General features: G+C 67.6%; 54 protein-coding genes (1 of these 54 only partly in view). 23 read left to right on the top strand and 31 right to left on the bottom strand.

Annotated elements, in window-relative coordinates; translation table 11 throughout:
- Together ACFV2O_RS02075 and ACFV2O_RS02070 are read left to right on the top strand one after the other, a co-directional pair.
- Positions 1–476, top strand: partial view of a polysaccharide deacetylase family protein gene (locus tag ACFV2O_RS02075; protein WP_379249521.1) — the 3' portion only. Its footprint begins 424 nt before the window's first position; 476 of the gene's 900 nt are visible here — the last part of the coding sequence; its start codon lies off the left edge, out of view; its stop codon occupies positions 474–476.
- Positions 477–498: 22 nt separating this feature from the next.
- Entirely contained in the window at positions 499–1368 is an 870-nt protein-coding gene (locus tag ACFV2O_RS02070) for an SDR family NAD(P)-dependent oxidoreductase (RefSeq protein ID WP_355071113.1), read from the top strand.
- Positions 1369–1380: 12 nt separating this feature from the next.
- Here ACFV2O_RS02070 and ACFV2O_RS02065 read toward each other — a convergent pair whose 3' ends face one another.
- Both ACFV2O_RS02065 and ACFV2O_RS02060 read right to left on the bottom strand, forming a co-directional pair.
- Positions 1381–2145, bottom strand: coding sequence for an SDR family NAD(P)-dependent oxidoreductase (locus tag ACFV2O_RS02065; RefSeq protein ID WP_379249519.1), 765 nt, complete (start codon positions 2143–2145; stop codon positions 1381–1383).
- Positions 2132–2926 carry a 2OG-Fe(II) oxygenase family protein gene (locus ACFV2O_RS02060; protein WP_379249517.1) on the bottom strand — a complete coding sequence of 265 codons (795 nt, stop codon included), beginning with the start codon at positions 2924–2926 and terminating at the stop codon, positions 2132–2134. The genes ACFV2O_RS02065 and ACFV2O_RS02060 overlap by 14 nt, the downstream gene beginning before the upstream one ends.
- Before the next feature lie 85 nt (positions 2927–3011).
- Here ACFV2O_RS02060 and ACFV2O_RS02055 point away from each other — a divergent pair, with 85 nt between their 5' ends.
- Complete coding sequence (locus ACFV2O_RS02055) at positions 3012–3611, top strand: GDSL-type esterase/lipase family protein (RefSeq protein WP_379249515.1); 600 nt, start codon at positions 3012–3014, stop codon at positions 3609–3611.
- A gap of 120 nt (positions 3612–3731) precedes the next feature.
- On the opposite strand, the gene ACFV2O_RS02050 is transcribed toward ACFV2O_RS02055, so the two are convergent.
- Complete coding sequence (locus tag ACFV2O_RS02050; RefSeq protein WP_379249513.1) at positions 3732–5222, bottom strand: ABC1 kinase family protein; 1491 nt, start codon at positions 5220–5222, stop codon at positions 3732–3734.
- A 105-nt stretch (positions 5223–5327) separates the two neighbouring features.
- On the opposite strand from ACFV2O_RS02050, the gene ACFV2O_RS02045 reads away from it, so the two are divergent.
- Positions 5328–6104 (top strand): GntR family transcriptional regulator, encoded by a 777-nt coding sequence (locus ACFV2O_RS02045; RefSeq protein WP_379249511.1) that lies wholly within the window; start codon positions 5328–5330, stop codon positions 6102–6104.
- 393 nt (positions 6105–6497) lie between these two features.
- Here ACFV2O_RS02045 and ACFV2O_RS02040 read toward each other — a convergent pair whose 3' ends face one another.
- From ACFV2O_RS02040 to ACFV2O_RS02025, 4 genes are all read right to left on the bottom strand, one after another.
- Positions 6498–7622 carry a nitronate monooxygenase family protein gene (locus ACFV2O_RS02040; RefSeq protein ID WP_364424840.1) on the bottom strand — a complete coding sequence of 375 codons (1125 nt, stop codon included), beginning with the start codon at positions 7620–7622 and terminating at the stop codon, positions 6498–6500.
- 218 nt (positions 7623–7840) lie between these two features.
- Positions 7841–9184, bottom strand: a complete 1344-nt coding sequence (locus ACFV2O_RS02035; protein ID WP_379249509.1) for a wax ester/triacylglycerol synthase family O-acyltransferase — start codon at positions 9182–9184, stop codon at positions 7841–7843.
- A gap of 134 nt (positions 9185–9318) precedes the next feature.
- On the bottom strand, positions 9319–9984 hold the full coding sequence (locus ACFV2O_RS02030) for a class I SAM-dependent DNA methyltransferase (protein ID WP_379249507.1): 666 nt from the start codon (positions 9982–9984) through the stop codon (positions 9319–9321).
- 102 nt (positions 9985–10086) lie between these two features.
- Complete coding sequence (locus tag ACFV2O_RS02025) at positions 10087–10998, bottom strand: DMT family transporter (RefSeq protein ID WP_379249505.1); 912 nt, start codon at positions 10996–10998, stop codon at positions 10087–10089.
- Between the two features lie 249 nt (positions 10999–11247).
- Here ACFV2O_RS02025 and ACFV2O_RS02020 point away from each other — a divergent pair, with 249 nt between their 5' ends.
- Positions 11248–12468: a hypothetical protein gene (locus ACFV2O_RS02020; protein ID WP_379249503.1), complete on the top strand. Its 1221-nt coding sequence runs from the start codon at positions 11248–11250 to the stop codon at positions 12466–12468.
- A gap of 113 nt (positions 12469–12581) precedes the next feature.
- On the opposite strand, the gene ACFV2O_RS02015 is transcribed toward ACFV2O_RS02020, so the two are convergent.
- On the bottom strand, positions 12582–14252 hold the full coding sequence (locus ACFV2O_RS02015; protein WP_379249501.1) for a cutinase family protein: 1671 nt from the start codon (positions 14250–14252) through the stop codon (positions 12582–12584).
- A gap of 194 nt (positions 14253–14446) precedes the next feature.
- On the opposite strand from ACFV2O_RS02015, the gene ACFV2O_RS02010 reads away from it, so the two are divergent.
- Positions 14447–15463: an NADP-dependent oxidoreductase gene (locus ACFV2O_RS02010; protein WP_379249499.1), complete on the top strand. Its 1017-nt coding sequence runs from the start codon at positions 14447–14449 to the stop codon at positions 15461–15463.
- Positions 15464–15489: 26 nt separating this feature from the next.
- A complete protein-coding gene (locus ACFV2O_RS02005; RefSeq protein ID WP_379249497.1) occupies positions 15490–15903 on the top strand; it encodes a MerR family transcriptional regulator in 414 nt (137 codons plus the stop codon).
- Between the two features lie 18 nt (positions 15904–15921).
- Here ACFV2O_RS02005 and dnaB read toward each other — a convergent pair whose 3' ends face one another.
- The 5 genes from dnaB to rpsF all read right to left on the bottom strand — a co-directional run bounded on the left by dnaB (position 15922) and on the right by rpsF (position 20842).
- Positions 15922–18516 (bottom strand): replicative DNA helicase, encoded by a 2595-nt coding sequence (dnaB, locus tag ACFV2O_RS02000; RefSeq protein WP_379249495.1) that lies wholly within the window; start codon positions 18514–18516, stop codon positions 15922–15924.
- Between the two features lie 630 nt (positions 18517–19146).
- Complete coding sequence (gene rplI / locus ACFV2O_RS01995; RefSeq protein ID WP_379249493.1) at positions 19147–19599, bottom strand: 50S ribosomal protein L9; 453 nt, start codon at positions 19597–19599, stop codon at positions 19147–19149.
- A 17-nt stretch (positions 19600–19616) separates the two neighbouring features.
- The gene (gene rpsR / locus ACFV2O_RS01990) at positions 19617–19868 is read right to left on the bottom strand and encodes a 30S ribosomal protein S18 (RefSeq protein WP_043700357.1); all 252 of its coding nucleotides are present in this window, start codon (positions 19866–19868) and stop codon (positions 19617–19619) included.
- Between the two features lie 58 nt (positions 19869–19926).
- A complete protein-coding gene (locus tag ACFV2O_RS01985) occupies positions 19927–20466 on the bottom strand; it encodes a single-stranded DNA-binding protein (protein WP_379249492.1) in 540 nt (179 codons plus the stop codon).
- 88 nt (positions 20467–20554) lie between these two features.
- Positions 20555–20842: a 30S ribosomal protein S6 gene (gene rpsF / locus ACFV2O_RS01980; protein WP_039803204.1), complete on the bottom strand. Its 288-nt coding sequence runs from the start codon at positions 20840–20842 to the stop codon at positions 20555–20557.
- Positions 20843–21056: 214 nt separating this feature from the next.
- On the opposite strand from rpsF, the gene ACFV2O_RS01975 reads away from it, so the two are divergent.
- Positions 21057–22448 (top strand): hypothetical protein, encoded by a 1392-nt coding sequence (locus ACFV2O_RS01975; protein ID WP_379249491.1) that lies wholly within the window; start codon positions 21057–21059, stop codon positions 22446–22448.
- Here ACFV2O_RS01975 and ACFV2O_RS01970 read toward each other — a convergent pair.
- On the bottom strand, positions 22445–22978 hold the full coding sequence (locus ACFV2O_RS01970; protein WP_379249490.1) for a CGNR zinc finger domain-containing protein: 534 nt from the start codon (positions 22976–22978) through the stop codon (positions 22445–22447). The two genes, ACFV2O_RS01975 and ACFV2O_RS01970, sit on opposite strands and share 4 nt — an antisense overlap.
- 83 nt (positions 22979–23061) lie before the next feature.
- Between ACFV2O_RS01970 and ACFV2O_RS01965 the strand changes: the two genes are divergently transcribed.
- The gene (locus tag ACFV2O_RS01965; RefSeq protein WP_379249489.1) at positions 23062–23961 is read left to right on the top strand and encodes a DMT family transporter; all 900 of its coding nucleotides are present in this window, start codon (positions 23062–23064) and stop codon (positions 23959–23961) included.
- Between the two features lies 1 nt (position 23962).
- Here the strand turns inward: ACFV2O_RS01965 and ACFV2O_RS01960 are convergent, their stop codons facing one another.
- The 3 genes from ACFV2O_RS01960 to ACFV2O_RS01950 all read right to left on the bottom strand — a co-directional run bounded on the left by ACFV2O_RS01960 (position 23963) and on the right by ACFV2O_RS01950 (position 26515).
- Entirely contained in the window at positions 23963–24586 is a 624-nt protein-coding gene (locus ACFV2O_RS01960) for a Tellurium resistance (RefSeq protein WP_379249488.1), read from the bottom strand.
- 95 nt (positions 24587–24681) lie between these two features.
- Positions 24682–25779, bottom strand: coding sequence for a DUF475 domain-containing protein (locus ACFV2O_RS01955; RefSeq protein WP_379249487.1), 1098 nt, complete (start codon positions 25777–25779; stop codon positions 24682–24684).
- A 160-nt stretch (positions 25780–25939) separates the two neighbouring features.
- The gene (locus tag ACFV2O_RS01950; protein ID WP_355071149.1) at positions 25940–26515 is read right to left on the bottom strand and encodes a TerD family protein; all 576 of its coding nucleotides are present in this window, start codon (positions 26513–26515) and stop codon (positions 25940–25942) included.
- A gap of 144 nt (positions 26516–26659) precedes the next feature.
- On the opposite strand from ACFV2O_RS01950, the gene ACFV2O_RS01945 reads away from it, so the two are divergent.
- The 5 genes from ACFV2O_RS01945 to ACFV2O_RS01925 are packed head-to-tail and all read left to right on the top strand — an operon-like array spanning position 26660 to position 32546.
- Positions 26660–27877, top strand: a complete 1218-nt coding sequence (locus ACFV2O_RS01945) for a hypothetical protein (RefSeq protein WP_379249486.1) — start codon at positions 26660–26662, stop codon at positions 27875–27877.
- Between the two features lie 13 nt (positions 27878–27890).
- Complete coding sequence (locus ACFV2O_RS01940) at positions 27891–29105, top strand: HpcH/HpaI aldolase/citrate lyase family protein (protein ID WP_379249485.1); 1215 nt, start codon at positions 27891–27893, stop codon at positions 29103–29105.
- On the top strand, positions 29102–30562 hold the full coding sequence (locus tag ACFV2O_RS01935; RefSeq protein WP_379249484.1) for a phosphoribosyltransferase family protein: 1461 nt from the start codon (positions 29102–29104) through the stop codon (positions 30560–30562). Before ACFV2O_RS01940 ends, ACFV2O_RS01935 begins: the two co-directional genes overlap by 4 nt.
- Complete coding sequence (locus tag ACFV2O_RS01930; protein WP_379249483.1) at positions 30559–31698, top strand: cysteine protease StiP family protein; 1140 nt, start codon at positions 30559–30561, stop codon at positions 31696–31698. Before ACFV2O_RS01935 ends, ACFV2O_RS01930 begins: the two co-directional genes overlap by 4 nt.
- 59 nt (positions 31699–31757) lie before the next feature.
- Entirely contained in the window at positions 31758–32546 is a 789-nt protein-coding gene (locus ACFV2O_RS01925) for an HAD family hydrolase (RefSeq protein WP_379250106.1), read from the top strand.
- Here ACFV2O_RS01925 and ACFV2O_RS01920 read toward each other — a convergent pair.
- Both ACFV2O_RS01920 and ACFV2O_RS01915 read right to left on the bottom strand, forming a co-directional pair.
- Positions 32518–33087, bottom strand: a complete 570-nt coding sequence (locus ACFV2O_RS01920; protein ID WP_379249482.1) for a class IV adenylate cyclase — start codon at positions 33085–33087, stop codon at positions 32518–32520. The two genes, ACFV2O_RS01925 and ACFV2O_RS01920, sit on opposite strands and share 29 nt — an antisense overlap.
- Positions 33084–33929, bottom strand: coding sequence for a hypothetical protein (locus tag ACFV2O_RS01915; protein WP_379249480.1), 846 nt, complete (start codon positions 33927–33929; stop codon positions 33084–33086). Before ACFV2O_RS01915 ends, ACFV2O_RS01920 begins: the two co-directional genes overlap by 4 nt.
- Before the next feature lie 148 nt (positions 33930–34077).
- On the opposite strand from ACFV2O_RS01915, the gene ACFV2O_RS01910 reads away from it, so the two are divergent.
- Both ACFV2O_RS01910 and ACFV2O_RS01905 read left to right on the top strand, forming a co-directional pair.
- Complete coding sequence (locus ACFV2O_RS01910) at positions 34078–34245, top strand: hypothetical protein (protein WP_355071163.1); 168 nt, start codon at positions 34078–34080, stop codon at positions 34243–34245.
- Complete coding sequence (locus ACFV2O_RS01905; RefSeq protein WP_379249478.1) at positions 34242–34424, top strand: hypothetical protein; 183 nt, start codon at positions 34242–34244, stop codon at positions 34422–34424. Before ACFV2O_RS01910 ends, ACFV2O_RS01905 begins: the two co-directional genes overlap by 4 nt.
- A 198-nt stretch (positions 34425–34622) precedes the next feature.
- Here ACFV2O_RS01905 and ACFV2O_RS01900 read toward each other — a convergent pair whose 3' ends face one another.
- Entirely contained in the window at positions 34623–35021 is a 399-nt protein-coding gene (locus ACFV2O_RS01900) for a MerR family transcriptional regulator (RefSeq protein ID WP_379249476.1), read from the bottom strand.
- A gap of 47 nt (positions 35022–35068) precedes the next feature.
- On the opposite strand from ACFV2O_RS01900, the gene ACFV2O_RS01895 reads away from it, so the two are divergent.
- A complete protein-coding gene (locus ACFV2O_RS01895; protein ID WP_379249474.1) occupies positions 35069–35866 on the top strand; it encodes an MBL fold metallo-hydrolase in 798 nt (265 codons plus the stop codon).
- 3 nt (positions 35867–35869) lie between these two features.
- Here the strand turns inward: ACFV2O_RS01895 and ACFV2O_RS01890 are convergent, their stop codons facing one another.
- The 5 genes from ACFV2O_RS01890 to ACFV2O_RS01870 form a co-directional block, all read right to left on the bottom strand.
- A complete protein-coding gene (locus ACFV2O_RS01890) occupies positions 35870–36715 on the bottom strand; it encodes a hypothetical protein (RefSeq protein ID WP_379249472.1) in 846 nt (281 codons plus the stop codon).
- A gap of 119 nt (positions 36716–36834) precedes the next feature.
- Positions 36835–38337: a hypothetical protein gene (locus ACFV2O_RS01885; protein ID WP_379249470.1), complete on the bottom strand. Its 1503-nt coding sequence runs from the start codon at positions 38335–38337 to the stop codon at positions 36835–36837.
- Positions 38338–38440: 103 nt separating this feature from the next.
- On the bottom strand, positions 38441–39205 hold the full coding sequence (locus ACFV2O_RS01880; RefSeq protein ID WP_355072070.1) for an AIM24 family protein: 765 nt from the start codon (positions 39203–39205) through the stop codon (positions 38441–38443).
- A 2-nt stretch (positions 39206–39207) separates the two neighbouring features.
- The gene (locus tag ACFV2O_RS01875) at positions 39208–39903 is read right to left on the bottom strand and encodes an AIM24 family protein (protein ID WP_379249468.1); all 696 of its coding nucleotides are present in this window, start codon (positions 39901–39903) and stop codon (positions 39208–39210) included.
- A 6-nt stretch (positions 39904–39909) separates the two neighbouring features.
- Entirely contained in the window at positions 39910–40533 is a 624-nt protein-coding gene (locus ACFV2O_RS01870) for an AIM24 family protein (protein ID WP_355072071.1), read from the bottom strand.
- Between the two features lie 181 nt (positions 40534–40714).
- Between ACFV2O_RS01870 and ACFV2O_RS01865 the strand changes: the two genes are divergently transcribed.
- Complete coding sequence (locus tag ACFV2O_RS01865) at positions 40715–42136, top strand: TerD family protein (protein WP_356963103.1); 1422 nt, start codon at positions 40715–40717, stop codon at positions 42134–42136.
- Positions 42137–42164: 28 nt separating this feature from the next.
- Positions 42165–43736 carry a TerD family protein gene (locus ACFV2O_RS01860; RefSeq protein ID WP_379249466.1) on the top strand — a complete coding sequence of 524 codons (1572 nt, stop codon included), beginning with the start codon at positions 42165–42167 and terminating at the stop codon, positions 43734–43736.
- Between the two features lie 21 nt (positions 43737–43757).
- Here the strand turns inward: ACFV2O_RS01860 and ACFV2O_RS01855 are convergent, their stop codons facing one another.
- The 3 genes from ACFV2O_RS01855 to ACFV2O_RS01845 all read right to left on the bottom strand — a co-directional run bounded on the left by ACFV2O_RS01855 (position 43758) and on the right by ACFV2O_RS01845 (position 49239).
- Positions 43758–45488 (bottom strand): glycosyltransferase family 87 protein, encoded by a 1731-nt coding sequence (locus ACFV2O_RS01855; RefSeq protein ID WP_379249464.1) that lies wholly within the window; start codon positions 45486–45488, stop codon positions 43758–43760.
- 451 nt (positions 45489–45939) lie between these two features.
- Entirely contained in the window at positions 45940–48369 is a 2430-nt protein-coding gene (locus ACFV2O_RS01850; protein WP_379249462.1) for a transglycosylase domain-containing protein, read from the bottom strand.
- 450 nt (positions 48370–48819) lie between these two features.
- Positions 48820–49239, bottom strand: a complete 420-nt coding sequence (locus ACFV2O_RS01845; RefSeq protein ID WP_355071181.1) for a DUF5318 domain-containing protein — start codon at positions 49237–49239, stop codon at positions 48820–48822.
- A gap of 112 nt (positions 49240–49351) precedes the next feature.
- On the opposite strand from ACFV2O_RS01845, the gene ACFV2O_RS01840 reads away from it, so the two are divergent.
- The 4 genes from ACFV2O_RS01840 (at position 49352) to ACFV2O_RS01825 (ending at position 53022) form a co-directional block, all read left to right on the top strand.
- Positions 49352–50455 carry a DUF1707 domain-containing protein gene (locus ACFV2O_RS01840; protein ID WP_379249460.1) on the top strand — a complete coding sequence of 368 codons (1104 nt, stop codon included), beginning with the start codon at positions 49352–49354 and terminating at the stop codon, positions 50453–50455.
- Between the two features lie 5 nt (positions 50456–50460).
- On the top strand, positions 50461–51258 hold the full coding sequence (locus ACFV2O_RS01835) for a DUF1707 domain-containing protein (protein ID WP_355071184.1): 798 nt from the start codon (positions 50461–50463) through the stop codon (positions 51256–51258).
- Positions 51259–51371: 113 nt separating this feature from the next.
- Positions 51372–51929, top strand: coding sequence for a PadR family transcriptional regulator (locus ACFV2O_RS01830; RefSeq protein WP_039803160.1), 558 nt, complete (start codon positions 51372–51374; stop codon positions 51927–51929).
- A complete protein-coding gene (locus ACFV2O_RS01825) occupies positions 51922–53022 on the top strand; it encodes an inositol-3-phosphate synthase (RefSeq protein ID WP_355071185.1) in 1101 nt (366 codons plus the stop codon). The genes ACFV2O_RS01830 and ACFV2O_RS01825 overlap by 8 nt, the downstream gene beginning before the upstream one ends.
- A gap of 69 nt (positions 53023–53091) precedes the next feature.
- Here ACFV2O_RS01825 and ACFV2O_RS01820 read toward each other — a convergent pair whose 3' ends face one another.
- From ACFV2O_RS01820 to ACFV2O_RS01810, 3 genes are all read right to left on the bottom strand, one after another.
- Complete coding sequence (locus ACFV2O_RS01820) at positions 53092–53517, bottom strand: GyrI-like domain-containing protein (RefSeq protein WP_355071187.1); 426 nt, start codon at positions 53515–53517, stop codon at positions 53092–53094.
- Positions 53518–53526: 9 nt separating this feature from the next.
- On the bottom strand, positions 53527–53985 hold the full coding sequence (locus tag ACFV2O_RS01815) for a GyrI-like domain-containing protein (protein WP_379249457.1): 459 nt from the start codon (positions 53983–53985) through the stop codon (positions 53527–53529).
- Positions 53986–54236: 251 nt separating this feature from the next.
- A complete protein-coding gene (locus tag ACFV2O_RS01810) occupies positions 54237–56525 on the bottom strand; it encodes a transglycosylase domain-containing protein (protein WP_379249455.1) in 2289 nt (762 codons plus the stop codon).
- Positions 56526–56825: the final 300 nt, after the last annotated feature.

Below are 56825 nucleotides of genomic sequence, written 5' to 3'. Positions count from 1 at the left end.
GCGCGACCGGACGGAGGCCGCGCGGCTGGATGGGGCCCGCGCTCACCGAGTCCTTCCGCACCCCGTCGCTGCTGGCCGAACTCGGCCTCGGCTACGTCCTCGACTGGACCAACGACGACCAGCCCTATCCCCTGTCGGTACCCGGCGTGCTCAGTGTCCCTTACTCGGTGGAACTCAACGACAACACACTGTTCCTCGGCAAAGCCACCAGCGGACCGGATTTCGTGCGCATGGTCCGCGATCAGTTCGACCAGCTCTACGCCGAGTCGGCCGACAGCGGGCGGGTCATGGCGCTGGCCCTGCACCCCTTCGTGATCGGGCAGGCTTTCCGGATCAAATACCTGGACGAAGCACTCGCATACGTGTCGGGCCACCCGGGAGTGTGGCTGACCACCAGCGACGAGATCGCCGCCCACTACTCCAGCGCGTCGGTGCTTGCCGAACCCGCGCGAGCCGATGACGATCGGGTCAGGTAAACCCGATGTGCGAGAGGCAGCGATGGCAGCGCAGGAACAGACACAGGACCAGGACCTCACCGGAAAGACGGTGGTGGTGACCGGCGCGAGCTCGGGCATCGGCGCCGCAGCGGCGCAGCGGCTCGCGGCTCGCGGCGCCACCGTCGCCGTCGTCGGCCGATCACCGGAGCGCACCGCCGAGGTGGCGGCGAAGGCGGGCGCGCAGCCGTTCGTCGCCGATTTCGCCCGGCTCGACGACGTGCGCAAGCTGGCCGACCAACTGCTCGACCGGTACCCGACGATCGACGTGCTGGCCAACAACGCGGGCGGCGCGTGGCCCAAGCGGACGGTCACCGACGACGGCAACGAACTCACCTTCCAGGTCAATCACCTGTCCCCGTTCCTGCTGACCAACCTGCTGCTGGAGCGTTTGACCCGTTCGCGGGCCCGGGTGGTGAACACCGCGAGCACGACCTACCGGATGGCGAAGCTGGACTTGGACACGGCCAACGCGCCGACCGGCTCGTTCAACCAGCTCGGCGCGTACGGCGCGTCCAAACTGGCGAACATCTTGTTCACCAGGGAACTGGCCCGCCGCACCGAGGGCACCGGCATCACCACCGCGGCCTTCCACCCCGGTGTGGTCGCGACCCATGTCTACGACAACGCGCCGCTCGGCTTCGGCTGGTTCGTCCGGTCTCCGCTGGCGCGCCCGTTCTTCATCCAGCCGGACAAGGGCGCCGAGCCGCTGGTGCATTTGGCCACGACCGCCGACGGTGCGGCGATCAACGGCCAGTACTTCCATCGTTTCCGACTGGAGCCGCCGCGCAACAAGCAGGCGGTCGACGCCGATCTCGCGGGACGGCTCTGGACGTTGTCCGAGCGGGCCACCGGGCTCACGTCGACCGAATAGATAGTCAGGCGGTCACGGTTCTGCGAGCCGGAGCGAGGAGCCCGCTGCCCGCTCCGGCTCGACACCGACCCCGTACACCCCACCGGACACCGCGCTCGCATCCAGCTCGACGATCGCCCGCGCGACCTGCTCGGTGGGGACCAGGGCCGGAAAAGTGGTCGGGGCGATCGCGTTCGCGCGCACGCCGAACTCGGCGAACTCGGCGGCGATATTGCGGGTCAGCTGGTTGAGCGCGGCTTTCGACGCGGAGTACAGCGTCTGTGCCGGGTAGACCTCCGAGCCGGAGATGCTCGAGACATTGACGATGTTGCGGTTGCGCGCGCGATTCTCGGGGCCCGCGTGCAACCAGCATCGTTGTGCCAGCCGCGCCGAAAGACGCAGGGGTACGGCTACGTTCAGCGCGAAGTGCGGCTCGAAGTCGTCCAGCGCCGCGTCGCCGTCGACGATGCCGCCCGGATGCAGCCGGACGTGCGCCGCGTTGTTCACCAGCAGGTCGACTCCGCCGAACCGGGCCAGCGCCAGATCGACCACCCGTTCCACTTCACCCGGCTCGGTCAGATCCGACCGCACCACGAACACACGGGAATCGTTCTCGGGCACGGTCGCGTCCGGCGCCAGCGGATCGATGTACCACTCCAGCTGCGACGGCACCGCGGGTGTGCGCGTGCGGCACACGGCGACGATGTCGTAGTCGCGGTAGTAGGCCTGGCAGAACGCGTCGCCCAGTGTGCCGCTCGCACCGGTGAGCAGGCAGACGCGGCGTTCACCAGTGGACAATCTTGTCTCCTCCCCAGCGCCGTTCGGCGTCCGCCTTGGTGCGGTGCACCCACATCACCACGCTGTTGCGGTCGTTGACGTTGTTGCCCGCGAACGTGTGCCAGGTGCGCGGGGTGACCTCGAACAGCAGCAGCGAATTGTCCAGCGGCGGGACGAGGGACACCGACGGCAGCGCGGCTCCCTGGGCGACGTGGTCGTACAGCGCGGTCTCGCCGCCGTCGCCCGGCTGCCATCCTGGATTGCCCAGATAGAACAGCACCGCGACGCCGCGCACGGTCTCGCGCGCGACGACACCGGGCGGGCGTGCCCCGGTCTTGGTGTGCACGGTGGCGTCGGGCAGGCGTACTTCGCCGGGACCGGGCGGCGGGCCGGGGAACCAGGCCGGGTTGAGATCGTTGTGCGGCCAGCCGAACGGGCTGCCCGGCCCGTGGTGGTGCACCGATCCTTCGACGTCGCCGGTCGGTTCGACACCCCCGAGCCGGGCGACCAGGTCGTGCCACTCGCGTGAGGTGAACACCGCGAGCGGGCCGTCGCGTAGGTCCCCCAGCCGAATTCCGTCGGCGCTGTAGCCGTCGGCGACCGGGGCGACCAGGTCGGGGCGCTCGCCGCGAACCCGCTCCAGTTGCTCGGTCAACCGCTGATAGAACTCGGGAACGAAGACATCGCGGGCGTACACGTGCGGAAAGGGCCTGCTGCGGCGGATCCAGCGCCGGTGGGCGAACAACTCTGCGAACCACTGCGGAACCGGCGGTGTCGCGAGCTCCGGCTCGGTTGTCACCATTACTCCCTCCCGGTCGAACCTCCGTGATCATATTGCCCGTACCCGGAACACGCGGACCGGTCTCGGCCCTGCGAGGATCACGCGGGTGAGCCGGGATCTGCGTGTGTGTTTCGTCGGGGATTCGTTCGTCGCCGGTGTCGGCGACCCGGATTTTCGGGGGTGGGTGGGCAGGCTCGCGTCCGCGGCACATGCGGAAGGGATTCCGCTGACGGCCTACAACCTCGGGGTGCGCAGACAGACCTCGGCCGAGATCGTGCGGCGCTTCCGCGCCGAATGCGCGCCCCGCCTGCCGGACGGCGTAGACGCGCGGGTCGTGCTCTCCTTCGGCGTGAACGACGCCATGCACGAGAACGGCGGTTCGCGGGTCGCGCCCGAGGAGTCGGCGGCCAACCTCGGCGAGTTGCTCGCGCAGGCGGGCGAGCGAGGGTGGCAGGTGCTGATGGTCGCTCCGCCGCCGATCGCCGACGACGAGCACAATGCCCGCACCGCCGCGCTGGACGAGCGATTCGCGCGGGTCTGCGCCGCGGCGGAGGTGCCGTACGTGCGCGTGCACCAGCTACTGCGCGACAGCGCGGTGTGGGCCGCCGACGTGCGCGCGGGTGACGGGGCGCACCCAGGGGCCGCGGGTTACGAGGAGATCGCCGCGCTCATCGCTCCGCAGTGGCGCGCGTGGCTGTCGCGGTGACACGTCGATTACGGAGCGAATAGTCCTAATCTGTCTCAGACAGAACGGGCTACTATTTCGAATTCGGCGTCACCGACCCGGCGTTGCACCGAAATCCAGTGCGCCCCATAGTGACCGGAATTACCCGATCGACATTCCCCGCTTGGCCGCCTCTGCCCGCCGTCTCCGCGCGGGCTCCAGATCCAGCGTCGGCGAACCGGCCTTCGGCCCCTCGTCCGAGACGAACGCTTCGCTCAATTCCGGTACCCAACGGACGATCTCGTCGCGATAAGGACCTTCGGTCTCCAGCTGACCGAGCACGCCCACGAGCGTGAGGAACGAGCGGGCGAACGGCGTGAAGTAGGCGGGCATGGTCAGCTGCCGGACCACATTGGTCAATCGAGGATTGGTGGTGCGCACCACTTGTCGCCGCAACCAGCGGGTGGTCAGCCGGTAGGTCTCGTGCCGGAAGGGTTCACCGCAAGGAGTGATGGCGGCGTAGAGCGCGTCGCTGTCGAGAGCGAGTCCGTTCGCCACGAAGCCGTGTCGGCGCGTGGCGTCCGCCAGATCTCCTGGCCCGCCTCGGAATATCGCTTTACAGCAGTCGAGCGTCAGTTCGCCGAAACCCGCAGGAGGCCACGGGCTGCACGCGCCGAAGTCCATGACGCCGAGCCGGCCGTCCGGCAGCACGCGGAAGTTGCCCGGATGCGGATCGGCGTACAGCAGGCCGTGGCGAGCCCAGCCGGAGGTCACGAAGCGGACCATGAGCATGCCCACCCGGTCACGCTCGGCCTGCGTGCCCGCGGCGAGGACGCGCGGTACGGGTGTGCCATCGATCCATTCGCTGATCAGCACGTCACCATGCTGCGCAACCACATTCGGCACATAGAAGTCGGGATCATCCGCGTAGGCCGCGGCGAAGGCGCGCTGATGCTCGGCTTCCGCCGCATAGTCGAGTTCCCCGGCGACCGACGCGCAGATCGCTTCGGTCACCGCCTTCACGTCCGCGCCCGGAAGGAAAACGGTGGCGAGATAGGAGATCCGGCGCAGGTGGTCCAAATCGCGGGCCACCGCCTGCCTGCCGCCGGGATACATCACCTTGACCGCGACCGGTCTGCCGTCGTGCCAGATCGCGCGGTGCACCTGCCCTAGCGAGGCCGCGGCGGCGCGTCGATCATCGAATTCGCGGAAGTGCGAATCCCATTCCGTCCCCATGCTTTCGGCTATGGCAGCGCGGACGGTGTGCGGCAGCATCGCGGGCGCGGCGTCCTGCAACCTGCTGAGCGCGATCCGGTACGGCTCGGCCACCTCCCGCGGCAGCGCCAACTCGTAGATGGCCAGCAGTTGCCCCAGCTTCGCGGCGCAGCCTTTCAGCTCGCCGAGCACCTCGAAGATGTGCTGCGCGGTGCGGAGCTGAATGTCCCGATTGACTTCTTCGGCCGATCTGCCGAGCGCCCGCTTGCCGATGCCCGCGGCCTGCCGTCCCGCGAAGGCCATCGGCAGCGCGGCCAGTTTCGCGCCGCGAACAGCGCGGTGAACAGGCGGTTTATCGTGGGAACGCGACGCGAACAGCCGGGATCGTTTGCCCGCGGCCCCCGGCTCGGGGCGCTCTCCGATGGGCCGGATGGTCATGACTCACCTCACAGTCGCGGGCACAAGTGTGACACAGGTGCAGTACCCGACAGTAGGGCTTAGACTGTCTGGGACGTGTTCGAAAGTAGTCGAAAGGTGACTTCGATGGGATCCCAGACGGTGGTCGCCGACGTTGCCGACGAGCTGGCGCGCCGGGTTGCCGCGGGGGAATATCAGCCGGGGGATCTCATGCCGTCGGTGCGTCAGGTCGCCGAGGAATTCGATATGAACCGCGCGACCGCGCAGCTGACGCTGGGCAGGCTGGAGTCGTACGGTTTCGTCGAAGCCCGGCGCGGCAAGGGATTCACGATCCGTGACGTCCGAGAGGCGGGCGGGGTGGACGTGTACCGCCAGCTGTTCCGCTTCTCGATTCCCATGCCGGACATCGCGATGGAGATGTTCCGCGACATCGTGGACGTCGAGCGCAATCTCGTGCTCGAGACGCTGCTCGCCTACACCGGTGGCGAACAGCGGATCGATTCGGCCGAATTGAAATCCACCATCGACGAGCTCGAATCGCTGGCGCGTCAGCAGGTTCCGGATCTGCGGCAGATGCTGGCGCTCGAGGTCGCGCTGGTGCGCAGACTGCTGACCACGCTCGGGCTCCCCATGCAGCGGGCGATCTTGAACTCGATCGGCGAGACGGTGCTCGAGGTGCCGGAGGCGGTCGAAGCGTATTTCGCGGGCGCGCCGGATCTGCACGTTCTGGTCTGGCGGGCGCTGGCCGCGGTGTGGGATTCCGGCTCGGGGCCGAGCGAGGCTCAGCTGGCGCTGTTCGAGGATCTGTTCGGCATGTACCACGAGAAGGTGATCGCGCGCTTCGGGGAATTGGTGGTAGGCGTCGAGGAAAGCGCCGGCGTGAACCAGGCCGCCACCGCCTAGTCGTTTCGTACGCTGCACAGTGCGTCTGGGACGATTTGTGCCGACCATCCGCTCGTTGTGCCGAAGTCGGCTGGGCCACCGCGTTCCCTGAGGGAATCTGTCCCAGACGCTAATGGGTCGAATGGGATGAATCGGCCGCCGGCTCGCGTGGGTGTTCGGGCAGCTGTGCACCGCGACGGCCGCGACGAAATCGTCTCCGGCACAGGGTCTCAGCGGCGCGACCGAGTGCTTCTGGGCAGCGGGGTCGAGTTCGGCCCGAAGCCGTGAACCGGGGATCGCACCGGCGTAGGGGTGGCCGCCGCTACGCCGGTGCGATCGTCCCGGACTTTCGACCGGACAGATGCCGCGCGGCCATACCGCACGGCATTGCCGTCCCGGAATCGACGCCCGGACTCAGGCCCCGCCGTTGAGCTTGTTGAGGCGCTCGCACGCCTCGACGTACTCCTGGATCAGGCGGTTGACCACATCCGCGGAACGCTCCACCCGATTCATCATGCCGACGATCTGGCCGACCGGATTGAAGTTGACGTCCTTGGCGGCCTCCGGATAACGGTGCCCGCGCTTCACGCCTTCCAACGCGACCATCATCTGCAGCGGCATCGGCAGCGGGTCAGGGGTATCGGCCCGCTCCCACGCCTCGGTCCAGTCGTTGCGCAGCATGCGGGCGGGCTTGCCGGTCCATGCGCGCGAACGCACGGTGTCGTGGCTGGTCGCGTCGATGTAGGTCTGCATCTGGGCGGGCGGCACGTTGGCTTCCTCGACGGTGAGCCACACCGAGCCGGTCCACGCGCCCGCCGCGCCCATCGCCATCGCGGCGGCCACCTGGCGGCCGTTGCCGATGCCGCCCGCGGCCAGCACGGGCAGATCGCCGACGGCATCGATGACCTGCGGCCACAGCACCATCGAGGAGACCTCGCCGCAGTGGCCGCCGCCCTCGGTGCCCTGGCAGACCACGAAGTCGAGGCCGGCACGCTTGTGGTTGAGCGCGTGCTTGACCGAACCGCACAGCGCGCCGATCAACCGGCCGGAATCCTGCACCTGCTTGATCACGTCCTCGGGCGGGGTGCCGAGGGCGTTGGCGACCAGCTTCGCCTTCGGGTGCCGCAGAATCACCTCCACCTGCGGGCCCGCTGTGGTGGCGGTCCAGCCGAGCAGTTGGTTGTGGTGCTCGCCTTCGGGCAGCTTGGGCACGCCGTGGTCGGCGAGGATCTTCTCGGCGAAGTCGCGGTGACCCTGCGGGACCAGTTCTGCCAGCTTGGCTTCGAGTTCCTCCGGGCTCAGTCCATCGATGCCCTTGCCCTCGTACTTGGAGGGAATCACCAGATCGACGCCGTATACGCCCTGTACGTGCTCATCCAGCCAAGCCAACTCGACCTCGAGCTGCTCGGCGGTGAAGCCGACGGCGCCGAGCACGCCGAGTCCGCCCGCGTTGCTGACCGCGGCCGCCACGTCGCGGCAGTGAGTGAAGGCGAAGATAGGGAATTCGATCCCGAGCCGTTCGCAGATTTCGGTACGCATGGCGTGCTGGTCTCCCTAACTGCTCCGCCGCGAACGGCGCGGCGCAGATGTACTAGAACGAGTTGCATAAGTGGCGTTCGGTTCGGCCTGGTCGCCGCACGTCGAGTCCACCGCGAGCCGCTGATATCGCCATGAAGCGGCTGCGGCATCCTCGACTGGCCTTCGCACCATGTCTCGACAGTAACACGTTCTAGTTTTCTGCGGAATGTGATGCCGGATCAGGCGGTGGCGCGCTCCAGTTCGGCGAGCGACTCCTCCAGGTGGTCGAGCAGACGCGGCAGCTGCGGCACACTGCGACGGCAGCCGACCAGGCCGAAGTCGAGATTGCCCGCGTTGGAGGTGAGCGTGATGTTCACCGCCTGACCGTCGAACGGGATCGACAGCGGGTAACTCGCGTCGAGACGCGCGCCGTTCCAGTACATCGGCTCTCGCGGCCCAGGCACGTTCGAGATGACGATGTTGAAGGTCGGACTGGTCCACGGGATCAGCGCGGGCACGAGGTTGAGGGCGAGCGGGCTGAGCATCAGTGCCGACAACGCCATCGTCTGATTGCACGACAGCGTGCGGTAGACGTCCTTGCCGTCGCGCATCGACGCGGCGACCACCTGCAGGCGCTCCAGCGCATCGGCGATGTCGGTGCCGAGGTTGCACAGCACCGCGCCGACCTTGACCCCGTTGGTCTCGTCGTCGTCCTCGGCGCGCAGCGACATCGGCACCATCGCGACCAACGGCTTGTCCGGCAGAGCGTCTCGTTCCAGCAGGTAGCGCCGCAGCGCGCCCGCCGACATGGTGAGCACCACGTCGTTGAGCGTCGAGCCGGTCGCCTTCTTCACTTGCTGCAACCGTTCCAACGGCCAGGACCGCACCACCGCACGGCGCGCGCCGCCGATCGGGACGTTGAACATGGTGCGCGGCGCCGCGAACGGCAGGGTCAGCTGCTGCCGCGTCAGCGCGGTGCGCGCGGCACGCAGCACCGATGCGCCGGATGTCGCGGCGGAGAACAGGTTTCGCGCCACACCATCCGTACCGGACGGCGTCCTACGCCTGCCCCGAGGCAGGTGCCACGGCACGCGCGTGACACTCGAGGACGGATCGCCGGTCAGCGTGCGCCGGAGCAGACGCTGGGCGGAAACGCCGTCGATCAACGCGTGATGCATCTTCGAATACAGTGCGAACCTGCCGTCGGCGAGGCCCTCGATAAGGTGGAACTCCCACAGCGGGCGGTGCCGGTCGAGCAGACTGCCGTGCAGGCCGGAGACCAGCTCAACGAGCTGGTCCATGCGTCCCGGCCCGGGCACGGCCAGCCGCCGCACGTGATAGTCGAGTTCCACGTCCTCGGCGCGCGTCCACGCCATCTGCGGAGACCCGAAGATCGTCGCGGGATGCTTGCGAAAGGCCGGATCGATGTCGGTGCTGCGTAATAGCTTGTCGTGCACTTGTGCGGCGAAGTCCGTTCCGGCGTCCTCCGGCGGCTCGAACAGCTGCAACGCTCCCACGTGCATCGGCTGTTCGCGGGATTCGGCGAGCAAGAAGACGGCATCGACCGGCGCGATGAATTCCATGATGGGTCGCCCCCTGACGACATGGTGAGGATGTTCGGAGTTCGAATCGACCACGTTGTCGGCGGGCCCGCGCAGCCATGAAACCGCCGCGACACGACAAACTTACCCGGGCGCGACGGACCGCGTTCGGTGAATCACCGAACCTTCGAGGCCAGCAGGTAGGCCTGCCCGAACCGCTCGTCGGGACCGGGCTCGCGCACCATGCGAGCGATCATGGCGAACCCGGCGTCACCGAGCAGACGCGCGAGACGCTTCGGCGCCCACCGGTAGGCGCGAGTCACCTTGTGGTCGAAGGCTTCCACCGCGTCGGGCTGGTCGGCCGTCTGGAAAGCCAGCAACACGTGCCCTTTGCTTGCGAGTACCCGATGGAACTCGCTCAACACGTCCGGCACGCGATCCGGTGGGAGGTGAATCAACGAATACCACGCGACTATGCCGCCGAGCGCTTTGTTGCTTATCGGTAGCTGCTCTACGGAACCTTGCGCGAAAAGTAGCTGCGGATGTTCCACGCGGGCCAGCTCCACCATTCGCGGCGAGAGATCGATCCCGAATACCCGCGCACCCAGCGCAGCGAGGTGTCCGGTGATCCGTCCCGGGCCGCAGCCGACATCGGCGATCGGGCCGGAGCCGTTGCCCGCCACCGATTCCACGAAGGCGCCGAGCATCGCCCGATCGAGCACCGCACCGGCGAGGTGGTGGCGGAATAGCTCGGTGTAGAGCTCGGCGACGTCGTCGTAGGCGGCTCGGGTGACGGCCACGTCAGGGTGTTCGTCTGCGAAGTCTTCGGTCGAATCCAGCACCCGGAGCAGCGTATTACGTGCTCACTCCCCCGAATCGAATGCCAGGGCGACGGCGAGGCCGTCCTCGTAGACGCGGTGCCGGGTGATCAGGCGCCGTGGCGATCACCTCTCGGGTAATTGGGCGGCAGCCTCCGGCGCGGCGGGCGCGTCCGCTCGTGCCGCTGTGTCGCGACCGCGCGCGGTTCCCAGCACGGAACCGAGGATGACCAGCGGGAAGCCGATCGCCATGCCCGCGGTCAGCGGCTCGCCGAGCGCCGTGACGCCGAGCAGGATCGCCACCGCGGGATTGATGTAGGTGATCACCGTCGCACGGGCCGGGCCGACCTCGGCGATCAGCGCGAAGAAGAACAGGAACGCTACGGCCGTGCAGATCACCGCGAGGCCGAGCACCGACCAGGCCGCGTCGGCGGTGATGCGCGACGGGCGCAGCCACCCCGCGAACGGCGCGTAGATCACCGCCGCCAGCAGCAGCGATGCGGTCACCACACCGAGCGGGGGCAGATCGGCCAGTGCGCGATTGATGACGATCGGACCGATCGCGTAGCCGACCGTGGTGAGCCCGATCGCCGCGATCGCCGCCGGATTCCCCGAATCGACATCCAAGCCGACGAGCGCGGCGACGCCCGCGAACCCGACGAGCAGGCCGACCACCCGGCGCGCGTCGAACCGGTCGTGGCCGAGCACGGTCACGATCACCACGGCGATCAACGGCACCGCCGCGATCAGCAAGCCGACCGTCGAACTGTGCAGCGTGGTCTCGGCGTACCCGATCAGGAACCACGGCCCGGTGATCTCCACCAGGGTGTAGAGCAGCAGAGGCCGCCATCGCCGGAACACCGGCGCCAGCGCGTCGGCGTAGAGCGCGACCGGCAGGAGCAGCAAGCCACCGATCAGCGTGCGGCCGAACGCGACCACGATCGGGTCGAGATCCTCCACCGCGATGCGGATCATCGCGTACGGCACGCCCCAGATCACGCCCATCGCCAGGAAGAGGGCCCACCCGCGGCGGGTCATCGCACGACCACGGCGCGGTGCGGACGGACGGCGACCGATTCGGTGCCGGGGGTTGACAACATGCTCCGCTCGCTTTCGACCACTGGGAGCTTATCCAGGTGATCCGATCATCCGACAGATCCACTTCCCCGCTCCGGCAAGGCCGGTTCGCTCCGGTTCCATGTCCCGTTCGTCCTATTTGAGCGAATGATGCCCGATTGCAACGTTGTTCGGGCTAGTCTTCGCCCGGAGCGAAGGGAAGGCATCATCGTGGTCGACGTCATCCGCCGACTGGCCCCGAGCGAGGAGATGTTCGCCGCGGGCGAGGTCTTCATCGGTTATGCGGCACGGGTATCCGGTCGGTTGGACCTGCCCGCGTTGACAGCCGCCTTCGAGGCAGTCGCCCTGGCGCATCCCATTCTGCGGGCCCGCATCGAGTCGTCCGCCGACGGCGGTCGAGTCTTCACCGTGACGGACGCGGCGCCCCAGGTCTTCGTCGCCGACGGCGATACCGAATTCGCATTCACCGGCGCGAAATTCGACCAGCGCACCGGCGTCTGTGGGCTGTGCGTGGTACGCGACGGCGACACCGCGAGCGTCACCCTCGTGATCCATCACAGCATCGCGGACGCGTTCCACGCGTTCGCCATCGTCACCGAGTTCTGGGCCGGGTATCGAGACGCGGTCGGCGGAAAGATCCCCGAGTCGCCGGTGCACGCGTTCCCCGAATCGGTCGAGCATCTGCTCGCGGCGCGAGGCATCGAGAAGATGGCGCTGCCCGGAGCCGGGGCCGCTGCTACCGCGCCGCAGATACCGCAGCCGCGCGACGACGACTATCCGACGCTGCACACCACCCGGTGCCGGCTCTCCCGAGAGGAGACCGCGGCGCTGGTCGCCCTCGGACATCGCGAGAACGTCACGGTGCACGGTCTGGTGTCGGCGGCGCTGTTGCGGACCGAAGCCGAGATCCGCGAGCTACCGCTCACCGGGCTGCTCTACCTGTACTCCGTCGACCTGCGGACCAGGGTGAGCCCCGAAATCTCCGCCACCGAAGGGACGAACGTCCTCGGTTTCGCCAATTACCTCTCCCCCGAATCCGCCGTCACGCTGGTGGAATCGGCCCGCGGCATCAGCGCGGCGCTGCAGGCGGGCCTGGCCGCGGGCATCGTGCAACGCACGCCGTTGAGCATCCCCGACATGGCGGCGGCGCCGCGACCGGCTTTGCCCGGCGTGGTCATCGCGACCAACTGGGGCACTATCCCGCCGCTGCCCGAGCAGGACGAGCTGCGCATCGACGACTTCCACTCCACCATGCTCGCGAAGCCGGACCTGACCGGCCGCCGTCCGCAGCAACCGGGCGGCGGCACCTGCGTCATCAGCACTTTCGCCGGACGGCTGAGTGTGGAGATCCATCATCCTGAGGAATTCACCCAGCTCCAACGCCATCGCGTCGAAATGCTGGCCCGCAACCTTCGCGCCGTGCACGACTGATTCCGCCCGACACCGAGCGCACCCGGTTACACGTCACCACTCGCGCGTTGGCGAGCGAATACGCCGCGGGCCGCGATCACGCCGACCGGCTGTGATCGCGGCCCGCGGGTCGATCAGTTCGACGCCTTCGCGGTCGCGGTGGTGGTCGGCGCCGCGGAGTGCGTTGTCGTCGTGGTCGATTCGGTGGTGGTGGTCGGCTTCGTCGTCTCGACCGGCGCCGCGACCGGAGCAGGCGCGGGCGTGGTGGTGGTGACCACCGGCGCCGAGGTGGTGGTCGAGGTCGGCGCCGTCGTCGTCGGCCGGTCCGTGGTGCCGGTCGTCGTAGGGGCGGCGCTGGTCGGCTTCGGTGCCGTGGTCGAGCTCTTGGCGGGTTCGGTCGTCGGAGCCGCCGAGGTGGTCTCCGCCGCCTTGTACACGGCGGCCAGGTCCGCCTCCTGCGGCTTGGACGTCGGGTCGACCTGCTTACCGGCCTGCGCCTGCTTCGCCAGATGGGTGAGCCACGCGGCCGCGTACTCCGCCGAGGTCAGCGGCTTGCCCGCGGCGGGGTCCGCGTCGTCCCAGTAGTCGAAGTGGTGACCGGTGTGATTCGGGCCCAGCGTGAGGTTGTACGGGTCGCTGAGGATGACCGGGATCGTGTTCTGGTTCGTCACGATGAGCCCGACGATCTCGTTGAGCACCTTCTGCGGCAGGTAGGCCAGCGGCGACATGTCGTTCGTGGCAATGGAGTCCGCCTGCACCGGCGCCTTCTTCTCACCCGGCTTGTACGCCGGGTCCGACACCCGCAGCAGCACCTGCAGGAAGGTCTCGTCGCTCTGCATCCAGTTCGGCTGCGACTGGATGTCCGCGAACGCCGCCATCGCGATCCGGCCGAGGACCACGGCGACGTCCTGCCCGGTCGCGGGCGTGAGTCCGTCGCGCTCGAGCGCGTCCACGTTCAACTGCCTGCCGACATTGACCACCAATTGCAGCAGGGAGATGTTCTGCGGCGCCGAGCAGGTGAGATCGCCGTCGGAGCAGAACGACGCGATCTTGCCGTTCAGCGCGCCGAAGTCACCGCTGCTGCCGCGCACCGCGCCCTGCCCGGGAACCGCGTTCGTGCCGTTCTGATATTGCTGGTCGAAGCCGTCCGGGTTGCTGAACGGGTCCTTCGATCCGGGGAACGGCCCGTCGCCCGCCGAGCGCCCCGAGTCGGCGAGGATGACGACGCCGACGACGTCGTCCGGATCCACGATCCCGTACGCGCCGTCCTGGCCGGGTTCCTGATGGCCGATCTGCATCGCGACGCGGCGGACGACGTCGGCGCCCTCGCTGTAGCCGACGATCGAGAACTTGGTGTCGGGGCACGCCTGGGCGATCTCCCGCATCACCCGCTCGGTGTTCGCGACACCGGCGTTGACAGCGTCCTCGTAGGTGGACATATTCGCCGGATAGGCGATGTAGACCGCGGCGTACGCGTCCGGATCGACGTCGTCGGCCGGTGCGTTGACGACCGGATCGACCCACTCACTGCTGTGGTCACCCGACAGCGCGGCGGGCAACGGGTTGCCGTTGGCATCCACCAGCATCCTGGTGGTCCCCTCCACCGGAGTGTCGTTGCGACCGGCCACCGAGATGGTGACCATGTCGCGGCATTCCGTGACGGAGGTCGTCAGCTGGGTTTCCCTGGTTTCCGGCGTCGACGTCAACGCCAACGAGGTGGCGACCACCGCCGCCACGCCCAGCACCGCCGGGGCGGCAACCGCCGAAGCGATGCGATGCCGCGCGAAGAACTCGCGAAGAGCCATGTCCTGATTTCCATTCCATACACCGACAAAGTGGACGGACAAGCCCCCCGACGGGCCATACGTCACCGAGGACGTCGTGGTAGGGGCCGTGAGCGTTACTTAGTGCCGGATGGAAGGGTTCGAACCGCGAAGCGTCCCCTTGCGCCTGGTTGCTGCTTGACCTTTACGTATACGTCAATCCTTAGCGTCGGGGCATGACGACTGTGACGCGAACCTCCCGAGCGATCCAGCTGGCCGCGCGACCGAACGGATTGCCGGCATTGCCGGACTTCCGGCTGATCGAAGAGGCGGTGCCCGATCCCGCACCGGGTCAAGTGCTGATCCGCAACCTGTACATGTCGCTCGATCCGGGAATGCTGATGCAAATCGGCGCGTATCCCGAAATCCCGATGCCCGCCTTCGCCGTCGGCGAAGTGATATCCGGTGGCGCGATCGGTGAGGTCGTCGTGTCCGCTGACCAGCATGTGCCGGAGGGAGCATTGGTGCTGCACCAACACGGCTGGCGGGAGTACGCCATCGTGGACGCCGACAGTGTTCGGGTCGTCGACGCACAGGCGTATCCGTCCCCGTCGACGTACCTCGGTTTCGGATTGGTCGCGTATGTGGGGCTGACAGTGGTCGCGGGGTTACGCGAGGGTGAGACCGTTCTGGTGTCCAGTGCCGCCGGAGCTACCGGTAGCCTGGCCGGCCAGCTCGCGCGACTGCTCGGCGCCGGGCGAGTCGTCGGGAGCGTGGGATCACCGCGGAAGGCGCGCTACGTCATCGACGAACTCGGCTTCGACACGGCGTTCGACTATCACGATCAGCCGCTGGCCGACCGGTTCCGGGCGGCCGCGCCGGAAGGGATCGACGTCTATTTCGACAATGTCGGCGGCGCGCAACTGCGTGCCGCGATCGAGGCGATGAACGTCGGCGGACGAATCGCCCTGTGCGGCGCGCTCGCCCGGCAGCGGGCAGGCGGGGCGCCCGATGACGGGCCCGGGGACCTGCTGCCGGTGATCGGTAAGCGAATCACACTGCGCGGATTCACCGCCCTCGACCATCTGGATCTCGCGCCGGAATTCGGACGGCGGTTACGCCAGTGGCTCGCCGAGGGTTCGTTGCGGCACACCGAGAATGTCGTCGATGGGCTGGAAAACGCTCCACAAGCACTGCTCGACCTGGTGCGAGGTCGCTACACCGGGAAGGTAGTTGTGCGGCTCACGCGTTGAACAGTCACCACGGGAAGGACACGACAATGCTGATCGGTGAACTGGCGGAGCGGACCGGAACGACCACGCGCGCCCTGCGCTTCTACGAAGAACGGGGATTGCTCACCTGTGAGCGCACCGGTTCGGGTTACCGCCGCTACGACGAAGAGGCGGTCAAGCGGGTACAGAACATCCGGGAACTGCTCGATGCCGGCTTCACCGTCGACGATGTCCGCGCGTTCGTGCCGTACCTCGACCGTGATCTGCCCCAGACATTCCCGTTCGAGCCGCGGTGCCCCAACGGGTACGCATCCGTAGCGCCACCACGGTTCGCCGAACTCAATCGGCGCATCGCGAATCTGGTCGAACTCCGTGATCGCCTGATCGACCGGATGCCGTGGCTGGCACAGGACACCCTGAGTGAGCCGACTGGCGAAGACCCACAGCCGTACGGTACTTGAGCCCAGCCTCCTCCGGACTCAGCCGCGCGCCATATCCACGAACCGCGACAAATGCAATTGGTGGGCGACGGTGATCGTCGCGGTGGGGCCGTTACGGTGTTTACCGAGAATCAGGTCGGCCTCACCGCCGCGCGGGTCGTCGCGCTCGAAAGCGTCGGGACGGTGCAGCAGGATGACCATATCCGCGTCTTGTTCCAAAGATCCCGACTCGCGGAGATCGGACACCATGGGGCGCTTGTCGGTTCGTTGTTCGGGACCGCGGTTGAGCTGGCTGATCGCGACCACCGGCACTTCGAGTTCCTTGGCCAGCAGTTTCAGATTACGGGAGAAGTCCGAGACTTCCTGCTGACGGGATTCGACCTTTTTGCCGGACGTCATCAGCTGGAGGTAATCCACGACCACGAGTTTCAAATCGTGGCGCTGCTTGAGCCGCCGCGCTTTGGCGCGGATCTCCATCATCGTCAGGTTCGGCGAATCGTCCACGAACAGCGGCGCCTCGCTGATCTCACTCATCCGCCGCGCCAACTTGGTCCAGTCGTCGTCGCTCATCCGCCCGGACCGCATATCCCCGAGCTTGATCTTCGCCTCCGCCGACAACAACCGCATGACGATCTCGGTACGACTCATCTCCAAGGAGAAGATGACGCTCGCCAAGCCATGCTTGATCGAGCAACTGCGCATGAAATCCATTCCCAAAGTTGAGTTGTGCGTGGGAATCATCGAGCGTCCGGCCAGATACAGATGATCGGCGTTGTCCACTTCGACACAGCGCACCGGCACGCTGTCGATCCGGCGCACATCGACGACGAATCGCGAGTTCGATCGCACCGTGCTGCGGCTGGCGCGCCGTTCCTTGTGCAGCAAGGCCTTCCGATACAGACCGAACACCTCGTCGTCGGTAGCGAAGGTGAGGGTGTAAGCGGTAGAGGATTCCAAGGAACGACCTCGGACTCGCTTGGTGGAGAGATGGCAGCGGTAACCGAGGCCGACGATCAGCTCGTGCACGTCTGCGACGAGCCGGGCGTTCGTGACACCGAACTGTACGGAGCCGCCGTTGGTCACGGTGCCGTCGGTGTCCAGCAAACCGGCCAGTAGGGACCGTCGCTGTTGCTCGGACGCTCGCAGGTAGTCGATGGGAATGTGCTTGTCACCGAGGACACCGAGCGTCCGCAGGCGCGCCTGCACGCTCCCGACGGTGTTCCGGCACTTCTGGCACAGGCGCAGACCGATCGACCGCTCGCCGCAATTCGGGCAGCGCGATGCAGGCGACGGAGCCGAAAGGAACCGAGCCTTTCCGCCGCAGGACCGCCCACAGGTGCGGACCTCGGTGGTGAAAGGAACGAATTCCTTGCCGCAGACCAGGCACTCGCGTGCGGGGATCGGCTCGTCGGCAGGCAATGTCAGCTGATAACGCAGCCGAGCCGACCGCGAGGGCACCGCGACGATCCCCTCGGCCTCGATTCGCGCGATGATCTCTGGATCGGCGCAGGTGAGCTGTGCGGCGGCGGACGTTCCGTCGCCGAGCCAGGCGCCCAGCGTGTAGGGCGGCACCGTCAGGGCGCGCGCAGGCAGTTGTAGCGGGCCGGAATTGCTGACCGAGTGGTTCAGTCTGCGATCCGCGGTGTCGCACCGCAGCGTTCTCGCGATCTCGGCGGTCGTACGCACCTCGGCAGCTGCCCGTTTCGACCGTCTGGATGCCCTGGTCTCCGTGAGCCATTGATGTTGTTCATCCGCGACGAGCACGGAGCCGTCGGAGAACTCCACCTCGTAGCAGGGACGCCCAGACAAAACCTCGGTCGCCGCTACGACGCGGGTGGGACGACCCTTCGCGTCCAACAATTCGTCGCCGACGTGGACCTCACCCATGGTGGTCCATCCGGTGGGTGTCGGAAGGGGGGTATCCAGGGCCAGCGCCTTGCCCACGCCAGGCCTGGCCGCGACGATGATCATCTGACCGGGGTGCAGGCCATTGGTGATTTCGTCGAGTTCGGTGAAACCGGTGGGGACGCCGAGGGAGATGCCGCCGCGGCTGGCGATGGAGTCGATTTCGTCCATCGTCGGCTGGAGCAGTTCTTCGAGGGGGAGGAAGTCCTCGCTGGTGCGGCGTTCGGTGACCTCGTAGACCTCGGCTTGGGCGCGGTCGACGACCTCGGCGACGTCCTGGCCGTCGGCGCCCGCGTAGCCGTACTGGACGATGCGGGTGCCCGCCTCGACCAGGCGGCGCAAAATGGCCTTCTCGGCGACGATTTCGGCGTAGTAGCCCGCGTTGGCCGCGGTCGGTACGGTCTGGGTGAGCGTGACCAGATAGGGCGCGCCGCCGATGCGCTTGAGCTCGCCACGGCGGTCCAGGCCCGCGGCGACGGTCACCGGGTCGGCGGGTTCGCCGCGCCCGTAGAGATCCAGGATCGTGTCGTAGATGGCCTGATGGGCGGGACGGTAGAAATCGCCGGGCCGAATCGCCTCGACGACGTCGGCGATGGCGTCCTTGCTCAACAGCATGCCGCCGAGCACCGACTGCTCGGCCGCCATGTCGTGCGGAGGCTGGCGGCCGAAGTCCTCGCCGGGAGGTTCGGGCGGGAAGTCCGTGTGCCCGCGGTCATCGGTGGTTGTCACCAGACTCGACCGTCCTCTCTACCCCACGACCGGGATGCACCCTGTCGACTCGTTTTACTCCCGGGCACCGACACGTTCGAAAAAGCCTTTGACCAGGGCTCCAGCTATCGCCGCGGCACCGGCCCGTGCGCGCGCTCGGGAGCGGCCCGCGCGCAGCGATGCGACGAACCTAGGCGACCCGCTGGCTGTGCACCAAACCGCACTGTGCACACAGCTGTGGATAACTTGGGGAGAGTTCACCCAACCGTGTGCACCCCCTGTGTACAACTTGGGGAAAACCCAGGTCGTCGGGGTCAAATACGCAGATAGATGTGGACTTCCGCGTTCTTCCAGGTGTGGATTAACGAAGTACCGGCGTGTCGGCCAAGTTGAACAGCCGGGCGTGTTGGGTTAACAGCACGTGAGCTGCATATGGCCTGAATCACATTGCGGACGGTCGGTTCGACCAGTAATCCACAGGCTGGGTAGACCAGGCGTCATTGCGGTGTGCGGTGCGGCCCAGATTGTCCCTGAAGACGCGCTCGGTCATCCAGCAAATAATTAGCTACAAAGCGGCTCGCGGCAGCGGGAGCACGACCGAGGACCACTCCCGTGAACGGACGGGAGTGGTCCTCGACGCGATGCCTGGAATCAGGCGGCGGTGACCGTGAGGTCGAACTTCGCCGACACGTCCGGGTGCAGGTGCACCAGGATGGCGTGCTTGCCGGTCGACTTGATGTGCGCCTTCGGCAGCTCGATGCTGCGCTTGTCGACGACGGGGCCACCCGCCGCCTTGACGGCCGCAGCGACGTCCGACTGGGTCACCGAGCCGAACAGCTTGCCGGTGCCCGCGGTCTTCACCGCCAGCGAGACCGACTCCAGGTTCTCGATGGCCTGCTTCAGCTCGTTGGCGTGGTCCAGGTCGCGGACCCGGCGGGCTTCCTGCGCCCGGCGAATGCCCTCGACCTGCTTCTGCGCGCCACGGCTGGCCGCGATCGCCAGGCCGCGCGGCAGCAGGTAGTTGCGGCCGTAGCCGTCCTTGACCTCAACGGTGTCGCCGGGGGCACCGAGGTTGTCCACATCAGCGGTAAGAATCAACTTCATTGGCGTGCCTCCCTTTCTCAGCGAGCCGTCGACACGTAAGGCAGCAGCGCGACCTCACGCGAGTTCTTGACCGCAACCGCGACATCACGCTGGTGCTGCACGCAGTTGCCGGTGACGCGGCGGGCGCGGATCTTGCCGCGGTCGCTGACGTACTTGCGCAGCAACGCCGTGTCCTTGTAATCGATCGTGACGGTTCCGGTCTTGCTCTCCTTGCAGAACGAGCAAGCCTTCTTCTTCAGCACCTTTTCGCGCGCGGGCGCTTTAGGCATGGTCTTGTACTCCGTAATCAGTGATGGCCCGAATTCGTGCGGGCCGTTGTGGCCGTTCTCAGAACGGCGGTTCGTCATCCATGCGGCTGTTGCCCCCGAAGGAGCCTGCCGCGGGCGCACTGCCCCAAGGGTCGTCCTCGGCACCGCCGGAACGCCCACCGCCACCACCGGAGGAGGCGTAGCCGCCACCGCCGCCGGACCCGCCGGACCCGAAGCCGCCGCCACCGCTGCCGCGGCTGGTCTTGTTGACCTTCGCGGTGGCGTAGCGCAGCGAGGGACCGACCTCGTCGACCTCGAGCTCGACGACCGTGCGCTTCTCACCCTCGCGGGTTTCGTAGGAGCGCTGCTTGAGCCGTCCGCTCACGATGACACGGGAACCCCTGGTCAGGCTTTCGGCGACATTCTCCGCGGCCTCACGCCAGATATTGCAGCGCAGGAACAGCGCTTCGCCGTCTTTCCATTCGTTCGAATTACGGTCGAACACACGGGGAGTCGACGCGACGGTGAAATTCGCCACCGCCTGTCCCGCCGGTGTGAATCGAAGCTCCGGGTCGGCCGTCAGATTTCCGATGACGGTGATGACCGTGTCGCCTGCCATGTGGTTCCTCCTGCTCGGTGTGCAGTCCGCGTCTCGCTGTTGCGCTAGAGCCTAGGCACAGGCTCCGACGCAAACGAGGGTTGCCGGACTACTTGTCGTGGCGCAGAACCTTGGTGCGCAGCACCGACTCGTTGAGACCGAGCTGGCGGTCGAGCTCGCTCACGGTGGCGGGCTCGGCGGTCAGGTCGACCACGGCGTAGATGCCCTCGGCGTGCTTGGCGATCTCGTAGGCGAGCCTGCGGCGGCCCCAGATGTCGACCTTGTCGATCTTGCCGCCCTCGGTGCGAACGACACTGAGCAGGTTGTCCAGCGACGGACCAACAGTGCGCTCGTCCAGGCTCGGATCGAGGATGACCATCACTTCGTAATGACGCACGGACCAATCACCTCCTGTGGACTAGGAAACGGCCACGGACGGTCCGTGGCAGGAGGGTCGTTGCGTCAGCAACCCGAACAGGCTACATGAGCGGCACCTGAGCAGTGAAATCGCCCCGCGAGCCGCCCCGGCTCGCACGTGTTCGGCTCGCGCGTTCGCGTCGCTAGGAAGGGGAATGGCGGCACGGCCCCGACCGTCCGCTTAGGGTGGATCCATGCCGACCGGACTCGCCGCCAGCGACCTGCCCGCGGGTGGCGTGCGACGCCGCGCGGCGTTCGCCGTGGTGGTGGTGCTGCTCTGCGGTCTCGTCCTCGCGCTGGCGTACGCGAACAAGGCGCGTTGCGCGGGTGCGCCGTTCGACCGGGACGGGCGCAGCACGGTTTTCGATGTGATCAAGGATTCGGACGTCTGCTATTCCGATATCCAATTCCTCTGGCTCGGCCGAGACATCAACGAGCATGTCTTTCCCTATGTGACCGGCGGCATCACCGACGACGGGGCGTTGGTCGGCGGCGCGGTGGAATATCCGGTGCTCAGCGGCGTGCTGATGTGGTTCGGCGCGGTGGGCGCGCACGATGACGCCGATTTCCTGCGGTACTCGGCGCTGTTGCTGGCGCCCTTCGCGTTGCTGACCGCGTGGATGCTGGCTCGCCTGGCCGGGGGCGCGGCCCTGCTGTGGGCGGCCGGACCGCCGCTGGTGCTCTATGCCTTCCACAACTGGGAGCTTCCGGTGGTGTGCACGGCGGTGGCGGCCGTCTACGTGATGACCGCGTTGACGCGCTACTCGGTGCGTACCAGGGGCATCGTGGCCGCGGTACTGCTCGGGCTCGGATTCTGCCTCAAGCTGTACCCGGGGATCTTCGTGTTGCCCTTGCTGGCGTACGTGCTCACCGGCGGTGGCGAGCGCGACGCGGAAGCCGGCGATCGGGGACCGGACGTCCGTGGCGCTCTGCTCACCGCGGGCGCGGCGATCGGCACCGTGGTAGTGGTGAACCTGCCGTTCGCGCTGATGGGTTACGAAGGCTGGCGCGCGTCCATCACCTTCCAGCAGTTGCGTCAGGCCGATATCACCACGAATTCCATCTGGTACTGGGGACTTCGGCCGATGTTCGGTCCCGATCCGCGCAGCGAGGCGGCGTTCCAGCAACTGGTCTCGGTCGCTTCCCCGTTGCTGGTGCTCGCGGCGTTCGCGCTGGCCATGTGGCTCGGCTGGCGGCGCTACCTGGCGACCGGCGTGTTCCCGTGGGTCGGTGTGAGCGGCGCGATGCTGTGTGGGTTCCTGTTGTTCCACAAGGTGCATTCCCCGCAGTACACCCTCTGGCTGGTGCCGTTCCTGGTGCTGCTCGAGATCCCCTGGTGGTTGGTCGGCAGCTATCTCGTCGCCGACGCGGCCATCGGGATCGGGGTGTTCCGCTACTTCTACTCGATGGGTACGGGCAAGTCGGTCGAGTTGATGGAGCGCATCGTCCAATTCGGTGTGTGGGGGCGCGCGAGTCTGCTGATCGTGTTCTTCTTCGTCTTCCTGTGCGCGGCGCCGCGTGGAAATCGTTCGATGAAGCCCCGGGTCGCGCGGTCCGACCCCCGCGATCTGGTCCCGGTGGTCTAAGGCCCACCGTGCCGGGCCCGGAAGGCCGCGCTTTTGGCGCGGTTGCCGCACAGGGTCATGTCGCACCACCGGCGCGAGCCGCCGCGGGAAGTGTCCACATACAGCCGCGTGCACACGGGGCGACCGCACTCCTTGACGAGCGCCCGGCTGCCCAGTAACTCGATCGCGGAACGTGCGACGGCGGCCAAGGCCGCGTCCGCGTCGCCGGAGCGGACGACCGTGCCGTCGGCGCGCAGGCTGATCGAGGGCGGGACGCCCTCGGCGAATTCGTTGACGGTCCGGCGATCGCCGTCGTCGAAGGCGGTTTCGCGGGCAGCGGCCAGCGCCATGCGATAGGCCGCCTCACGCAAGCGCACCGCCCGCGCGAGGGTGTCCGCGTCGCCGGTTGGCGGGCTATCGAGCAGGCCCGCGGCGACGATCCAGTCGGCCAGCGCCGCGGGTGTGGAGAGGACATCCTCGAACCTGGTCGAGCGCCCCATGACGGTACCGGCGAAGTCCAGGGCGAGGTTGCCGCTCACGAAGGTGAACACCTCCTTATAGTAACCGCCTTGACAGGTTATTGAACCGGATGCCACTGTGATAACCACCCAAGCTGGTTACTCGAGGAGGGTCCGTGCAGAGCCGATTCGCGATGGTGGCCGCGCAGCCGCTGTTCGTCTTGTTGTGGAGCAGTGCGTTCATCGCGGGGGTGATCGGGGTCGGCGCCGCGCCGCCGCTATTGGTGCTGTTCGTGCGCTTCGCCGTCGCGGGAGCGCTGCTCACGGCCTACGCCCTCCTCGCGCGGGTCACGTGGCCGCAGGGAAGCCAATTGCGTCACGTGCTCGTCGCCGGGCTGCTGATGCAGATGGTCCAGTTCGGCGCGTTCTACACGGCGATGGCCGAACATGTTTCGGCGGCGGTGATCGCGCTGGTGCAGGGCTTGAATCCGGTGGTCATCGCTCTGTGCGCCGGACTGATCGGCGAAGTCGTCACGATGCGGCAGTGGTTCGGCTTCGGCATCGGCGGCATCGGAGTCGCACTCGCCGTGTTCGACCAGTCCCACTTCTCCCTGACCGGACTGCTGCTGTGCGTGGCAGGGCTGCTCGGGTTGAGCATCGGCACCGTGTACCAGAAGCGATTCACGCCCACCGTGGATCCCAGGGCGGCCACGGCGCTGCACGTGGCGATCAGCGCGCCGATCGCCGGGGTGCTGACCTGGCTGTCCGGCCAAGTGCACGTGTCGGACGTGGGCCGGTTCGCCGGGTCGCTCATCTGGATGGTGCTGGTCAACTCCATGGCCGCGTTCCTGCTGCTCAACGCCATGCTGCGCCGGTGGGACGCGACCAGGGTGGGCAAGCTGTTCTTCGCGACGCCCGCCGTGACCGCGATCCTGGCCTGGTTGCTGATCGATCAGCCGCTGCGACCGTTGACCGTCGCCGGACTCGCCATCGGCCTGGTGGGCTTGGTGTTCGCGGCTCGCAAGCCGGCGGCGTCGGCGGTCGTCACGCGGCAGCCGGTGCCAGTGCCGCGGTGACCTACTTGCGCCCGGCCTGCCACTGCATGCCCCACTGGTATGCCTGGTCGAGTTCGCGCTGGGCGCCGTTGACGTAGTGCACTTCCCGGTGCACGATGATCCCGGCCCCCTGGTTCTGCAGCAGGGCGATGGCGCACGAGCGAGCGCCGTCCACCGGAGAATCCAGGCGGACCTCGACCTGCGGACCGGATGTGGGGTAGAGCGTCACCACGCCGTCGGCGGCGGCCCAGTTCGGCACGCCCTCGTAGATGAAGGCGAAGATCAGGATGCGCCGGAACAGCTCGGGCCGCGCGAGGTCGATGTGCAGGTTCTCGCCCGACGCGGCCGCGCCGCTGCGATCGTCGCCGTCGAGCCGGATGTAGGGCTCGGCCTCCAGCGTGCCGAAATTGCCGCCGATCGCCTGGACGACGCCCTTGGCGCCGTTGGACAGTTCGTAGAGACAGCCGAGGTCGAGATCGATCGGCTTGGCGCGGCGGAAGAATCCCCTCGGTCCGCTCGACCAGTTCAGGTTGACCCGCATGGTGCCCTGCTGCTCACCCGGCTTGGTCAGGTTGATGCTCGGTGTCGCCTTCGACAGGGTCACCTTGGACAGGTTGACGCCGCCGGGGTTGTCGTCGATCGCCATGGCGCGATCCCCCCTCTGTGGAAACGAGAGCGGCAGCGGCCATCCCTCGGGACGGGGCCGCTGCCGCAACGGGTCTTCGGGCTGCTTGCCGGGAATCAGCCTACCGGCGTCGGTTCCCGTTCGCTGTCCAGTTCCTCTTCGTCCGCTCGGCCGTTGCGGACGATGCTGGTGATGAACGCCGCGCCGATGAACGCGACGCCGACCAGGCCGGTGACGATCTCGTTGATGTGCACGCCGATCGAGACCAGCAGGATCGCGGCGAGCGCGCCGATCGCCCAGTGCGCGCCGTGCTCCAGGTAGACGTACTCCGACAGCGTGCCCTTGCGAACCAGGTACACCGTGATCGACCGGACGAACATGGCGCCGATCAGGCCGAGGCCGAGGGCGATGATGATCGGGTCGGAGGTGATGGCGAACGCGCCGATCACGCCGTCGAAGGAGAACGACGCGTCGAGCACCTCCAGGTAGAGGAACAGGAAGAAGCCCGCCTTACCGGTGGCCTTGACCAGCTCCGACGGCCCTTCGCTCTGCTCCTCGGTGTGGAACATGGAGCCGAGCCCGTCCACCGCGATGTAGGTGATCATGCCGAGCAGGCCCGCGACCAGCACGGTCGAGCGGTGCGCCTCGTCGGCGATGAACTCCGCGGTGAGGATGAGGCCCGCACCGGCGACCACCACGGAGAGCATGTCCAGCTTGCCCGCCTTCGCAAGCGGCCGCTCCAGCCAGCTCAGCCAGGTGATCTCGCGTTCCTCGAAGATGAAGTTGAGGAACAGCAGGGCCAGGAACATACCGCCGAACGCCGCGATCTGCGGATGCGCGTCGGTGAGCAGTTTCTCGTAGCTCGGGCTGCCGTCCGGGAAGGTCAGGGCGCCGTCCGGGGGCGGGTTGAGGGCCAGGTCGAAGGCCCGCACCGGATCCAGCCCCGCGGTGATCCACACGATCGCCAGCGGGAAGACCAGCCGCATGCCGAACACGGCGATCAGCACGCCGACGGTGAGGAAGATCCGCTGCCAGAACGCGCTCATCCGTTCCAGGACGGTGGCGTTGATCACGGCGTTGTCGAACGAGAGCGACACCTCGAGGATGCCGAGGATCGCGGCGAGCGCGAGGGCGGTCGGTCCGCCGTACACGACCGCGACGACGAGCGAGAGCACCGTGACGACGAGGGACATGCCGAATATGCGCAGGACCACGCTGGGACCTTTCCTGAGTGAAAAACGAGGCGGCGACGGTTGCTACCAGCGTGGCTGCTGGATCGCCGGTTGTCCAACGTTGCTCCCAGGACGCCGGCATGCCTGGGTGGCACGACGAGGGGGCCCGTCGCCGGGCCCCCTGTGAACAGCGAAGTGTTCCCTAGACGTTCACGCCGTAATCACGGGCGATGCCCGCCAGACCGGAGGCGTAGCCCTGACCGATCGCGCGGAACTTCCACTCTGCGCCGTTGCGGTACAGCTCGCCGAAGACCATGGCGGTCTCGGTCGAGGCGTCCTCGGTGAGGTCGTAGCGGGCGAGCTCCTCGCCGTTGCTGCGATCCACGACACGGATGTAGGCGTTGCGGACCTGGCCGAAGGACTGCGACCGGGAGTCGGCGTCGTAGATCGAGACCGGGAAGAAGATGCTCTCGATCGTGGGCGGGGTGTTCGCCAGGTCGACGTTGATGACCTCGTCGTCGCCCTCGCCTTCACCGGTCCGGTTGTCGCCCGCGTGCTCGATCGAGCCCTCGGGCGAACGCAGGTTGTTGAAGAAGACGAAGTGCTGGTCGGACAGGACCTTCTTGTCCCCGCCGGTCGCGATGGCGCTGGCGTCGAGGTCGAAGTCGGTGCCGGTGGTGGTCCGCACATCCCACCCAAGGCCGACCGAGACAGCAGTGAGGTTAGGCGCCGCCTTGGTCAGCGAGACATTGCCGCCCTTGGACAAACTGACACCCATGCGGGATTCCCTTTCAATAGTCCGTCATTGGTTCCCAGCATGTCCGGATCGCCGGGGACGCCATCGACAGTAGTAGGTTTCCGCGAACTTTCGTAGGAACCCGCGTAACCCCCGGCGAACAGGAAGATCTCCTACCATCGGGGCGTGGCAGGCCGGAGGCGTGGATGGTTTCGTTCGTCGGAGAACGACGAGTGGATCGAGCATGCCCGCACGACGCTGGCGACGGCTTTCCTCGACATGGATCGGCGCCAGAGCGCGGCCGAGGCCGCGGTGCACGCCGCCGATCAGATCTTCCCCGAGCGGCGCACGGGCGCGCGCTGGGAACCGTTGCGGCACAGATGCTATGGCGCCGCGGAGGTGTATCTGACGCTGAGCGCCGAGCTGGAGGCCGCGCAGCAGGGCGGCCCGCCGGTGCCGCAGGGCCGGCAGCGCGTCGACGCCGCGGTACGGCAACTGGCCGACGCGGCGCGCGCGGTCGACGAGTTCTATCGCGGCGACCAGGGCAAGCTGGAGGAGGCGGTGGCGGTGCTCGGCGCGGTGCCGCAGTTGGCCCAGCAGGTGAAGGTCGCCGCGGCCGGTGTGCGCGGGCGGGCCGCCGAATCGGAGTTCGCGGACTATCCGTCGGTGCGCAGGCACACCGCGGCGGTCGATGAGGCGCTGGTCACACTGGAGGCGGCGGGTTCCGGCGGGTCCGCGGGCACCGTGCGGGAGGCCGCGAACCATCTGCAGGCGGTCACCAACGAGCTGGCGGATGCGTTGGCGCAAGCACCATCTCGGGCGGCGGCCGCGAACAACGCGATATCGTCCGTGACAACCCGACTTGCCGCCGTCCGGACCAGGGCCGAAGGCGTTCCGCAGGCGTTCTCGGCGCTGCTGCGCGAGTTCAATGCTGCGAGTTCGGCCGATCTGGCTAACAATGAGCGGGAAAGTCAGCGAGCCATCGAGGCCGCGGACGCGGCCCTCGGCAGGGCGCGTGCGGCGGCGGTAGAGAACAATCCGGAGTTTGCACTTGATCTGACCACATCCGCGCGCGGGTTCCTCGCCGAGGCCGAGCAGCGAGTCGACGCCGTCACCAAGCGGCTCAGCCTGCTGCGTGCGATTCGGTCCGACCCGCACGAACAGGCCAAGGCCGTACGATTCCGGCTGCGGGACGCGCAGATGCTCGCGGTGAGTCGCGGGCTGGTCGCCGAATGGGGCTCGGTCCTCGACGCGCAAGCGGCACGAATCGACCGAATCAGCGAAACACTGTCGGGGCGTCACCCCGACTACTGGGCCTATGTGGCGGAACTGGATGCCGTCACCGAATTCATAGCCGGGGTAGTGGATCGAATGAGAAGACAAGCAGGACCACGACGAGAATGAGAATGGGGCAACGATGACCGCAGGCATCGCCGTCCAGCAGGAGGTTTCCCTGCGGAAGCGAATGCCGCTGCGCCACTTCCGGCAGTTGCACGGCCCGGAGGCGAGGCGTCTTTTCCACCGGCAGCCCGAACCGTTCGGCGACGACAACACCGACCGCGAGCTGCTCGCGATCGGTCTCGGCGCGACGCTGTACGCGCCCGCGACCAGGCCCGATCTCGCGCTGACGATCGGCAGGCGGGCCGGGCACGGCGTGTGTTCGATGGTGATCGACCTCGAGGACGCGGTGGCCGATCACGAGGTGGAGTACGCCAAGCGGCAGACCGTCGAAGCGCTGGATCTGCTCGCGGGCAGCCACGACGCCAACCCGCTGTTGTTCGTTCGGGTGCGCGACGCGGACACGATCACCGAGCTCATCGAGCAACTCGGACCTGGCGCCAAGGTGCTGACCGGGTTCGTGTTCCCGAAGTTCGACAGCGTCACCGGGCCGAAGTACCTCAACGCGCTGAACGTGGCGGCCCAGCGGCTGGACCGGCCGCTGTACGGGATGCCGGTGCTGGAGTCGGCGGGGCTGGTGCATCGGGAGACCCGCGATTACGAACTCACCCAGATCGCGGCGCTGCTGGCCGCGCACCGGGACCGGGTGCTCGCGGTGCGGGTCGGCGCGACCGACATGTGCTCGACCTTCGGCATCCGGCGCGACCGCGACCTGACCATCTACGACGTGCGCGTGGTCGCCGACGTCATCGCCGACATCGTGAACTACCTGGGGCGCGCGGACGGAACCGGTTTCGTCATCACGGGGCCGGTGTGGGAGTACTTCGCCGATCACGAACGGATGTTCCGGCCGCTGCTGCGGACGGCGCCGTTCGAGGAGTCCGACGCGGTGCCGTTCCGGCAGTACCTGGTCAGCCGGGATCTGGACGGTTTGCTGCGGGAGATCACGTTGGACCGGGCCAACGGCATCCAGGGCAAGACGGTGATCCACCCGTCCCACGTGGCGGCCGTGCACGCGTTGTCGGTGGTGACACACGAGGAGTACTCGGACGCGCTGGACATCCTGCGCGACGACGTCGGCGGCGTGGCGGCCTCCGGCTACCGGAACAAGATGAACGAGATGCGGCCGCATCGCAGTTGGGCGCGACAGACCTTGTTGCGCGCGCGGGTGTTCGGCGTGGCGAACAAGGGAGTGTCGTTCGTGGATCTGCTGACGGCGTTGGTCACCGTATGAGCCGAACCGCGACCGGTTTCGGCGACAACGAAACATCTTGGGCGACAAAGGTTCTCGGTATAGACCTGCATCACGATCCGGTGCGCGAACTCGGCTCGGACCGGCTGCGCACGGCGCGTTTGCCGATCACGGCCCTGGTGCAGCCGGGTGTGCGCCACAACAATCGGCGCCGGGCGCACCTGCTGGTTTCCACCGTGCTGGGCAAGCACCTGCCGACCGATCCGCGGGTGGTGCTCGGTGCGGGCGATCAGCTGGGCGATCTGGTCCGCGCGGTGCTCGGTGAGCGCGATGCCGTCGTGCTCGGATTCGCCGAGACCGCAACGGGTCTCGGTCATTGTGTGGCCGCGCGAATCGGCGCGAGCTGCTACCTGCATTCGACCCGGCGTGCGGTGCCGCACGCGTCGACGCTCGCCGGTTTCGAGGAAGGGCACTCGCACGCCACTTCCCACCTGCTGCAACCGGCGCCTGCCGACATCTTCGTCAACGATCTGCCGCTGGTACTGGTCGATGACGAGATATCCACCGGCGCGACGGCGATCGATGCGGTGCGCGCGCTGCACGCCTTCGCGCCCCGTGCGCACTACGTGCTCGCGTCACTGGTCGATCTGCGCACCGACGCCGATCGCGCCCAATTCGACGCGGCAGCGGCCGAACTCGGTGCCCGGATCGACACGGTCTGTCTCGCCATCGGTCGCGCGTCGCTGCCCGACGGGCTGGTCGACGCGGTCGGCGCCCTTCCCGAACCGCGGCTCAACCCGACCGCCGCGCATCTCGGTTCGTTCGAACGCGTCGAACTCCCCTGGCCGACCGCGGTTCCAGAGGGTGGCAGGCACGGCGTACTCGCTTCCGACATCGGCGCGTTCGAGGCGGCGTTGCTGGAAGCAGGTCAGGCTTTGACCGCCCGGCTCGACGCGGACTTCGCGGGCAGGCCCGTCATCGTGCTCGGACACGAGGAGCTGATGTACCTGCCCCTGCGGTTGGCGGCGCTGCTCGCCGAGTCGGGTACGCCCACTCGCTTTCAGACCACCACGCGATCGCCCGCGTACGTGCTGGACGAGCCGGGATATCCGTTGCGACGAGGGTTTCGCTTCACCGCACCCGAGCCGGGCGATGCCGCGCCGCGCTATCTGTACAACGCGCAGTGGCCCGCGACCTCGCTCGACCTGTTCGAGGCCGACTTGGCAGGGCTGGTCGCCGCCCCGTCGGAGCGCGATGCCGCCGTGACGATCACCGACGACGGTGTGGACAGCGGCGCGGAGGGCGACGGCCCGGCCGCCGATCCGGTGCTCGTCGTCGTGGTCGACTCGCCGGCCGACACCGCGGAGCTGACGGCCGAACACGGGCTGATCGATGTACTGACCGCTTCCGGGGCCGACGTGCTGCTCGCGGTGCTGCCGGAGGCGGATCCGCGGCGGCTGTACGCCGAACGCGTGGAGTCGAACGGGAGCCGGATATGAGCGGTACCAGGGTGGGCGCGCTACCCATCCCGCTGCACGGACCGGAATTCGGCTCCTACGCGGCCGAGGAAGTTTCCTGGCTGCTGAAGGATCTGTCGGAAGTCGACCTGGAGGCCGACATCGCCGAGCGGGAACGGCGGATCCAGGCCGGGAAGGCGCACTACGCGGAGTCGCTGCCGATCGAATATCAGCCCGACGCGTCGTACCGGGCGCTGTTCGACGAGGTGCTCGCGGCCAGCGCCGAACGGCTCGCGCTGGCCGTGGCGACCGTGTCGGAGCTGGTCGTCGCCGAACGTGGCGAGGACGTCGTCCTGGTGTCGCTGGCCCGCGCGGGCACGCCGGTCGGCATTCTCATGCGCCGGTGGCTGCGTTCGCGGCGTCCGAGCCTGGAGGTGCCGCACTACGCGGTGTCGATCGTGCGGGATCGCGGCATCGACGCGGTGGCGCTGGACTATCTGGCCGAGCAGCACGATCCGTCCTCGGTCGTGTTCGTGGACGGATGGACCGGCAAAGGCGCGATCACCCGCGAACTGACCGAAGCGCTGGACGCCTACCACGCCGCCGGCGGCCCGCGGTTCGACGACGAATTGGCGGTGCTGGCCGATCCAGGGCACTGCGTGCGCACCTACGGCACCCGCGACGACTTCCTGATCGCCTCGGCCTGCCTGAATTCGACTGTATCCGGCCTGGTTTCGCGCACGGTTCTGAACGACACGCTGATCGGGCCCGGCGATTTCCACGGCGCGAAGTTCTACCGCGAACTGGCCGGTGACGACGTGTCCGGCCGCCTGCTGGACACCGTGAGCGGCGCCTTCGACGCGATCCGCGATCGGGTGCCCGCCGAGGTGGCCGCGATCCGCGCGAGCGACCGGACGCCCACCTGGACCGGCTGGGCATCGGTGGAGCAGGTGCGGGAGCGGTACGGCATCACCAGCGTGAACTTCGTGAAGCCCGGTGTCGGCGAGACCACGCGGGTGCTGCTGCGGCGGGTGCCGTGGCGGGTGCTGGTGCGCGAGGCGGACGCGCCGGAGCACGCGCACATCCGGATGCTCGCCTCGGCCCGGGGTGTCCCGGTCGAAATCGTCGCCGACCTGGCATATTCGTGTATGGGATTGATCAAGGACGTGCAGCAGTGAACCTATCCCCGGCAACCCATCGAAGACGGGCGCTGATCGCGACCGACCTGGACCGGACGATGATCTACTCGCGTAACGCCTTCAGCACCACCGCCGACGTGCCGACAGTCTGTGTGGAGCATCTGGAAGGGGCGCCGCTGTCGTTCATGACCACCACCGCGGCGCTGCGGATGCAGACCCTGACCGAACCCGCCGCCGTCGTTCCCACCACCACCCGCACCATCAAACAGTTCGACCGCATCCGGCTGCCCGGAGCGCCGTGGCGCTACGCGATCACGAGCAACGGCGGGAACATCCTGGTGGATGGCGTGCCCGATTTGAGCTGGCGCATCGACATCGACGCCAAGGTCCGTGCGGGTGGCGCCACCCTGTCCGAGGTGAGCAAGGAATTGCACACCCGCATCGACGACTCCTGGGTCACCAAGTTCCGCGTGGCCGACCACCTGTTCTGCTATCTGGTGGTCAAGCCCAAAGCCGTCCCCGAGGGATTCCTCGCCGAGTGGGACGACTGGTGCCGTCCGCGCGGCTGGTCGGCCTCCCAGCAGGGCCGCAAGATCTACACCATGCCGCTCGCGGTCTGCAAGAGCCGCGCGGTCGCCGAGGTGCGCAAGCGCCTCTGGGAAAACCGGGAACTCGCCGACGAGGCGCGCACCCTCGCCGCGGGCGACGGGGCCCTCGACGCCGAAATGCTGCGCGCCGCCGACTCCGCCATCCGCCCCCGCCACGGCGAACTCGAACAACTCAACTGGACCCACCCCAACCTCACCGTCACCCGAGCCACCGGCATCCTCGCTGGCGAGGAGATCATCAACTGGTTCATCAAGGCAGCTCCGACGCCTTCCGAATAGCCAGCACGGCATCGGTGTACTGCTCGGTGGTGAGATCGCCGTCCGCGACTCCGAGTTGATGAAGCGTGGTCCGAACGATCTCCAGCGCTTCCGCCAGCTCCGCTTCGGGCACGATGGTTTCCAGCTCGATGAACGTGCCGTCCAATTCGGGGACGGTCACCAGCGTGGCCAGCAACTCGCGCCCTCCGGATGCGAATCGATAATTGATGCAGTGCTTTTCGAAGCAGACCAGGTCTTTCAGGCCGAGACCGCGTAGCACAGAGTCGATCACCGAGGGGTCGGCCACCTCGGTTTCGAATTCCGGCTTCGATCCACTCGCCGTGTCGACCGCGGGTTCCTTGTAGGTCAGCAAAGATCGCCGTCCGTTGTCCGTAGTGATCGTCCGCAGCCGCAGCTCGCGGCCCTCCGAAGACAATCGCTCGTCCGCGAGGTCATAGTAGGTGTCCTTGTACTTCGAGCGTTGACCTGCGCTCCGTGCCGCCAACGCAGCATGCACGGACTCGACGTCACGGACCCGAGCCTTGAGTTCCGCCTCGATCATGTGATCGATCCTCTCGCGATCGGACGGGCTTGCAGCCACATCTGCTCGAACTGCCGTAGGAATCCGGCATGCAGGACTCCGTTGGCAGCCGCCGTGAGCTTGTACATCCCTGAGCGATGTCCTTCGGCGGACGCGCCGAAAGCAGACAGATACAAAGTCTGGTCGAAAACCAGCATCCGCCAGGTCGGCAGCGAGTCGTAGACAGCGACTTGCAGTTCGACAAAGGGATGCTCGTGAAACTCGGTTATCCGTGCCAGGGCGAGCTTGATGCCCGCAGCGAAGGACTGACTCGATTCGCCGATTTCCGCTGCGCGGATACCTGTGGCCTTCGAATCCGGATCCAAGAGGAGAGCTCGAACAGCGACGCTGTCGGTCCGTTGCAGCAGTGTGCCACGCAGCAACGACTCGTTGAGTGCGAGCAGCCCCAGACCGCGTACAGCCAACAGGTCGATTCGCTCTGCGATCAGCGCTTGTCGGCGTAGCTCGGCATCGGCCTCCGACTGCACGGTGAATGCTTGCGCAATCTCGGCGTGGCCGGTGAGCGTATGCGCGTGACGCGGAGCGAGGCCGAACAAGACACGTGCGTGGTCCGGCATCGAGATGCCATCCGCGATCCGCTCGAACACGTCGAAGCGGGTGACAGTTCTTCTGCTGTTGATGATCTCGTTGACTCGGCCCTGGCCCAGCCCTACTGCCGCTGCGATGCGTGCTTGGCTTGCTCCGGTGTACCGCTGAACTGAGCGGAGTAGCGCCGACACATCGCGTCGCCGCAGGAGCGCGCCCACTTCGGGCTTGTGCCAGACCGCCGCAGGGACCTCGATTCCCCCGTACTTGGTCTCCATTGCGCCGAGCTTATATCTCACAATGAGATACCCGTTGCGTTATCGAGCGAAGGGCATCGCCAAAGCCAGAATCTCTCCGTAATCGCCGCTCTGGCTGCAGTTATGGCGAGTTGGCGGCAACTATCGAGTCTGTCGAGAGGTTGTGTGTATGCCCGCCGATATCATTACTACGAGTGTCGTTGTCGTCGCAGTCCTGTTCGGGCTGTGGATTGTTTGGTTCGTGCTGCCGTGGCTCATCGATCGCGAGAACGAAACCGATGAATCGGTCGATGCGTACGACATCATCCACCGCGTCGAGCAGGAGACGGATCGATGAGCATCTCGCTCGCCGACACCGAGCAGTGGCGCAGGATGCACCGAAACTGCGCGGTCGATGGTTCCTTCCGATCCTTGGAGCAAGCGCGCTTCGTTGCGAATGTCCACTGCGGCCACGGCCCCGGCTGTAAGCAATACCTGTCCGCCTCGGCCTACATCTTCGGATCGTCGGAGGATTAGCGGTGGGCAGGCAGGGAAGTGACGAACAAGGCGGTCCCGCCGCCTGGATGGAGCACGCCGATGGGACGTGGTCGGTCGTGGATGAGTACGGATTCGCCAGCGAAACTTTCGTAGTCATCGACGGGAAGGCATTCCCGATCGACTCGACCAGCGAATAGGCGTGCCCGCCCATCGGCCGATCGGGATGGATCTGTTTAGTTACACAGCGCTGGAGGTCGGCTCGAAGGTGGATTTGAAGTCCGGGCATTCGACCAGGGGGTCGTGGGTGCAGGTGGCGGCGTGGCGGAGGCTGTCGCGCATGCGGATGAGGCGGGTTATGTCGTCGTCGAGTTGCCGGGCTTTTTCGGCCATGCGCGCGCGCAGTTCGGCGTCGGAGGGGGAGGCGCGGAGGAAGCGGGCGATTTCGGTGAGGGTGAAACCGGCGCCGCGTGCGCAGATGATGAGGGCCAGGCGGCTCAGGACGTCGGGGTGGTAGGTGCGGCGTAGGCCGTTGCGGCCGGTCGGGGCGATGAGTCCGCGTTTCTCGTAGAAACGCAGAGCGGAGGGGGCGAGGCCGGTTTGTTCGCCGACCTCGGCGATATCGAGCAGATCGGTCATCTCGTCTCCTTGACTTGAACCGCGCTTCAAGTCACAGACTAGCTCACATGACAATCCATCACCTCAATTGCGGATCGGTTCGGCAGATCGAAGCCACCTACGACGGACCCGCGCCCGCGCATGCCGTGAACCACTGCCTGCTGGTCGAGACCGCGTTCGACGGCCTGGTCCTGATCGAGACGGGCATCGGACTGGACGACGTGCGCGACCCGGCGGGCACCCTCGGCGCGGACTGGGTGGCGATGGCCCAGCCCATCCTTTCCGAAGACGAGACCGCGATCCGGCAGGTCGAACGGCTCGGCTACGAGCCCGCCGACGTCCGGCACATCATCCTCACCCACCTCGACGTGGACCACTGCGGCGGATTGCCCGACTTCCCGCACGCACAGGTCCACGTCCTCGCCGCCGAACTGGCAGCGGCGCAGGCCGAAGCGCCGAGCTTCCGCTATCGCTCCGCGCACTGGGCGCACGATCCGAACTGGGTGGCCTACCCGTCGGAACCGACCGGACAATGGTTCGGTTTCAACGCGATCCAACCGAAGGACCTGCCCGACGACTTCCAGCTGATACCGCTGGGCGGGCACACCGCGGGCCACACCGGGGTCGCCGTTCGCCACGGCGACAGTTGGTTGCTGCACTGCGGCGACGCGTACTACTACCACCGCGAACTCGATCCGGCTCCGCAGCCGCACCCGGTGCTCGACGTCGTGCAGACCGGTTCCGAGGTCCACCACGACCTTCGGCTGGGCACCCAGGCTCGGCTGCGCGAGCTACACCGCGATCACGGCGACGAGGTCACCCTGATCAGCGCGCACGACCCGTGGGAGTTCCAGCGCGCGAGCTGACCCCTACCGGCGCTGCCAGCACTGTGCCCGGTCGCCGAGATTCCACCACGAGATATAGCCCGGGTCCTGGTCGAGCAAGGTCCATCCGGCTTCGAGCAGGTCGAAGAACGCGCTGTCGGCCGTCCGCCCGCCGCGTGCTTCGCCGATGTAGATCAGCGACGAGCCGCCCGCCTCCTGGTAGGCGGCGAGGGTGCTGGAGGCCATCGGGTTCTCCCAGCCGGGCGGCCAGCAGAGGAACAGCGCGTGGTCGGCGTGCCCGGCCACCAGATCGGCCGTGGAAGACGGCGGCGTGGCGGTGGGATGCCAGGTCGCGGCCTGCCCCGGCGCGGCGGGGAAGGCCGTGTTGGTCGCCCGGTCCGGCGGGTGGGAGTCGAAAGCGCTGATGGGCACGCCGATTCGGGTGAGCTGATGCGCCCAGTAACCGCGCCCGGAGCCGACTTCCAGCAGCGGCCTGCCCTGCGCGACGTCCGCTACCCAGCGCAGTGTGGCAGGTGCGGGGATCGCGTACGCGTACGCGGCCTGCAGCACGATCTGCGCATACGCCAGCCGCGCGCTGCCTTTCGGGTTGCCGCCGTTCACCTCGGCGCGGTTCGCGCGCTCCCTCGGTCCGGGCGATACCGCGGCGGCGACGATGTCCCAGTACGGATTCGTGCTGGCACCGCCGGTCATGTAGTGCAGTAGGTGTAGGTCGAACGTGGCGTCGGTGATGTCGTCACCGGTGCCGGGCAACCGGCCCGCGGTGGACCAGTAGTCCGCGACCCGCGGATACGCTGTCGCGAAGGTGGATTCGTCTTGGACGAGGTTCGTCAGCGCCGTGCGACGCTGCGGCGAAAGCGCCAAGTCAGCCATCTTTCGATTCTCCGCCGACCGTCACCGGCCCTGGGGAACATCGAGACGAGTTCACCGACCTGTCGCGAATCCTTCGCTCTCCGTAGGTGTTACGCCCACAAGCCTGTTCGCGCCCCGACTCACCCGCTGTCGCGCATCGACACCAGTCCGCCGAGTGTGCCGAGGTAGGCCGCTCCGTCGGGGCCGAGGGCGATTCCGGCGTAATTGTTGTTGAAGCCGAGGCCGGTGCCGGACAGCTGTTTCCACACGGTCGCTCCGGTGCGGTAGTCGAGGGCCGTCCAGTACCAGGGATCGCTCGGATCGGTGCCCTTCGTGTAGGTGTAGATCAACCCGGTGGCCAGGGACAGCTTCGGTACCACCGACGGCGCGGCTTCGACCGCGTTGGTCCAGGTCAGATGGCAGCCGTTGCCGTCGGCGTCGATGTCGACCCGGGCGAAGCCCGCGGCGGTGGTCTTGCCGGAGGCGACCGCGTCGGGGTGTCCGTAGCCGTAGTTGTTCTCGACGATGAGTGAGCGTCCCGCGCCGATCAGCGAGTTCTCGGTGGCGCTGTGGCCCGGCTCGAACACCGGCACCGCGCAGACCTGCCGTTCGGCGACCGAGGGCGCGGTGCGGTAGACGACGACGTTCATCGGATCGGCATTGTCGGTGATGGCGACATAGCCGTCGGGCAGGACGGTCGGCGTGGTGCCGGTTCCGTCGTCCACTTGGCCCGGCTTGCGCTGGTTGCTGTTGGCGTAGGTGGTTTGCCAGGCGATCCGGGGCGCGCCGTCGGGACCGGCGTCGAAACGCAGGAGCTGCCGGTTGGTGGCGATGTAGACCTCACCGGCCGCACCGACCGCGAACGAGTTCTCGATCTGGTTCTCCGTACCGTCTCCGAGCCGAACCACCTGCGCTGCTCCGGTATCCGGATCCAGTGTGCCGACCACGCCGTTCGTCTTGGCCACGAACCAGATCAGGCCGTTCGAGTCCGGCAGTGCGGAGTTCAGCGTCTCCTCCGGGTGCAGCACGCCGGTCAGGTCGTAGTCGCGTACCAGCGAGAACCCGTCGGCGGCGGGGTTCTCGGCGAACACTTGAATGTGTCCGGTGCTGGTGCCCACCACGGCGCGGTCTTCGTCATCGAGGTAGAAGTACCCGCCGCCGCCGAAATTGTCGAAAGCGCCGGGCCGCAGCGTATCGAGGGGATTCTTGCCCGGCAGTGGATGTTTGCCGAGGACGCTCATCGTCGTCGGGTCGATGAGGTAAAGGCCCGGTTGCAGCCCCAGGCAGGTGCTGACGATGCGTCCGGCGCGGTCGAACGTCACCGAACCGCACTCGCTGCCGAGCAACAGGGAATCGGTCCGCGGTGACCGGCCGAGCGGACCGGGGCGGCGGTAGGTATCGCTCATCCACCCGTCGTTGTGGACTCCCGAGTTTCCGTTCGGCGCGAGATGTGGGTTCTGCGGGACCGGTGGGATGCCGGTGACCGGTTCGCCGCTCGCTGCGGCACCGACGAATCGCGTCGGCTCCGGCACGGCGGGCACCGAAGGAATCGGCGTCGCGGCGGCGGGCACCGCGACTACCGCGGCAAGGATTGCCGCAGGCAGAGTCGCGCGCAGAACCTGGGAGGGGAGGATGTGAAACACGAATGAACGGTATCCGGGTCCGGCGGGCCGCGAATCCCCCACGCGAGTGATTACGCGGGCACGGCCGCGACCGTCGGTACCCGATTCGCGTCGCCGCCGCGTTTCAGTACTGCTGGTGCCCGGCCAGTTGCTGGGCGATGAGTCCTTGCAGTCGTTGCAGGCCGCCGACGGTGATGCCGCTCTGGATCTGTCCCTCGATGGTGCGCACCAGCACGGAGTCGCTGAGCACCTTCTCGCTGGACTGGATCAGCACGGTCCCCGCGCCGGTGAAATCGAACTGGCGCTCCTCACCGGAGTTCACGCCGAATCGTGCCGCACCGGCGGCCAGGAAACCCGAGATCCAGCGTTCGTCGTAGTGGTGGCTCGGGGAGGGGCAATCCGCCCAGCCGACCAGCGACTCGGGGTCGACGCGCAGCGGTGGCTCGGCGAACATCACCGGCCCGTTGGACGAGGCGAGGAACTTGCCGGTGCCGATCAACGTGAGGAACCCGGGCACGATGGACTGGTTGAGCGACAGGCCCGGCTCGAAGGCCAGCAGGTTCGCCGCCCGGATAGTCAGGTTGCCGTTGTCCTCGAGATCGTAGGAGTTGATGTCGTAGCCACGGTCGCCGATGATCAGCTTGCCGTGCCCCTCCGCGACGACGTAGTCGCCGGTGAACAGCGGCGCCGAGAACTGCTGCGACACCATGTGCAGCAGTCCGCCCTGCAACCCGTGGCTGAGCGCCTGGAACCGGATGTCGCCGTAGTAGGCGATCATCGCGCCCTTGCGCATGAACCACGGCTTGTTCAGGTCGATGCAGTAGGCGTAGCTGTTTCCCGGGATGTTGTCGCTCTCACCGAGGTTCATGGGGTTGAGGATCTGGGACATGCTCACAACTTCTCTTCGGAGGCCTGCACGTAGACGACGCCCTGCCCGACGCAATGCAGCTGCATCGCCTCGCCGGAACCGCGCCCGACGGCGTCTCGCCAGCTCAGCGCCGCTTTGAGCTCGGTCTGCACATTGCCGTAGGCGGCGACGAAGGCTTGCGGATCGACCACGACCGGATTCGGGCCGCCTACTTGCAATTCCAGGAATCCACCGTGCGCGAGCAGCACCGCGGCGCCCTGCCCGGACAACTGGGTGGTGAACAGGCCCTGTCCGGTCAATGCCCCCGAGGCGGCGCCACGCAGCGCGCCCATCAGGCCGCCACCGCCTCCGCCACCCGAACTCATCACGGAGACCACCGAACTCTGCAATCCGGCGGTGTTGGCGAGCAGCCGCGAAGCCTCGACGCGCAACGTCGCACCCGGCTGCATGTGCACCACGTGCACCTCCAGGCCGGCGAATCCGTAATGGACATCGCCATTGCCCTGCGCGAGCATGGTGCGCTCGTGCTCACCCGCCATCGCGCGGCCCGCGAGCCCCATCAGCCCGCCCATGCCGCCCATCCCTTGCGCCCCCGGAATCTGGTGGGGGGCAAAGGAAACATCGCCGGTGTAGAACAGCATCGCGCCGTTGCGGGCGACCACGCCTCCCGCCATTCCGACGTTGACCTTGACGACTTTGCCGTTGATCTTCTCGAACATCCGTCTCTACCGTTCCGCCGGTTGGATCAACACCACGCCGTGGCCGTCCCAGCGCAGCGAGAACGCCTCGCCCGCGTCCTGACCGACGAAACTGCGCCAGGACACGTCGGTGACGAAGGACTGGTTGAGGTTTCCGCGCGCCGCGACGAACGCGTCCGGATCGACGATCAGCGGGTACTGCGGCGAGACCTCCAGGTGGATGAGCGGACCGCCGGCCGAGAGCAGCGCGACCTGGCCCTGGCCGGAGACGGTCGTGGTGAACAGGCCCTGTCCGGTCGACGCACCGCGCAAACCGGCGAAACGCACGTCGGTGCGGAGATTCCCGGCGAACGCGAGCAGCTGTTGCGACTCCACTTGCAGCGTCTCGTTGTTCAAGTCGACGACGGTGACGTGCTGGCCGTTGACCGCGAAGAACACTCGTCCGTGACCGGCGCACTCCATCAGCGAGAGCTTCTCACCGGTGGCTCGGCGCTTCAGCCCGGCGAGCACGCCGTCGCCGCCGCCGAAGCCGGCCGCCTTGAACTGCACGTTTCCCTCGTAGGCGATCATCGAACCGGAGATCGCGCGGAGACTGGTGCCGGCCAGATGGGCCTCGATCACCTTCTTCGACTGCTCGAACAGTTGCGCCATGGAATGTTTGCCTGCTGTCTCGATCGGGAACACGGTGGGATCGCCGTATTCCATCTACGTGCCGTCACCCTAACCGATGCTTCCGTGGGTGTCGGGGCAGCACGGCCGTTCGATTCCAGCGCCGCGCAGCGCGTTTCTCGTAGAGTGTCAGGCGAACGCACCGACAAGCGAAGGGTCGAACTTGTCCGCAACTCTCGCCAAGGGCCAGAACGGTCCGCTGGCCACCAACGACGTGGTGATATCCGTCCAGCTCACGGCGCCGGCGGATTTGTCGGCGCTACTGGTCACCGAGCGGGGCAAGGTCCGTTCCGATGCGGATTTCGTCTTCTTCAACCAGCCGAGCGGCCCCGGGGTCAATCTGCAGCCCGCGCCCGCGGGCCAGCCCGCGTCGCTGGCGGTGTCGCTGAACGCGGTGCCCGCCGACATCGATCAGATTCGCGCTGTGATCACGCTCGACGACGCGAACAGCAATTTCGGTAGGTTCCCCGCCCCGACCGCGATCGTGTCGGACGCGGCCGGAAATCAGTTGTACGCCTATCGGATCGACGGGCTGAACACCGAGTCGATCGTGATCGCGCTCGAGCTGTACCGCCGCCAGGGTGCGTGGAAGGTGCGTGCGGTCGGACAGGGCTACGCGGGCGGTTTCGCCGCGCTGGTCACCGATCACGGTGTGACGGTCGACGATGCTCCCGCCCAGCCCGCTCAGGCTCCCCAGGCCCCGCCGCCGCCTCCGCAGCAGCCGGTTCAGCAGCCGCCCGTCCAGCAGCAGCCGAACTACCCGCCGCCGACCACCCCGGCGTACCCCACCCAGCAGCAGGCGCCGCAGTACGCGCCGACCGGTGGTTATCCGCCGCCCGGACCTGGCTACCCGCCGCCCGGCCCCGGCCAGCCACCGCAGGGTGCCCCTGGTTATCCGCCGCCCGGTCCGGGTTACCCGCCGCCGCCCGGCCCCGGGCCCGGCTACCCGCCGCCCGGCCAGCCGCCGCAGCCGCAGCAGCCCGCCGAGGTCAGCCTCAGCAAGGACCGCCCGGTCAGCCTGGTCAAGGGGCAGCGCGTCACGCTGCGCAAGGAAGGCACCGCGCTGACCTTCGTGAAGATGGGTCTCGGCTGGGATCCGGTGCGCAGCCGCGGCATGTTCGGCAACCGCACGGTCGACATCGACCTCGACGCGTCGGTCATCATGTTCGCCGACATGAACCCGGTGGACGTCGCGTACTACGGACAGTTGACTTCCAAAGACGGCTCCATCCGCCACCAGGGCGACAACCTCACCGGTGAGGGCGAGGGCGACGACGAGGTGATCCTGGTCGACCTGACCCGCGTCCCCGCGCACGTCAACACGCTGCTGTTCATCGTGACCTCCTACAAGGGCCACACCTTCGAGCAGGTACAGAACGCGTTCTGCCGCTTGGTCGACGGGACGAACAACGGCGAGCTGGCCAGATACACCCTCGCGGGCGGCATGCCGTTCACCGCGATGGCGATGGCCAAGCTGTACCGGGTGGGCAACGACTGGAAACTGCAGGCGCTCGGCGAAGGCTTCCAGGCCAAGCATCCGGGTGAGGCGGTGCCGCAGCTCGGCCGCTTCCTCGTCAACGGTTGATCGGCGGCGGGACAGCAGGGCGGACAAGGTGATTCAACTGCGGGCCGGTCAGAACATCCCGTTGACCGGTGAGGTCGTTCGTTTCAGTGCGAAAGCCGAGGCTGCCCTCGACGTTTCCGCGCTGGTGGTGGCGGAGAACCTGAAGGTGTTCTCCAGCGACGATTTCGTCTTCTACAACCAGCCCGGCACGGCAGGGGTCGCCTTGGCGGCCGACGGGGTCACGATCACGCTCACCGAGGTGCGCGCGGACGCGAAGGCCGTACTACTGGTGGTCAGCGCCGATCCGGCCGCCCCCGCGCGGGCGGGCGGGCTCGGGCCGGTCACCGCCACCCTGTCCGAGAACGACAGCGCGACCGCCGAATTCGCGATCACCCCGTCGTCCGGTGAGACGGCGCTGATCTGCCTGGAGGTGTACCGGCGCGGTCCGGCCTGGAAACTGCGGGCGGTGGGCCAGGGTTACGCGGGCGGCCTCGCCGTGCTGCTCACCGCGCACGGCGTCGAGGTCGACGGTGCGGCCCCGGAGCAGGCCGACCAACCCGGTACGCACACCATGTCCGGTCCACTGGCGGGTGACGCGCAGATCGCCGCCGCCGGTGCGCCGCTGGAAGTCGGTCACGGCCTGGAACGGCTGTGGATGGTGTTCGAGGACGCGGCGCGGTCGGCCGCCGCGCTGGTATCGGCGCGTGAGTACGCGGTTAAGCGGTTGGATCACGAGCTGTCGCTCGCCGTCTCCGATCCCGCGACCAGGAACACTCCGGCGGCCGAGCAGGCGCGCAGCGCCGCGCAGCAACGGCACGACGAACTAGTCGACACCGCCGAGCGCAACCACCAGCGGGATGCCGAACAGCTGATGGGCGAACTCGCCGCGGCCGACCAGGTGCTGCCGCCCGCCCTCGCGTCCTGGGACTCACCCGCTTGGGACAAGCCGTCCGCGCCGAGCGACGGTATCCGGCTCGGTGAGTTGTACGCGCTCGACCGGGGGTCGCTGCGTATTCCGTACTGTGTTCCGGTGCCGCTGAATCGGCCGCTGTGGATCGATGCCGAGTCGACCCGTGCGGTCGCGCCGGTCGTGGGCGCACTGCTGGCGCGGTTGCTCGCCACGGCGCCGCAACGGCGAACGCTGGTCGACATCATCGACCTCACCGATGCGTTCGGCGGCTTCACCGGCCTGCTCGCTCCCGTGCTGAACGGACCGCCGATCACCGACCACGCCGACATCTCGGCGCGGCTGCAAGCGCTGGTGGACGCGGCCGAACTGGCGGAATTGGCTTATACGAGCGGTGCTTTCACGCCGCCCAGCGAGCACCGGGTCCTGCTGGCCGCGGACTTTCCACACGGCTACCAGAGTTCGGACGCGCAGCGCATCGGCGCGTTGATCACGCGCGGCGAGCTGATCGGACTGTCCATCGTGATCGTGGGCGCGAACGAATCCGATTCGGCCGACACCACCGTGGCGATGCTGTCGCAGTCGTGCCGCCACCTGCCGACGATCGGCGGCACGCCGCTGTTCGATCCATGGACCGGCAGCGCGTGGCAACTCGATCTGGACCTGTTGCCGCACGAGCCGGAACGGCAGGCGCGCTTCCTGCGTACGAGGTGAGCGCCTGAACCGGCGACCGGGTCAGCCGCCCGCGACCGCCGTACGCGGCCGCAGCGGCTCAGGCAGCCAGGGCAGCGGCGGATCCGGCATGCGGTCGACGACACCGCCGACCGGGTCGTCGACGAAGTCGCGCCGCACCAGGTCCTCCTCCGGGCGGTAGATCTGGCGCACGATCAGGGCGCACAGCCCCACCACCGCCAAGTCGCGCAGGGCGACGGTGCCGGTGAACCACTGCTCTGGCAAACCTTTGCGGTCCAAACCGAGGTAGTAGAACATTCGCGGCACCCAGACCAGCGCGTCGACGGTCATCCAAGTCAGCAGGATGCGCCGGTGCGGCAGCGCCAGGACGGCCAGCGGCACCAGCCACAACGAGTACTGCGGACTCCACACCTTGTTCGTCAGCAGGAACGCCGCGACCACGAGGAAGCACAGTTGCGCCAGCCGCGGCCGTCGAGGCGCGGTGAAACCGATGTAGGCGATCACCGCGCAGGCCGCGACGAACGCCAGCAGTGAGACGGCGTTCAGGATCGCGGGCTGCTCCCCGTAGGTCAGCGCGCCGTCGAAGCCGCGCCAGCCGGTGAACGAGGAGATCACGTTGTAGATCGAGTCCGGGTCGGCGTGCCGGGTGGTGTTGAGCCGGAAGAATTCCTGCCAGCCGTTCGGGAACAACGCGGCGATCGGAAGGTTCACCACCAGCCAGGTCGCCAGCGCGGCGCACATCGCGACGGACGCGGCGCCGATCGGTCGGGCGCTGAGGAATTGGATGCGGTAGGGCGTCTCCCGCACCCACGCCAGGAAGGTCGGCCAGCCGTCGATGTCGCGTATCCGCAGGCCGAGGTGCGTGCGCAGCGTGCGTTGCCTCGTCTCGGTACGCAGGCACAGCACGAGGATCGGCCCGAGCAGCAGCAGCGGATACAGTTTGGCGGCGCCGCCCAGACCGAGCAGCACGCCCGCCAGCACGGGTTTGCGCCGGGCCCAGGCGAGCAGGCCGGTCGCGGCGAAGGCCGTCGCGAGCGCGTCGAAATTGGTGAAGGCGTGCACGATCACCAACGGCGAACAGGCGATCAGCGCCGCGTCCCAGATCCGGCGGCCGGACAGCAACGCCGACGCCCAGACGGTGATCAGCCAGGCGATGGCGAGACCGACCGCGACGACGTTGAAGTAGATCACCACTTGGAGCGCGCCGGGCAGCGGCGAAGCGTCCCAGCTCTTCGCGATCCGCATCGAAAGGTACTGGTACAGGCCCGAGAGCACGGGATATTCCATGTACCGCGTCTCCCGTCCACCGTCGGGAGTCTGTTCGGTCCACTGCTTCTTGTACGGGAAGGCGCCTTCGTTCAGGCGCTCGGCCCCGTAGAGCGGCACGGTGTCCGAATAGCACATCGCCACGTACTGGCGGCCGTTGTTCCAGTCGAGCGTGGGACCGTCCGCGCCGGTGGTCTGCTGGATGCATCCCGCCTTGCCGAACCAGCCGAGCGCCAGGAACACCAGGGCGAACGCCATCAGCACCCGCATGGGCGTCCAGAACCGCACCCGCCCGATCAGCGCATGATCACCGACCGGCCCACCGATCACCGTCGACAATTGCGCGGCGAGCGAATCGTTGCGACTCGGCCGGTCCCGCGCGTCCGCCGATCGCAGATCAGAGGCGAGCGGAGCAGGGGCGGCGTAGTACGCCCCACCGGGCGCCTTCTGGTCCGACAGCGGTGCCCTCCCATTCCTCCGTGGCTCCACCAGCTGCTGATCGGTCACGGAAACCGAGGCTACCCGGAGTACGGCCCATGGTCCGGACCGAGTCGGCTTCGGTCTTCCGCGCGTTGCCATCTGCGCACGGCCTCCGAGCATCGCGAGCGTAATCCGCTTCCGCGGCAATAACGTAGCTGTTATGCCGGGCGGGAGTGGATGGCCCGCATGATCGGCGCATTCTGGTCTGGATATCCTTGGCAAGTTCGGTTATCCGCCTGTTGACCAATAATGTCTGCCTAGAGGGGGCGTTTTTTCACGGTGGTCCTGTTCCACCGAAGTTCGGATATGTACCCGCATCCGAGGCGCCGGGCATGGAATTCGCCGACCGGACCGATCGATCACGGCTTCCCGGAATTACCAGCCCAAGGAGCAAGCCGTCTCTCGGTAATCCGGCGCAAATACGACGAAGGCCGGGACCGAACCTGATGCGGTCGGCCCCGGCCTGTGCGCCGGCGAACTATCGGCCCCGTGTCGGAGCGGTTCCGTTCGTGCCTTCGTTGTTACCCGAATTGCCGTTGTTGCCAGGTCTCGGTGAGCCGGTGGCCGTCGGTGCGGAACCGTCGGACGGTGCGACCGGTTGGCCGGGCAGCGGTCCGGAGTCCGGTTCACGCTGCTGCTGCGGGCGCTGCTGCTGGGGTGCGGGCTGGACGCCGGGGACCGGGATCGTGATGCCGGGCAGAATCTCCACCTGGGTCGGCGCGACCACCACGGGTGGCAGAAGCGGAGAGTCGACAGTGGACGGCGGGGTGTAGGGCGCCGACCATTCGGGGACACCGGCCTGGCCCTTGATGGGGGCGGGCTTCGGGAACGTCTCGTTGCGAGTCCCCGAGAGCGCGCCGTCCATGGTCGCCTTCCAGATGTCGGAGGGCAGACCGGAGCCGTAGATCATGCCGCCGCTGTAGTTGCGCAGCGGCGAGTTGTCGACGCTGCCGACCCACACCGCCGTCGACAGCGACGGGGTGTAGCCCACCATCCAGGCGTCCTTGTTCTCGCCGGTATCCAGCAGCTGCGCGGTACCGGTCTTGGTCGCCGATTCGCGCCCGTTGGCCAGCCCGTGGTTACGGGAGTAGGCCGCGATCGGCTTCATCGCGGCGGTGACGTTGTCGGCGACAGCGGCCGAAACGCGCTGCTCACCGGCTACCTCACCACGGTCGAGCAGGACCTGACCGTCGGCGGTCACGACCTTCGATACGAAATGCGGCGCGTGGTAGACGCCGGAGGCGGCCAGCGTCGCATACATGGAGGCCATGTCGAGCGGCCGCGCCTGGTACTGGCCGAGCACGATGCCGTTGTTGGGCCCGGAGCCGTCCGACTCGGTGAGCGTCTTGCCGACTCCCGCGATGGTGTCCGGCATGCCGAGCTTGTACGCCATGTCGGCGATCTTGCGCGGGCCGTTCTGCATGTCCAGCTCCATCCGGTAGAAGCTGGTGTTCAGTGACCGTTTCAGCGCCTCGGCGATGGTGCACGTGCCGCAACCCTCGCCTTCGACGTTGGAGATCTTGATGCCGTTCACGGTCAGCGGCGAGCTGTCGTACATCTGCGACAGCGGGATGCCCAGCTCCAGGTTGGCCGCGAGGCCGATGACCTTGAACGACGAACCGGTCTGCAAACCGGCGTTGGCGTAGTCGTAACCTTGGCCGTTGTCGCCGCCGTAGTAGGCGCGCACGGCACCGGTGTGCGGATCGATCGAGACCACGGCGGTACGCAACTGCTCCGGCTCACCCTTCATCTTCGAGGTGGCCGCGTCGACCGCGGCCTGCTGGGCCTTCGGGTCGATCGTGGTCGTGATCTGCAAGCCCGCGGTGTTCAGTTGCTGCTCGCTGATGCCCGCCGCGCCGAGTTCCTTGAGCACCTGGGTCTTGATCAGGCCCTCGGGGCCGGAGTCCTGCGCCTTGTCCCGAGTCGAGGAGAGCGGGACGACCTGCGGGTACTGCAGGCCCTGTCGCTCGGTCGCGCTCAGGTTGCCGCCGGAGACCATGCCGTCGAGCACGTAGTTCCAGCGGGTCTTCGCGCCCTCGGGATTCTTCTCCGGGTCCAGGCTGGACGGCAGCTGGATGGTGGCCGCGAGCACCGCGCCCTCGGCGACGGTGAGTTCCGACACCGGCTTGCCGAAGTACGCCTTGGCCGCCGCGTCGATGCCGTACGCGCCGCGACCGAAATAGATGGTGTTCAGGTACGCGGCGAGGATCTCGTCCTTGCTCCACTGCCGCGCCATCTTGGCCGAGATGACCAGCTCGTGCATCTTTCGGGTCAGCGAGTGCTCGTCACCGACCAGCGCGTTCTTCACGTACTGCTGGGTGATGGTCGAGCCACCGCCCGCACTCTCCCGGCCGAGAACGTTGTCCCTGGCCGCGCGCGCGAAGCCGGAGATCGAGAAGCCGGGGTTGGTGTAGAAGTCGCGGTCCTCGGCGGCCATCACCGCGTTGCGTACGTGCGGCGGGATCTGGTCGATGGTGACGTCGGTCCGGTTGCCTTCCGGCGGAACCACTTTGCTGATCACCGAGGTGCCGTCGGAGGCGAAGATGGTCGCCACCTGGTTCGACTTCAGGTCGCCCGGCTGCGGCACCGACACCGTGGTGTACGCGGCCAGGAAGATGCCGCTGGGCAGCAGAATGGCCAACGCGATCAGCACGTAGAGGGTGCGGCGCACGATCCGCCATGGGAATTTCTTCTGCTGCCCGGGCTGCCGCCTTCCCGGCCCGTCGGAGCCGCCGCTGCCGCCACGGCGCGGCGGCGGGCCCGACGGCGGACCGCCCGCGGCCTGCCTGCGTTCGCCGGTCGTGGGGCCGCTACCGGGGACGCGACGTCCGTCACGGTCCACCGCCGGACGCGCGCCGGTGGCCGGACGCGGTCCGGTGGCGGGGCCGCGCCTGTCGCGTTCGTTCACCGCCTCGGTCAGGGAACCCGGCCGCTGCGTCCGCTGGGCAGGCTGGGGGCCGGGAGCGCCACCATTGGGCGCGCCGCGGTTGGGCTGTGGCGGCCGGCTCGGCTGGGGCGGACGGCCGCCCTGCGGCGGGCGACCGTTCGGCGGAGGGCCGGGACGGCGCGGCGGCTGGGGGCCGCGCGGCTCACCGGGGAGGGGACGCGCACCGGGCGGCGGGACCGGACGGGCGCCGGGAGGTGGTCCGGGACGGGGATTCTGATACGGGTTGGGACTTGGACGTGAACTCTGCGGAGGACGACCGCCATGTGGCTCATCGCCGTAGGGCTCGTAGGGCGAATTCACTGACAAGATCTCCATAACTCGTAGCGGTCCAGGTGGCAATCAGCGGTAGTCGTCACCGCGGCGGACGCATGCCGGCTCCGCGAGTCACCCGCCGGGGACGACCCAGGCACTTCATTCGGCGGCGGTGCGCCGGTTCGCGCGTGTCCCGGAGCGGCGTCGCGGCGGTGCCGGCGCGGAACCGAGTACATAGGACTGCACCAGATGATTCCAGCTGCAGGTCCGGCATACCTCGACGACATGAACCGAGAATTCTTCGCGCGTCTCGGCGAGTCGCGCAAGCTCCTCGGGTGTGCGAGCCGATCCGGCGACCGGCCCCAGGCCGTCGCCGAAGACCCAGGATACGAGGGTCAGCTGTTCCTTCCGGCAGATGGGGCATGTGACCTCGCTCCCGCGGCCATGGAACTTCGCCGCACGCAAGAGATAAGGATTCGCATCACACACCTCGGCGACATCGACCCGGCCCGCATAGACGTCAGCCAGCAGCGACCGGCGCCGCAGGGCGTAGTCGACAACTTGCCGCTGAATTCGCACGAGAACCAGAGTAGCGGGGATGGAATCGGGCCGCCCCGGGCTGCTGCGGATTGACCGTTCCCGACCGGGCCGATCCAGCGCGTCGCGCCGCTACCCGGACTACGATCCGTCTGTGTCCACCGCAGCATCCGGGCGCATGCGAGCGCGTGATCTCGACCGCGCCGACGCATCCGGTCTTCTGGATGCCGCCTACGCCGAGGGGCAGCTCGGCGCCGACGAGTACCACGACCGGATCGCGCAGGCCGCGGCGGCGAAGACGCTCGGCGAATTGGCCGCGCTCACCGCCGACCTGCAAACCCCGGCCGCTGCGCGCGGGTTCGCCGCGCGGCGCCCGTCGGTCGCGCGAAAAGTATTGCGCCGCTCCGGTTCCGGCGGCAGTTATCCCGGTCACACCAGGGCGCGCGATGCCGATCGCGCCACTACGCGCGAACTGCTCGACCGCGCCCGTGCCGATGGCCAGCTGTCCGAAGACGAGCACGACGCCCTCACCGAACTCGCCGCGGAAGCGCGCACCCTGGGAGATCTGGACGATCTGGTCGCGGACTTCCAGCGGCCCCGTGACGTCGCCCCCGCCCCGCGACCGCCGCGTTCGCATCGGCGTCAGTGGTATCGGGCCGCGGTGGCCGTGGCCGCGGCGCTGGCCGCCTGCGCCGGTTTTCTCGCGGTGACCAGGGAAGCGGAACCGCGATCCGCGGCCCAAGCACCGACGGTGGCGGAACTCGGGTCGGTGCAGCCCGTGGTGGTCGCGACGCCGAGTCTGGTCACCGCCGAGGGAATCGCCCTCTTCCTGCGCAACTACCAGCGGAAATTCGGCGATCTGCAGGTGGACGAGCTGTATCTGCACGACGATTTGGCCACGCTCACCCGGGCCGTGCCCGGCCAGCCGAACCGGAAGGTCCAGTACGACTACCGCGGTGGTTTCGCCCAGTCCCATGAGATCGAGACGCGCAAGACCGATACCCCGTCGGTGGACTTGGCCGCGCTGAATGTGGACACGATCGGCCGGGCTCTCGCCGACGCGCCCGCGACGACCCGGGTGCCCGGCGGCGTCGTCACGCTTTTGAGGGTGGGCGTGAACGGCCTGTCCCCCGGTTACGGCGTTGCCACCGGGCAACCTGTCGTCGAAATTCACGTGGGCAACTCCGTCAAGGAGAGCGGCCACTTCGTGCTGACCCCGGCGGGCGAGGTGCGCCGCGTCTGGCCCTTCGGAGGATGAGAGCGATGGCGACCACCCGATACAGCGACGTCCGTGCCCGCGACACCGATCGCGCCGACGTGTGCGGCCTGCTGGACGCCGCGTTGGCCGACGGCCAGCTCACCGCCGCCGAGCACGCCGCGCGCACCGCCCGAGCCATGCGCGCGAAGTCCTTCGGCGAGCTCGACGAGTTGATCGATGATCTCCAGGTGCCGGACGGGCTGGCGAACGCCCCGGCGGTCCGGGTGGACCGGCGGCGTCCACGCCGCTGGCTGGCGCCGGTATCGGCGCTGGTCGCGGCCTTCGTGGCAGGTGCGATGATCGGCGGGATCAGCCGATGTGGCGTCGACCTGCCCGGGTCCTCCGAGGACGTTCCCGACCTGACCACGGGTGCGGGGTTGGGTTATTTCCTCGCGGAATACCGGGCCGAGTTCGGCGACCTGGTCGCCGACAAGGTCACGTTGTTTCCGAAGTACGTGGTCGTGGACCGGCAGCAGCCCGGCAGTGCGTCGGAGACCGGAGACTACTACTACAACGGCGACTTCCGCAGCTCACGGACCTCGGAGCGGGAACGCGGGACTCGCACCTTCGACCTCTCGACCATCGATGTGCCCGCCGTCGCCGGTCTGCTGGCCGGAGCGCCGCAATCCGTGCGTACACCGAATGGTGTGGTCACCCACGTAATGCTGAGTTTCGGCTCCACAGGTCCGGTCGATCTCGGCCCGGTGCTACAGATCTATGTCAAGGACCAAGGCGGTTCGTCCGGCTCCCTGACGGCCACTTTCGCGGGCGAGCCGCTCGCGGTCTTCCCGCCCACTCGCTGACTGCGCCCGACACCCCCACCGGGCCTACGGCTGTGCACAGATGTATCGCTCCGATATAGTGGAAAGTCGCATCCATCGGTTAGGTTCTGTACACAGTCAGGGGGTGAAGCCCGGTGCTCGAACTGGCAATCCTCGGGCTGCTCCTGGAAGCGCCCATGCACGGGTACGAGCTGCGCAAGCGGTTGACGGGCCTGCTCGGGGCCTTCCGTGCCTTCTCCTACGGATCGCTCTACCCGACACTGCGCCGCATGCAGGCGGACGGGTTGATCGCCGAGGAGATCCCCGCGGGCGCGACGACGCGCCGCGCGCGACGGGTCTATCAATTGACCCCGGCCGGGCGGGAACGGTTCAGCGAGTTGCTCGCCGACACCGGGCCGCAGAACTACACCGACGACGGCTTCGGCGTTCATCTGGCTTTCTTCAGCCGCACTCCCGCGGAAGCGCGGATGCGGATCCTGGAGGGCAGGCGGCGTCAGGTCGAGGAGCGCCGAGAGGGGCTCCGGGAGGCGATCAAGAAGGCCAGCGGGTCGCTGGATCGCTACACCCGGCAGCTTCATCAACTCGGACTCGAATCAAGCGAGCGCGAAGTGCGCTGGCTCAACGAGTTGATTGCGGCGGAGCAATCGACGAAGGCGGCACCACAGAAAGAGGGAAATATCGGCCATGAGTGACGTCAAGAAGGCTGACAACGCCACAGAGGTTCGCGTCGCCATCGTGGGTGTGGGCAACTGCGCCTCCTCGCTGGTCCAGGGCGTGCAGTACTACAAGGACGCGGACGAATCCGCGACCGTCCCCGGCCTGATGCACGTGCGGTTCGGGCCGTACCACGTCCGCGACGTCAAGTTCGTCGCCGCGTTCGACGTGGACGCCAAGAAGGTCGGCTTCGACCTGGCCGAGGCGATCTTCGCCAGCGAGAACAACACGATCAAGATCTCCGACGTGCCGCCGAGCGACGTCGTCGTGCAGCGCGGGCCGACCCTCGACGGCATCGGCAAGTACTACGCGCAGACCATCGAGCTGTCCGAGGCCGAGCCGGTCGACGTGGTGCGGGTGCTGAAGGACAACAACGTCGACGTGCTGGTGTCCTACCTGCCGGTTGGCTCCGAGGAGGCCGACAAGTTCTACGCGCAGTGCGCGATCGACGCGGGTGTCGCGTTCGTCAACGCGTTGCCGGTGTTCATCGCCTCCGACCCGGTCTGGGCGGCGAAGTTCACCGAAGCCGGTGTCCCCATCGTCGGTGACGACATCAAGAGCCAGGTCGGCGCGACCATCACCCACCGCGTGATGGCCAAGCTGTTCGAGGATCGCGGTGTGCAGCTCGACCGCACCATGCAGCTGAACGTCGGCGGCAACATGGACTTCAAGAACATGCTCGAGCGCGAGCGCCTGGAGTCGAAGAAGATCTCCAAGACCCAAGCCGTCACCAGCAACCTCAAGAAGGAACTCGGCGCCAACGACGTGCACATCGGCCCGTCCGACCACGTGGGCTGGCTCGACGACCGCAAGTGGGCCTACGTCCGCCTGGAAGGCCGCGCCTTCGGTGACGTGCCGCTGAACCTGGAGTACAAGCTCGAGGTGTGGGACTCGCCGAACTCCGCGGGCATCATCATCGACGCGGTACGCGCGGCGAAGATCGCCAAGGACCGCGGCATCGGCGGACCGGTCATCCCCGCCTCGGCCTACCTGATGAAGTCCCCGCCGCAGCAGCTCGCCGACGACATCGCGCGCGCCCAGCTGGAAGCCTTCATCATCGGCGCCGAGTGATTCGGTGACACCGACGCAAGCCGGCCGGAGGCAGAAGCCTCCGGCCGGCTGCGTTGTGCGGCGTCCGCGCTAGTCCAGCGAGACGTAGACCTCCACCGACGCCGGGCCGGTGTAGCGCTCCACCTCGGCGGTGTGGGAGCGGGTGATGGTTCCCGCGTTCTCCGCCTTCGCCACCTGTGCCCAGGCGGTGCGCAGCAGGTCGTAGGGCTTGTCGGAGACGACGAACTTGGCGTAGCGGCCCTGCGGGATGATGGTGAGCACATCGCCGGAGTCCAGCTCGTCCATCGCGCCGATCTCGTAGCCGAGTACGGCGACGGCGTGGTCGTTCTGACCGATGTAGGCCGCCACCCGCGGCACGTTCTTCTCCCGCGCCAGATAGCGATCCCAGGTGAAGTTCACCAGGTCGAGGTCACGCGCGGTCACCTCCCGGCCGGCCAGCGGCACGGTCAGGCCCGCGACCATGCTCTGCGGCAATGTGACGATCTCGAAGTCCACTGTCTGTTCCTACCCGTTGCCCTGATCGTCTGCCACTGCCACGAAAACTTCCACCGTCCGTGCGTCCGGATAGTGTTCCCAGTCGCCGGTATAAGCGCGAATGAGCCGCCCCGCGGTCTCCGCGTCCCACACTGCTCGCCAGATGCTCACGATGGTGTCGCCGAGATTGTCTCCACTGGCGACGAACCGGGCGAAGCGCCCGGCGGGCACCCGGGCGAGCACGTCTCCGGGCTGCAGGTCGGCCAAGCCGTGACAGCGGTAGCCGACGATATGGGTCAGGTACGAATTGATCTCCGGCGCGTGGTCGACGTACGCGGTGGTCGGCGGTCCGGGCAGCTTGCGGGCCAGGTTGCGCTTCCACGCCTCTTCGACTTTCGCGCGGCGCGGCCCCTCGACCGCGAGCGCGGGGCTGCGAAGCACTGTTCCCGCCACCAGCGTCTCGGGTTGGTCAACGACATTGAAATCCACCGGCGTAGCCCCTATGTCTCGTCTGTCCTCAATTGGCGTCGGTCCCGGTGCCCTCCGTGGTGACGCAGGCTACCGCCTCCGGGCCCGTCGCTCGCGCCGCGCTGTCGTCGCTCGGGCGCATATCCTTCCGCATTGTTTTCGCGGTTTCGGCGTCGGCCCGTTCCGACGCACTCGCTGTTCGCTCTCACTCTGGCAAACGATGCTGCCATGTCATGCGTTCCGCCGGGCCACGGAAGGTCACAGCATCATCGCTATCCAGGAACCGGAATGCTCAGTCCCGGGAAAATCTCGACCTCGCTGGGCGGTTGCGGGCTGGGCGGGATGATGACGACGGGCTCGCGCTGCGATGACGGCTGCGGTGGGTTCAGGACGTCGTAGGGACCGCCGGAGGGCGGCTTGCTCGGATTCGGCCGGGCCGGGGCTTGCGCGCCCGGAGCCTGCGCACCAGGGAACTGTTCGATCGGAGCGCCGTCGAGCGCGTCGTCCATGACCTGCTTCCAGATGTCGGCGGGCAGGCCGGAGCCGTAGATGTCGGCTCCGCGTGCGGTGCGGATCGGTTGTGGCTGATCGGTTCCGACCCACACCGCCGTGGACAGCGACGGGGTGAAGCCGATCATCCACGCGTCTTTGTTCGACTCGCTCGCGCCGAACTGCGTGGTACCCGTCTTGGCGGCCGATGGGCGGTTGTTCTTCAGCGCGTGCCCGTTGGAGTAGGCCGCGATCGGGAGCATCGCCTCGACGGTGTTCTCCGCGATCGTCTTGGAGATGCGCTGTTGACCCGCGGGCGGCTGGTCGCCGACCTTTTGCTCGCCGCGATCCAGCAGCACCCGCCCGTCACCGGTCACCACTCGCTGCACGAAGTACGGCCGGTGGTAGACGCCCGACGCGCCGATCGTGGCATACGCCGAGGCCATATCGATCGGCCGGACCGAATACTGCCCGAGGACGATTCCGTTCAGCGGTTTCCCGCCGTCCTCGGTAAGGGTCTTGCCCGCGACGCCGGGCAGTTCCTCCGGAATCCCCGCCGCGTGCGCCGCGTCCGCGATGGACTGAGGACCGTCGAACATCGTCATGGTCAGCCGGTAGAAGCTGGTGTTCAGCGAGCGTTTGAGCGCCTCGGCCATGGTGCACTTGCCGCACGATTCGCCGTCCACGTTGGTGATCCGGGTACCGCGGTCGGTCACGGGGGAGCTGTCCAGCACGCGGGAGAGCGGAATGCTCTGCTGTTGCGCGGCGATCGCCGCGAAGACCTTGAACGCCGAGCCGGTCTGCAACGGCGCCTGGGCGAAGTCGAAGCCGATGCCGTCGTAGCCGCCGAAGTACGCGCGCACCGCGCCGGAACGCGGATCGATCGACACCACGGCGGCGCGCAGTTCCGGTGGCTGCGCACCGAGCCGGTCGCGCACCGCGCCCAGTACCGCGTGCTGCGCTCTGGCGTCGATGGTGGTGGTGATCTGCAGCGCGCCCTTGTTCAAGTCGCGCTCGCTGATGCCGGAGTCGCGCAGCTCGCGCACGACCTGGTTGCGGATCAGGCCCTCGGGGCCGCGAGCCACGTTCTCGTCCGGGATCTGGCTGAGCGGGATGATCGGCGGGAAGGTGGTCGCGTCCCGATCGCCCGGCGCGAGCGCGCCCATCTCGACCATTCCGTCGATCACGTACCGCCAGCGCGCCTTCAGGTCCGCGAGGTGGGTTTCCGGGTCCAGGATCGAGGGCGTGCGGATCAGCGCCGCGAGCACCGCGCCCTCCGCGAGGGTCAGCTGGTCGACCTGCTTGTCGAAGTAGACCTTGGCCGCCGCGCCGATGCCGTACGACCCGCGGCCGTAGTAGATGGTGTTGAGGTAGGCGGCGAGGATGTCGTCTTTGCTCCACTGCCGTGCCATCTTCGCCGCGATGATCAGTTCGCGCATCTTGCGGGTGACCGTGCGCTCGGAGCCGAGAAAGGCGTTCTTCACGTACTGCTGGGTGATCGTGGAGCCGCCGCCCGCGTTGTCCTTGCCGAGCAGATTGTCTCGCGCGGCGCGCAGGAAGCCGGAAGTCGAATAGCCGGGATTGGTATAGAAATTGCGGTCCTCCGCCGACAGCACCGCGTCGCGCACCGGACGCGGCACATCGGACAACGGCACCGGCGTCCGATTCCCGTCCGGCGGGACGATTTTCGCGAGCACGGTGCTGCCGTCGGCGGCGAAGACGGTCGCGATCTGATTCGTCTGCACCGCATTCGGATCCGGGATCTCGGCGCTCCAGTACGCCAGGACCGACAGCAGCGCGGGCACCACGCCGAAGATGATGAACAAGGCCAGCAGCAGGCGGCGGATGCGTTCGGCCCGGCTGCGCGGCGGACGATCCGGCTCCGTGGGGCGCGGCGCGGTCGGTCGCGATTTCCGGCGAGCCGCCGCGCGCTCGCGCCGCTCCCGCGCGTTCCGGTTCGGCGTATCGGGCCGCTGCGTCCAGCCCGCGATCGAGGCATACGGTGCGGTCGGAGGACCCCCCTTGGCGCCACGCCTGCGTTCACGCGGTTTGCGGAACGAGCTCACGATCATCTCCTCCCGGAGCGTCGGACGAACTCACCTGCACGAACGGACGGAAAAGAGCATCGAAAGGCCGAGTTTACCGCGTACGTTCACAACCGGGTTTCCACTTCTCGGGCCGTTGACACAGCGGTGCACGCAGACCATAAGCGTGCTGCGCGAAGCGGCGAACTATCTGTCCCTAGCGATCCCGCCAACGCCACCACACCAGCTCAACCACGGGTTTCGAGCGAAGCGAGACCGAGCATGCGCCGTTCGCGGCCCGGCTCGTGTTCGAGCGGCCGCCGCGTCCGCGACGAAGTCGCCAGCGGC

It is taken from the genome of Nocardia sp. NPDC059691 (assembly GCF_042733915.1).
In the GTDB taxonomy this organism is placed as follows: domain Bacteria; phylum Actinomycetota; class Actinomycetes; order Mycobacteriales; family Mycobacteriaceae; genus Nocardia; species Nocardia sichangensis.
The sequence above is the reverse complement of the archived record's forward strand: the minus strand, read 5'-3'. Positions and strand labels throughout refer to the sequence as shown.

Bases quoted from the DNA above. Each gene is read 5' to 3' on its own strand.
- ACFV2O_RS02070 (WP_355071113.1), top strand. From the start codon at position 499: ATGGCAGCGCAGGAACAGACACAGGACCAGGACCTCACCGGAAAGACG.
- ACFV2O_RS02060 (WP_379249517.1), bottom strand. From the start codon at position 2,926: ATGGTGACAACCGAGCCGGAGCTCGCGACACCGCCGGTTCCGCAGTGG.
- ACFV2O_RS02050 (WP_379249513.1), bottom strand. From the start codon at position 5,222: ATGACCATCCGGCCCATCGGAGAGCGCCCCGAGCCGGGGGCCGCGGGC.
- ACFV2O_RS02045 (WP_379249511.1), top strand. From the start codon at position 5,328: ATGGGATCCCAGACGGTGGTCGCCGACGTTGCCGACGAGCTGGCGCGC.
- ACFV2O_RS02040 (WP_364424840.1), bottom strand. From the start codon at position 7,622: ATGCGTACCGAAATCTGCGAACGGCTCGGGATCGAATTCCCTATCTTC.
- ACFV2O_RS02035 (WP_379249509.1), bottom strand. From the start codon at position 9,184: ATGGAATTCATCGCGCCGGTCGATGCCGTCTTCTTGCTCGCCGAATCC.
- ACFV2O_RS02025 (WP_379249505.1), bottom strand. From the start codon at position 10,998: ATGACCCGCCGCGGGTGGGCCCTCTTCCTGGCGATGGGCGTGATCTGG.
- ACFV2O_RS02015 (WP_379249501.1), bottom strand. From the start codon at position 14,252: ATGGCTCTTCGCGAGTTCTTCGCGCGGCATCGCATCGCTTCGGCGGTT.
- ACFV2O_RS02010 (WP_379249499.1), top strand. From the start codon at position 14,447: ATGACGACTGTGACGCGAACCTCCCGAGCGATCCAGCTGGCCGCGCGA.
- ACFV2O_RS02005 (WP_379249497.1), top strand. From the start codon at position 15,490: ATGCTGATCGGTGAACTGGCGGAGCGGACCGGAACGACCACGCGCGCC.
- rplI (WP_379249493.1), bottom strand. From the start codon at position 19,599: ATGAAGTTGATTCTTACCGCTGATGTGGACAACCTCGGTGCCCCCGGC.
- rpsR (WP_043700357.1), bottom strand. From the start codon at position 19,868: ATGCCTAAAGCGCCCGCGCGCGAAAAGGTGCTGAAGAAGAAGGCTTGC.
- ACFV2O_RS01985 (WP_379249492.1), bottom strand. From the start codon at position 20,466: ATGGCAGGCGACACGGTCATCACCGTCATCGGAAATCTGACGGCCGAC.
- ACFV2O_RS01975 (WP_379249491.1), top strand. From the start codon at position 21,057: ATGCCGACCGGACTCGCCGCCAGCGACCTGCCCGCGGGTGGCGTGCGA.
- ACFV2O_RS01960 (WP_379249488.1), bottom strand. From the start codon at position 24,586: ATGGCGATCGACGACAACCCCGGCGGCGTCAACCTGTCCAAGGTGACC.
- ACFV2O_RS01950 (WP_355071149.1), bottom strand. From the start codon at position 26,515: ATGGGTGTCAGTTTGTCCAAGGGCGGCAATGTCTCGCTGACCAAGGCG.
- ACFV2O_RS01940 (WP_379249485.1), top strand. From the start codon at position 27,891: ATGACCGCAGGCATCGCCGTCCAGCAGGAGGTTTCCCTGCGGAAGCGA.
- ACFV2O_RS01935 (WP_379249484.1), top strand. From the start codon at position 29,102: ATGAGCCGAACCGCGACCGGTTTCGGCGACAACGAAACATCTTGGGCG.
- ACFV2O_RS01930 (WP_379249483.1), top strand. From the start codon at position 30,559: ATGAGCGGTACCAGGGTGGGCGCGCTACCCATCCCGCTGCACGGACCG.
- ACFV2O_RS01925 (WP_379250106.1), top strand. From the start codon at position 31,758: ATGATCTACTCGCGTAACGCCTTCAGCACCACCGCCGACGTGCCGACA.
- ACFV2O_RS01920 (WP_379249482.1), bottom strand. From the start codon at position 33,087: ATGATCGAGGCGGAACTCAAGGCTCGGGTCCGTGACGTCGAGTCCGTG.
- ACFV2O_RS01915 (WP_379249480.1), bottom strand. From the start codon at position 33,929: ATGGAGACCAAGTACGGGGGAATCGAGGTCCCTGCGGCGGTCTGGCAC.
- ACFV2O_RS01910 (WP_355071163.1), top strand. From the start codon at position 34,078: ATGCCCGCCGATATCATTACTACGAGTGTCGTTGTCGTCGCAGTCCTG.
- ACFV2O_RS01905 (WP_379249478.1), top strand. From the start codon at position 34,242: ATGAGCATCTCGCTCGCCGACACCGAGCAGTGGCGCAGGATGCACCGA.
- ACFV2O_RS01900 (WP_379249476.1), bottom strand. From the start codon at position 35,021: ATGACCGATCTGCTCGATATCGCCGAGGTCGGCGAACAAACCGGCCTC.
- ACFV2O_RS01895 (WP_379249474.1), top strand. From the start codon at position 35,069: ATGACAATCCATCACCTCAATTGCGGATCGGTTCGGCAGATCGAAGCC.
- ACFV2O_RS01890 (WP_379249472.1), bottom strand. From the start codon at position 36,715: ATGGCTGACTTGGCGCTTTCGCCGCAGCGTCGCACGGCGCTGACGAAC.
- ACFV2O_RS01880 (WP_355072070.1), bottom strand. From the start codon at position 39,205: ATGTCCCAGATCCTCAACCCCATGAACCTCGGTGAGAGCGACAACATC.
- ACFV2O_RS01875 (WP_379249468.1), bottom strand. From the start codon at position 39,903: ATGTTCGAGAAGATCAACGGCAAAGTCGTCAAGGTCAACGTCGGAATG.
- ACFV2O_RS01870 (WP_355072071.1), bottom strand. From the start codon at position 40,533: ATGGCGCAACTGTTCGAGCAGTCGAAGAAGGTGATCGAGGCCCATCTG.
- ACFV2O_RS01835 (WP_355071184.1), top strand. From the start codon at position 50,461: ATGGCGACCACCCGATACAGCGACGTCCGTGCCCGCGACACCGATCGC.
- ACFV2O_RS01825 (WP_355071185.1), top strand. From the start codon at position 51,922: ATGAGTGACGTCAAGAAGGCTGACAACGCCACAGAGGTTCGCGTCGCC.
- ACFV2O_RS01810 (WP_379249455.1), bottom strand. From the start codon at position 56,525: ATGATCGTGAGCTCGTTCCGCAAACCGCGTGAACGCAGGCGTGGCGCC.